This is a genomic window from Ottowia sp. (assembly GCF_035444425.1).
In the GTDB taxonomy this organism is placed as follows: domain Bacteria; phylum Pseudomonadota; class Gammaproteobacteria; order Burkholderiales; family Burkholderiaceae_C; genus Ottowia.
This window is the reverse complement of the sequence record NZ_DAOMOQ010000022.1, coordinates 1-54,806: the sequence shown is the minus strand read 5'-3', so window position 1 is coordinate 54,806 and position 54,806 is coordinate 1. Positions and strand designations below refer to the sequence as shown.

The 54,806-nt window shown below is 68.2% G+C and carries 43 protein-coding genes; 22 read left to right on the top strand and 21 right to left on the bottom strand.

Annotated elements, in window-relative coordinates:
- Window positions 1-154: 154 nt before the first annotated feature.
- Complete coding sequence (trpE, locus tag PK606_RS10220; protein WP_324563495.1) at window positions 155-1,654, bottom strand: anthranilate synthase component I; 1,500 nt, start codon at window positions 1,652-1,654, stop codon at window positions 155-157.
- A 353-nt stretch (window positions 1,655-2,007) separates the two neighbouring features.
- On the opposite strand from trpE, the gene PK606_RS10215 reads away from it, so the two are divergent.
- Entirely contained in the window at window positions 2,008-2,832 is an 825-nt protein-coding gene (locus tag PK606_RS10215; protein ID WP_324563493.1) for a transglutaminase-like domain-containing protein, read from the top strand.
- A gap of 37 nt (window positions 2,833-2,869) precedes the next feature.
- Here the strand turns inward: PK606_RS10215 and PK606_RS10210 are convergent, their stop codons facing one another.
- Complete coding sequence (locus tag PK606_RS10210; protein WP_502920826.1) at window positions 2,870-3,829, bottom strand: succinylglutamate desuccinylase/aspartoacylase family protein; 960 nt, start codon at window positions 3,827-3,829, stop codon at window positions 2,870-2,872.
- A 31-nt stretch (window positions 3,830-3,860) separates the two neighbouring features.
- Entirely contained in the window at window positions 3,861-4,598 is a 738-nt protein-coding gene (gph, locus tag PK606_RS10205) for a phosphoglycolate phosphatase (RefSeq protein ID WP_324563491.1), read from the bottom strand.
- A gap of 24 nt (window positions 4,599-4,622) precedes the next feature.
- Between gph and PK606_RS10200 the strand changes: the two genes are divergently transcribed.
- Window positions 4,623-5,054, top strand: coding sequence for a DsrE family protein (locus tag PK606_RS10200; protein WP_324563488.1), 432 nt, complete (start codon window positions 4,623-4,625; stop codon window positions 5,052-5,054).
- Window positions 5,055-5,069: 15 nt separating this feature from the next.
- On the opposite strand, the gene rpe is transcribed toward PK606_RS10200, so the two are convergent.
- Window positions 5,070-5,753 (bottom strand): ribulose-phosphate 3-epimerase, encoded by a 684-nt coding sequence (rpe, locus tag PK606_RS10195; RefSeq protein ID WP_324563485.1) that lies wholly within the window; start codon window positions 5,751-5,753, stop codon window positions 5,070-5,072.
- A gap of 54 nt (window positions 5,754-5,807) precedes the next feature.
- Between rpe and apaG the strand changes: the two genes are divergently transcribed.
- The 9 genes from apaG to PK606_RS10150 all read left to right on the top strand — a co-directional run bounded on the left by apaG (window position 5,808) and on the right by PK606_RS10150 (window position 14,567).
- Window positions 5,808-6,203: a Co2+/Mg2+ efflux facilitator ApaG/CorD gene (gene apaG, locus PK606_RS10190; RefSeq protein ID WP_324563483.1), complete on the top strand. Its 396-nt coding sequence runs from the start codon at window positions 5,808-5,810 to the stop codon at window positions 6,201-6,203.
- A gap of 42 nt (window positions 6,204-6,245) precedes the next feature.
- Window positions 6,246-8,297: a transporter-like protein TlpB gene (gene tlpB / locus PK606_RS10185; protein WP_324563480.1), complete on the top strand. Its 2,052-nt coding sequence runs from the start codon at window positions 6,246-6,248 to the stop codon at window positions 8,295-8,297.
- Window positions 8,298-8,407: 110 nt separating this feature from the next.
- Window positions 8,408-9,652: a cation:proton antiporter domain-containing protein gene (locus PK606_RS10180; protein ID WP_324563513.1), complete on the top strand. Its 1,245-nt coding sequence runs from the start codon at window positions 8,408-8,410 to the stop codon at window positions 9,650-9,652.
- Window positions 9,649-10,788 (top strand): YbdK family carboxylate-amine ligase, encoded by a 1,140-nt coding sequence (locus tag PK606_RS10175; protein WP_324563478.1) that lies wholly within the window; start codon window positions 9,649-9,651, stop codon window positions 10,786-10,788. The genes PK606_RS10180 and PK606_RS10175 overlap by 4 nt, the downstream gene beginning before the upstream one ends.
- Window positions 10,789-10,860: 72 nt before the next feature.
- Window positions 10,861-11,709, top strand: coding sequence for a gamma-glutamyl-gamma-aminobutyrate hydrolase family protein (locus tag PK606_RS10170; protein WP_324563477.1), 849 nt, complete (start codon window positions 10,861-10,863; stop codon window positions 11,707-11,709).
- Window positions 11,710-11,727: 18 nt separating this feature from the next.
- The gene (gene thiL / locus PK606_RS10165) at window positions 11,728-12,726 is read left to right on the top strand and encodes a thiamine-phosphate kinase (RefSeq protein WP_324563475.1); all 999 of its coding nucleotides are present in this window, start codon (window positions 11,728-11,730) and stop codon (window positions 12,724-12,726) included.
- 16 nt (window positions 12,727-12,742) lie between these two features.
- A complete protein-coding gene (locus PK606_RS10160) occupies window positions 12,743-13,387 on the top strand; it encodes a glutathione S-transferase family protein (RefSeq protein WP_324563473.1) in 645 nt (214 codons plus the stop codon).
- An 11-nt stretch (window positions 13,388-13,398) separates the two neighbouring features.
- Window positions 13,399-14,043 (top strand): phosphatidylglycerophosphatase A family protein, encoded by a 645-nt coding sequence (locus PK606_RS10155; RefSeq protein WP_502920825.1) that lies wholly within the window; start codon window positions 13,399-13,401, stop codon window positions 14,041-14,043.
- An 8-nt stretch (window positions 14,044-14,051) separates the two neighbouring features.
- Complete coding sequence (locus PK606_RS10150; protein ID WP_324563470.1) at window positions 14,052-14,567, top strand: CinA family protein; 516 nt, start codon at window positions 14,052-14,054, stop codon at window positions 14,565-14,567.
- Between the two features lie 72 nt (window positions 14,568-14,639).
- On the opposite strand, the gene PK606_RS10145 is transcribed toward PK606_RS10150, so the two are convergent.
- Window positions 14,640-15,023 carry a hypothetical protein gene (locus tag PK606_RS10145; protein ID WP_324563467.1) on the bottom strand — a complete coding sequence of 128 codons (384 nt, stop codon included), beginning with the start codon at window positions 15,021-15,023 and terminating at the stop codon, window positions 14,640-14,642.
- 82 nt (window positions 15,024-15,105) lie between these two features.
- A complete protein-coding gene (locus PK606_RS10140) occupies window positions 15,106-16,797 on the bottom strand; it encodes a hypothetical protein (RefSeq protein ID WP_324563465.1) in 1,692 nt (563 codons plus the stop codon).
- Between the two features lie 250 nt (window positions 16,798-17,047).
- Here PK606_RS10140 and PK606_RS10135 point away from each other — a divergent pair, with 250 nt between their 5' ends.
- The 3 genes from PK606_RS10135 (at window position 17,048) to PK606_RS10125 (ending at window position 25,723) form a co-directional block, all read left to right on the top strand.
- The gene (locus tag PK606_RS10135; protein WP_324563463.1) at window positions 17,048-17,656 is read left to right on the top strand and encodes a response regulator; all 609 of its coding nucleotides are present in this window, start codon (window positions 17,048-17,050) and stop codon (window positions 17,654-17,656) included.
- Window positions 17,657-17,742: 86 nt separating this feature from the next.
- Window positions 17,743-19,443, top strand: a complete 1,701-nt coding sequence (locus PK606_RS10130) for a hybrid sensor histidine kinase/response regulator (RefSeq protein ID WP_324563461.1) — start codon at window positions 17,743-17,745, stop codon at window positions 19,441-19,443.
- A gap of 46 nt (window positions 19,444-19,489) precedes the next feature.
- A complete protein-coding gene (locus PK606_RS10125) occupies window positions 19,490-25,723 on the top strand; it encodes an alkaline phosphatase D family protein (RefSeq protein ID WP_324563459.1) in 6,234 nt (2,077 codons plus the stop codon).
- A 31-nt stretch (window positions 25,724-25,754) separates the two neighbouring features.
- On the opposite strand, the gene PK606_RS10120 is transcribed toward PK606_RS10125, so the two are convergent.
- Window positions 25,755-27,335: an ABC transporter substrate-binding protein gene (locus tag PK606_RS10120; RefSeq protein WP_324563456.1), complete on the bottom strand. Its 1,581-nt coding sequence runs from the start codon at window positions 27,333-27,335 to the stop codon at window positions 25,755-25,757.
- 221 nt (window positions 27,336-27,556) lie between these two features.
- Here PK606_RS10120 and PK606_RS10115 point away from each other — a divergent pair, with 221 nt between their 5' ends.
- The 6 genes from PK606_RS10115 (at window position 27,557) to PK606_RS10090 (ending at window position 33,592) form a co-directional block, all read left to right on the top strand.
- A complete protein-coding gene (locus PK606_RS10115) occupies window positions 27,557-28,333 on the top strand; it encodes an ABC transporter ATP-binding protein (RefSeq protein WP_324563454.1) in 777 nt (258 codons plus the stop codon).
- 13 nt (window positions 28,334-28,346) lie between these two features.
- Window positions 28,347-29,060 (top strand): ABC transporter ATP-binding protein, encoded by a 714-nt coding sequence (locus PK606_RS10110; RefSeq protein WP_324563451.1) that lies wholly within the window; start codon window positions 28,347-28,349, stop codon window positions 29,058-29,060.
- Between the two features lie 53 nt (window positions 29,061-29,113).
- The gene (locus PK606_RS10105) at window positions 29,114-30,334 is read left to right on the top strand and encodes an ABC transporter substrate-binding protein (protein ID WP_324563449.1); all 1,221 of its coding nucleotides are present in this window, start codon (window positions 29,114-29,116) and stop codon (window positions 30,332-30,334) included.
- Between the two features lie 111 nt (window positions 30,335-30,445).
- Entirely contained in the window at window positions 30,446-31,669 is a 1,224-nt protein-coding gene (locus PK606_RS10100) for an ABC transporter substrate-binding protein (RefSeq protein WP_324563446.1), read from the top strand.
- Window positions 31,670-31,711: 42 nt separating this feature from the next.
- Entirely contained in the window at window positions 31,712-32,596 is an 885-nt protein-coding gene (locus PK606_RS10095) for a branched-chain amino acid ABC transporter permease (protein ID WP_324563443.1), read from the top strand.
- 3 nt (window positions 32,597-32,599) lie between these two features.
- On the top strand, window positions 32,600-33,592 hold the full coding sequence (locus tag PK606_RS10090; protein WP_502920824.1) for a branched-chain amino acid ABC transporter permease: 993 nt from the start codon (window positions 32,600-32,602) through the stop codon (window positions 33,590-33,592).
- 61 nt (window positions 33,593-33,653) lie between these two features.
- Here the strand turns inward: PK606_RS10090 and PK606_RS10085 are convergent, their stop codons facing one another.
- From PK606_RS10085 to PK606_RS10020, 14 genes are all read right to left on the bottom strand, one after another.
- The gene (locus PK606_RS10085; RefSeq protein ID WP_324563441.1) at window positions 33,654-35,231 is read right to left on the bottom strand and encodes an aldehyde dehydrogenase family protein; all 1,578 of its coding nucleotides are present in this window, start codon (window positions 35,229-35,231) and stop codon (window positions 33,654-33,656) included.
- A 58-nt stretch (window positions 35,232-35,289) separates the two neighbouring features.
- Window positions 35,290-35,709: a putative toxin-antitoxin system toxin component, PIN family gene (locus PK606_RS10080; RefSeq protein ID WP_324563439.1), complete on the bottom strand. Its 420-nt coding sequence runs from the start codon at window positions 35,707-35,709 to the stop codon at window positions 35,290-35,292.
- A 66-nt stretch (window positions 35,710-35,775) separates the two neighbouring features.
- On the bottom strand, window positions 35,776-37,065 hold the full coding sequence (locus tag PK606_RS10075) for a THUMP domain-containing class I SAM-dependent RNA methyltransferase (RefSeq protein ID WP_324563437.1): 1,290 nt from the start codon (window positions 37,063-37,065) through the stop codon (window positions 35,776-35,778).
- A 76-nt stretch (window positions 37,066-37,141) separates the two neighbouring features.
- The gene (locus tag PK606_RS10070; RefSeq protein WP_324563435.1) at window positions 37,142-39,292 is read right to left on the bottom strand and encodes a GAF domain-containing protein; all 2,151 of its coding nucleotides are present in this window, start codon (window positions 39,290-39,292) and stop codon (window positions 37,142-37,144) included.
- On the bottom strand, window positions 39,289-39,939 hold the full coding sequence (locus tag PK606_RS10065; protein ID WP_324563432.1) for a biliverdin-producing heme oxygenase: 651 nt from the start codon (window positions 39,937-39,939) through the stop codon (window positions 39,289-39,291). Before PK606_RS10065 ends, PK606_RS10070 begins: the two co-directional genes overlap by 4 nt.
- A 132-nt stretch (window positions 39,940-40,071) precedes the next feature.
- Complete coding sequence (gene rpoN, locus PK606_RS10060) at window positions 40,072-41,634, bottom strand: RNA polymerase factor sigma-54 (RefSeq protein ID WP_324563429.1); 1,563 nt, start codon at window positions 41,632-41,634, stop codon at window positions 40,072-40,074.
- 9 nt (window positions 41,635-41,643) lie between these two features.
- The gene (lptB, locus tag PK606_RS10055) at window positions 41,644-42,435 is read right to left on the bottom strand and encodes an LPS export ABC transporter ATP-binding protein (protein ID WP_502920828.1); all 792 of its coding nucleotides are present in this window, start codon (window positions 42,433-42,435) and stop codon (window positions 41,644-41,646) included.
- 14 nt (window positions 42,436-42,449) lie between these two features.
- Window positions 42,450-43,094, bottom strand: coding sequence for a lipopolysaccharide transport periplasmic protein LptA (gene lptA / locus PK606_RS10050; RefSeq protein WP_324563427.1), 645 nt, complete (start codon window positions 43,092-43,094; stop codon window positions 42,450-42,452).
- A 115-nt stretch (window positions 43,095-43,209) separates the two neighbouring features.
- Entirely contained in the window at window positions 43,210-43,842 is a 633-nt protein-coding gene (locus PK606_RS10045) for a thiol:disulfide interchange protein DsbA/DsbL (protein WP_324563425.1), read from the bottom strand.
- Window positions 43,843-43,916: 74 nt separating this feature from the next.
- Window positions 43,917-44,819, bottom strand: a complete 903-nt coding sequence (locus PK606_RS10040; RefSeq protein ID WP_502920823.1) for an SPOR domain-containing protein — start codon at window positions 44,817-44,819, stop codon at window positions 43,917-43,919.
- Window positions 44,820-44,833: 14 nt separating this feature from the next.
- The gene (gene argS / locus PK606_RS10035; RefSeq protein WP_324563423.1) at window positions 44,834-46,507 is read right to left on the bottom strand and encodes an arginine--tRNA ligase; all 1,674 of its coding nucleotides are present in this window, start codon (window positions 46,505-46,507) and stop codon (window positions 44,834-44,836) included.
- Between the two features lie 56 nt (window positions 46,508-46,563).
- Window positions 46,564-47,010: a DUF2214 family protein gene (locus tag PK606_RS10030; protein WP_324563421.1), complete on the bottom strand. Its 447-nt coding sequence runs from the start codon at window positions 47,008-47,010 to the stop codon at window positions 46,564-46,566.
- A gap of 30 nt (window positions 47,011-47,040) precedes the next feature.
- Window positions 47,041-48,021 (bottom strand): LysR family transcriptional regulator, encoded by a 981-nt coding sequence (locus PK606_RS10025; RefSeq protein ID WP_324563418.1) that lies wholly within the window; start codon window positions 48,019-48,021, stop codon window positions 47,041-47,043.
- 77 nt (window positions 48,022-48,098) lie between these two features.
- Window positions 48,099-50,018, bottom strand: coding sequence for an acyl CoA:acetate/3-ketoacid CoA transferase (locus tag PK606_RS10020; protein WP_324563416.1), 1,920 nt, complete (start codon window positions 50,016-50,018; stop codon window positions 48,099-48,101).
- Window positions 50,019-50,228: 210 nt separating this feature from the next.
- Here PK606_RS10020 and PK606_RS10015 point away from each other — a divergent pair, with 210 nt between their 5' ends.
- Together PK606_RS10015 and PK606_RS10010 are read left to right on the top strand one after the other, a co-directional pair.
- Window positions 50,229-52,448 (top strand): malate synthase G, encoded by a 2,220-nt coding sequence (locus PK606_RS10015; RefSeq protein ID WP_324563413.1) that lies wholly within the window; start codon window positions 50,229-50,231, stop codon window positions 52,446-52,448.
- Between the two features lie 135 nt (window positions 52,449-52,583).
- Complete coding sequence (locus PK606_RS10010) at window positions 52,584-54,791, top strand: HsdM family class I SAM-dependent methyltransferase (RefSeq protein WP_324563410.1); 2,208 nt, start codon at window positions 52,584-52,586, stop codon at window positions 54,789-54,791.
- The last annotated feature ends 15 nt before the right edge of the window (window positions 54,792-54,806 follow it).

Genomic DNA, 54,806 nt, shown 5'->3' with positions numbered 1-54,806 from the left:
CCGAAGTACTGCACGATGTTGTAGGTGAAGCTGTCGTAGTTGTCGATCATGAGCACGCGCACGCCGGGCCTCAGCTTGTCGCGCAGCTGCTCAAGCGCCTCGGCAACGGTCGCGGAATCGTCCGGCGCGGCGCCGTGAGAAGTCGTCAAGGTGTTCATTCCAGACCCTCCTCCACCAGCTCACTGGCCCGCAGCAGCGCGCGCGCCTTGTGCTCGGTTTCCTTCCATTCCATCTCGGGCACCGAGTCGGCCACCACGCCAGCCGCCGCCTGCACGTGCAGCTGCTGATCCTTGACGATGGCGGTGCGGATGGCGATGGCCAGATCCATGTCACCGGCGTAGCTGAGGTAGCCGCAGGCGCCGCCGTAGATGCCGCGCTTGACCGGCTCGAGCTGGTCGATCAACTCCATCGCGTGCACCTTGGGCGCGCCGGTCAGGGTGCCGGCGGGGAAGGTGGCCTTGAGCACATCCATGTTGCTCATGCCGTCGTTGAGGATGCCCTCGACGTTGCTGACGATGTGCATCACGTGGCTGTAGCGCTCGACCGCGAAGGCCTCGGTCACCTTGACGCTGCCGGTCCTGGCGATGCGGCCGATGTCGTTGCGCGCCAGGTCGATCAGCATGACGTGTTCGGCGCGCTCCTTGGGGTCATTCACCAGTTCCTGCTCGATCGCCTTGTCGGCCTCGGGCGTGGCGCCGCGCGGGCGCGTGCCGGCCAGCGGACGGATGGTGATCTTCTTGCCCTCGGCGGTGTGCTCCTGCCGCACCAGGATCTCGGGGCTGGCGCTGACCACGTGGAAGTCGCCAAAGTCATAGTAGATCATGTACGGCGACGGATTCAGCGAACGCACCGCGCGGTACAGGCTCAGGGGGGATTCGGTGAAGCGCTTGCTGATGCGCTGGCCGACCTGCACCTGCATGAAGTCGCCGCCGGCGATCAGCTCCTTGGCGCGCTCGACCGCGGCCAGGTAATCGGCCTTGGCGTAGCCGCGCTCGGGCGGGTAGCTGGTGGTCGGCCTGACCTGCGGCGCGCTGACCGAATAGCGCAGCTGCTCGCGCAGGTGCTTCACGCGCCGCTTGGCGGCGGTGTAGGCCTCGGGCTGGCCGGGGTCCGCGTAGACGATCAGATACAGCTTGCCCGACAGGTTGTCGATGACGGCGAGTTCCTCGCAGTGCATCAGCAGGATGTCGGGCGTGCCCAGTGTGTCGGGCGGGCAGGTGTTTTCGAGCTTCTTCTCGATGTGGCGCACCACGTCGTAGCCGAAGTAGCCCGCCAGACCGCCGCAGAAGCGCGGCAGTCCGGGGCGCAGCGCGACCTTGAAGCGCTTGTGGTAGGCGTCGACGAAGTCGAGCGGGTTGCCGGCATGCGCCTCGACCACCTGGCCGTCGGTCACGACCTCGGTGCGGGCGTCGGCGCCGAAGCCGCTGGCGCGCAGGATGGTGCGCGCCGGCAGGCCGATGAAGCTGTAGCGGCCGAAACGCTCGCCGCCGATGACGGATTCGAGCAGGAAGCTGTACTTGCCGCCGCCCTGCGCCGCGGCCAGCTTGAGGTAGAGCGAAAGCGGTGTCTCCAGGTCGGCAAAGGCTTCCGCCATCAGCGGGATGCGGTTGTAGCCCTGGGCGGCCAGGCTCTTGAATTCGAGTTCGGTGATCATGAGCGTCAAGCCTCCTGGGCGCTCGGGCAGGGTTGATGGTGTGGTCTCACCCCGCCGGGTTCATCTTCCAAGGTGCGGCGACCTGCGTGAGGCCGCTGCGCTTCTTGCGCCCTTTGCAGGCGCGGTTCACACGTCAGCGCGCTGGCTTGCGCCAGGGCCATGCCCCCTGGGCGGCGATGCCCAGCGGCGAAATGACATTGCGGGAAGACGACATCGCGGCTAGTGTAGCAAAAAGGCCTGCCCGCCTACACGTCTTGTGGCACCCGGCCGCCGCGGCCAACGCAGGCCCGCACGCACAGTGGCAACCTCCCCTTGTTTCCACTAGGAAGGCCGCGCAAACGCAGAGAAACCCCATGTTGATCCGCATCGGCTACGACATCGAACTGGCGCTGACCAGCCCCACCACCCTGCTCGGCGCGCTGCACGTGCATCCGTCGCGCGCGCCCGACCTGCAGGCACCGGAGGCGTTCTCGGTCGAGCCGGCGCTGCCGGTGCGGCACTACCAGGACGTGTTCGACAACACCATCACCCGCATCAACGTGCCCGCCGGCGTCGCCAGCCTGCGCCTGCGCAACCGCGCGGTGGTAGCCGACAGCGGCCGGCCCGACCCGATGCACGCGGACGCGCGCCAGCATGCGCTGCACGAGTTGCCGAACGAGGTGTTCCGCTTCCTGCTGCCGAGCCGCTACTGCGAGGTCGACAGCGCACTGCTGCAGTTCGCCTGGGATCGCTTCGGCCAGTCGCCCCAGGGTTGGCCGCGCGTGCAGGCGATCTGCGACTACGTGCACCGGCACATTCGCTTCGACTACCAGCAGGCGCGCGCCAATCGCAGCGCGCTCGAGGCCTGGCGCGAGGGCGTCGGTGTGTGCCGCGACTACGCCCACCTGGCGCTGACGCTGTGCCGCTGCATGAACATCCCGGCGCGCTACACCACCGGCTACCTGGGCGACATCGGCGTCGCGTCGACATCGGCGCCGATGGACTTCACCGGCTGGTTCCAGGCCTGGCTCGGCGGCCGATGGCACGACTTCGACGCCCGCAACAACACGCCGCGCATCGGCCGCATCGTGATGGCGCACGGCCACGACGCCGCCGACGTGCCGATCACCATGGTGTTCGGCGACAGCCGGCTGAAGCGCTTCGAGGTGGTGACGGACGAGTTGCCGGCCGCAGCCTGAGCCGGACCGGGTCATCCACTGACAGGCGGCGCAGCGCTCACGCAGCGGCGTCGGCCTCGGCCAGGTAGAACCACTCACGCCCGACGTCGGCCTCGGGGTGCGGGAACAGCACGCAGCCTTCGCGCTGCGCAATGACCGGCGTGCCGTCGGCGCGCCAGGCGATCACGTCGCCCGCGTCCACGGCATCGAAGCTGTGCCAGTCGCGCGCCAGCCGGTCCCGCGGCGAGCGACGCAGCACCACTTCGGTCAGGCGCGCGGCCGGGCCGCTGAAGCGCGCCGGCGCCGGCACATGCGCCAGGCCCAGGTGCGCCAGCGCGCCATGGATCGCCTGCTGCGCCACCTCGATCGCCTCCGGATCCTCGTGCTGCCCGCACTCGATGGTGACGGCGTAGCCGCCCTGGCTGCGCATATATTCGTTGGTGCCGATGCCCTCATCGCCCGGCAGCTCGCCGCGCGCCAGGGCGGCGCGGTCGTAGACCTCGAGCCAGCCCTCGACCACCTGCTGCGCCCCCAGCGCGCGCGCCAGCGCCATTTCCTCGGCGGCCCGCGCGAACGGCTCGCGCGGGCCTGGGTTGTCGCGCGGGCCGACCATGGCGAACGGGTCGCCCGGCGTGTGGAAGGAATGCAGGTCGAGCAGCGCATCGTGCTGCGCCAGCAGCGGCGCCAGCCGGCGCGTGATGCGGTCCTCGTAGTCCTGCGGGTCGCCGCGCGGCAGGAAACGGCGGTTCAGGTTGCGCTCGCCCTCGCGCGTGTTGTTCCGGAACGCCAGCGGGTTGGCCACCGGCACCAAGGTCAGGCGGCCGCGGGTCAGCACCAGCCGGCCGTGGGTCAGGTCGTCGATGGCGCGCACGACGGCGTGCGCGCCGCAGACCTCGTTGCCGTGCACGGCGCCCAGCACCAGCAGCGATGGCCCTGGCGCCAGCGCCGCCCAGCTGTGCCAGTGCAGCGACTCGGGGTTGGCGATGGCGCGCTGCAGCAGCGCGTGGCTTGCGCTCACCTTGGTTCCGGTCCTCGTGACGACATGTCGGTCAGGCATTGTGCCGGGCCGCAGCCAGCGCCGCCGCCAGTTCGGCGAGGCTGTCGAAATGGCCGTCGGCCTCGACCTGCTCGATCGGCTGGCCATGGTTGTAGCCGTAGCGCATCAGCGCCACCGGGCAGCCGGCGGCGCGCGCGGCGGCGGCGTCGTTGCTGGAGTCGCCGACCATCAGCGTGCGCGCCGGCGCCGTACCGAGCGCGCGGCAGGCTTCCAGCAGCGGCAGCGGATCGGGTTTCTTGCGCGCGAAGCTGTCGCCGCCGAACACGTGGCCGAAGAACCCCTCCAGCTTCTTCTCAACCAGCAGCGCACGGGCAAACGCCAGTGGCTTGTTGGTCACGCAGACCAGCGGCAGGTCGAGATCGCGCAGGGCCTGCAGGCCTTCGAGCACGCCCGGATACAGCTCGGCAAACCGGCCGTTGATGGCCTGGTAGTGCGACTGGTAGGCGCGCCAGGCCTGCTCGTAGCGTGCTTCGGGCCGGGTCGCCGGGCAGGTGCCGGCATCGTCCGCAAGCGCCAGCTGGCGCAGTTGTTCCGCCAGCACGCTGTGGATCAGGTGTTCGGAGCCCTTGCCGATGGCCATCTCGATGAAGTCGCGCCGCACCGGCGGCAGCTGCAGTTCGGCCAGCATGCGGTTGAGGGCGACCTTGAAGTCGCCCAGCGTGTCGACCTGGGTGCCGTCCAGGTCGACGATGCAGGCGTCGATGGCTTGTGTTAGTTTTCGGGCCGTCATGATGTTGTGACCAAGGAGACAAGCATGAAGTTGAATGCAATCGCGCGCGGCCTGACGGCTTCGGTACTGCTGCTGGCGTCCAGTGCCTTGCTGGCGCAGGACAAGGTGGTGTACCACATCAACAACGCCGCCGCCCAGGCCACCGCCGGACTGCGCAACATCCGCAACCACCTCGACGTGGCGCCGGAAACCAAGATCGTGGTGGTCACGCATGCCGAGGGCATCGACTTCCTGCGCGAGGGCGCCAAGGATCCGAAGAACAAGGACATCGACTACGGCGCACTGGTGAGCGCACTGAAGGCGCGCGGCGTGCGCTTCGAGATCTGCGAGATCACGCTGCGCGGCGCCAACCTGAAGAAGGACCAGTTCACCATGGACGCCGAGTTCGTGCCTTCCGGCGTGGCGCGCATCACGCAGCTGCAGGCGCGCGAGGGCTACGCGTACCTCAAGCCCTGAGCGCCGCCCGAGGCGTCAACGCAGCGCCCGGCGCATGTCGCTGATCACCGCCGTGTAGTCCGGCTGGCCGAAGATCGCGCTGCCGGCGACGAAGGTGTCGGCGCCGGCGTCGGCCACCTGGCGGATGTTGGCGGCCTTGATGCCGCCGTCGACCTCCAGCCGGATGTCGCGCCCGGAGGCCTCGATGCGCTTGCGCGCCGCCTCGACCTTGCGCAGCGCGCTGTCGATGAAGCCCTGGCCGCCGAAGCCGGGGTTGACGCTCATGATCAGGATCAGGTCGATGTCGTCGATCAGCCAGTCCAGCACGTCGAGCGGCGCCGACGGGTTGAACACCAACCCGGCCTGGCAGCCGGCCGCCTTAATCGCCTGCACGCTGCGGTGCGCGTGCGGCGTGGCGTCGGGGTGGAAGCTGATCAGATCGGCCCCCGCCTGCGCGAACGCCTGCGCCAGCGCGTCCACCGGCTGCACCATCATGTGCACGTCCATCGGCACCGGGCTGCCGTCGGCGCGCACCGCGTGCGGCTTGATGGCCTGGCAGATCATCGGCCCGAAGGTCAGGTTGGGCACGTAGTGGTTGTCCATCACGTCGAAGTGGATCCAGTCGGCGCCGGCGGCGATGACGTCCTTGACTTCCTGGCCCAGCCGCGCGAAGTCGGCCGAGAGGATGGACGGGGCGATGCGGTATGTGGGCTTGCTCATGGCAGTCAATTTTCACCGATGCGCCCTGCCTGCCGCAGTCGTTACCATTAGTACATGCCCAAGTACCAGTTCAGCGTCGAGGTCCAGCCGCAGTTCCTGCCCGAGCAGTCGGAGCCGGAAAGCGAGTTGTATGGCTTCGCCTACACCATCACCGTGCACAACACGGGCGAGGTCGCGGCGCAGCTGGTTTCACGCCACTGGATCATCAGCGACGCGCGCGGCCACACCGAGCAGGTCAAGGGCCTGGGCGTGGTCGGCCAGCAGCCGCTGCTGCAGCCCGGCGAGGCCTTCCAGTACACCAGCGGCTGCCGGCTGCGCACGCCCAGCGGCACCATGCACGGCAGCTATTTCTGCGTCGCCGAGGATGGCGAGCGTTTCGAGACCAAGATCCCGCTGTTCGTGCTCGACGCCGGCGGCACCGGCGGCGCCGGCACCCGCGTGCTGCATTGAGCCCGCACGCGGGTCACTCGTCGCCTCCCGCGGCCGCTTGACATGGCAAGCTCGCAACTCGACCTGGTCGAACAGCTGCAGGCGATCGACCCCGAGGCGCCGCCGGCCGAGCGCCACCTGTGGCTGATCAGGCTGCTGGACTGGATCCGCGGCGACAGCGACAACCCCGAGATGGCGGTGGCGCGGGTGCGCATGCTACTCGACGCCGCCGAACTGCGGCCGGATTTCCTCAAGCTGTGGCAGCAATGGTGGGAGGAATTCCTGACCAGCACCGACGCCACCTCGCTGCTGGCCGACCTCGGCTTCGCACCGCGCAGCTCGTTTGCCAGCGAACTGCTGCACCGGCTGGGCCGCAAGCTGCTGCCGGTGGCGCCCGACACCACCGACATCCACGATCTGTTCGGCCTGCTGTTCCCGAGCGAGCGCGACGCCAGATGGCTGCGCGCGCTCGACGAGCGCACGCTGCAGCGCCTGCGCACCGTGCTGTTTCAGGCCGATCCCGAGCAGGGACCGACGCCGGTGCCGAGGTACGCCTTGCGCACGCTGCTCGACGCGCTGGCTCACGCCATCAGCCAGATCAGCGCGGTCGGGCAGTCCAGCGACGTGCGGCTGCGCATGTCGGCGGCGGTCAGCGCCAAGCGGCCCTTCCTCGATCTGCCGATGGTGTTCGAAACCCTGCGCCGGGCGGTGCTGGCGCATGGCCGCCAGAGCGCGCCGGCGCTGGTCGCCAGCGGCCAGCTGCGCGAGCAGCTCGACGCCTGCCGGGCCGCCGCCGCCACCGTCTACACGCACCTGGAGGAGCACGGCATCTCGGTGCACCTCGAGTTCCAGCTGCGCCAGCTGCGCCAGCGCATCATCCGCGTCAAGGCACTGCTGCTGTGCCTGGAGACCGACGCGCCGGCGCAGGCCACGGCGCAGCTGCTGTCGCACCTGGTGCGCGTCAACCACGACAGCCGCAGCCTGGGCGCGCTGCTGGCGAGCAGCACCGAGCTGCTAGCGGCCAAGGTGACCGAGCGCAATGCCGAGACCGGTCAGCACTACATCACGCGCACCACCGCCGACTACCTGCACATGCTGGGCGCGGCCGCCGGCGGCGGCGCGGTGCTGGCCGGCACCACCTGGATCAAGCTGGCCGTCGGCGCACTCGGGCTGGCGGCGTTCTGGACCGGCGTGTGGGCAGGCATCAACTACGCCGTCGCCTTCGTCATCATCATGCTGCTGGGCTGGACCGTGGCCACCAAGCAGCCGGCGATGACGGCGCCGGCCATGGCGGCCAAGCTGAAGAACATGCGCGACGCCGACGGCGCGGAGGATTTCGTCGACGAGGTGGTGTACCTGCTGCGCTCGCAACTGGTCGCCATCCTCGGCAACGTCGGGCTGGTGATGCCGGTGGTGTTCCTGCTCTCGATGCTGCTGGGTTGGCTCGGCTGGGGCCATCGCGCCATGGACCCGATCCACGCTCAGATCATCCTGGACCAGCACGACCCGCTGGGGCCGACGGTGCTGTACGCGGCGGCCACCGGCGTGATGCTGTTTGCGTCCAGCGTGATCGCCGGCTGGGTCGAGAACTGGTTCGTGTTCCACCGGCTTGACTCGGTGATCGCCTACCACCCGCGCGTGACGCGGCGCCTGGGCGCCACGCGCGCGCAGCGCTGGGCGGATTACTGGCGCCAGAACATCTCGGGCTGGGCCGCCAACATCTCGCTCGGCTTGATGCTGGGCATGCTGCCGCCGATTGTCAGCTTCTTCGGCCTGCCGCTGGAGGTGCGCCACGTCACCCTGGTCGCGGGCCAGATCGCCGCCGCCGCGCACGAACTGGGCGCCGAGGTGCTGCGCGAGCCGGACTGGTGGTGGGCGCTGGGCGGCATCGCCATCACCGGCCTGACCAACCTGGCGTCGAGCTTCTGGCTCGCGTTCCGGCTGGCGCTGACGGCGCAGAACGTGCCGGCCGTGGACCGCCGGCGCCTGTACGCGGCGCTGGGCCGGCGCGTGCTGCGCCAGCCGCACACCTTCCTGCTGCCGGTGCGCCTGCGGCCTGCGGCGCCGCAGGCGCCCGCAGCGGCCACCACGGACGCTGCCGGCGATGCCGGTTAGCATCAGGGGCTGTCCCGCAGGCCGCGCGCGAAGCGGCCATGCCCGCACGGGCCCTGCCGGATCCCTTCACGCCCTCGGAGCGGAGACCACACTTTTTGACCGACACCTGGATGCCTTCCTGGGCCGCCCGACTTGAAGTCACCCCCGGGCCGCAGGCGCTCGAATGGGTGCTGCTGTTGACGCTGGCCGCGCTGGCCGGCCACCTGGTGCAGCGCCACACCGGCATGCCCAAGATCATCGGCTATGCCGTGGTCGGCGTGCTGGCCGGCTGGCTCGGCTTCACCGACGCCGGCTGGCCGCTGGCGGGGGTCGGGCTGTTCCTGCTCGAGCTCGGCATCGCGGTGGTGCTGTTCGAGGTCGGCGCGCGCCTGTCCCTGCGCTGGTTCCGCCACAACCCGATGCTGCTGGTGCAGAGCCTGGCGGAATCGGTGCTGACCTATGCGGCGGCCTACCTGGCGCTGCGGGCGCTCGGCCTGGAGGTGCCGGTGGTGCGGGCGCTGGCAGTGATCGCCATGGCGGCCTCGCCGGCGGTGCTGCTGCGCGTGGTGTTCGACCTGCGCGCCAACGGCCCGGTGACCGACCGCGCCATCGCGCTGGCCACGCTGAACACGCTGTACGCGCTCACCATCGGCACCGGCATGCTGCACACCATCGACCGCGGCGAGGGCGCCATGCTGGCCTCGATGCTGTCCTGGGCCGCGGTGCTGGGCATCTCGCTGCTGTTCGGCGCCCTGCTGGCGGCGCTGCTGGCGGCGGCGCTGCGGCTGCTGCACCCGACCAGCCAGGACAGCGCCATCATCATCATGTCGCTGATCGCCGCCTGCGCCACCATCGCCACGCCGCTGGGCGGCTCGGGCCCGCTGGCCGCGCTGCTGGGCGGCATCCTGCTCAAGCAGCTGCACCCGCGCCCCTGGGTCTGGCCGCGCCAGCTCGGCACCGCGGCGTCGATGCTGACCATCCTGATGTTCGTGCTGGTGTCGCTGGTGGCGGCGCAGGCCGACTGGAGCGCCGGCATCACCTGGGCCGCGCTGGTGCTGATCGTGACGCGGCTGCTGGCCAAGGTGGCCAGCCTGCTGCTGACCAGCGCCGGCAGCGGCATGACGCTGCGCAAGTCGTTCTGGGTCGGCATCGCCATGGTGCCGATGTCCTCGGTGGCGCTGCTGCTGACCTCGCAGTTCGTGGTCGCCTCGCACTCGATCGGCGCCCAGGTGGCGGCGATCGCCCTGCCCACCATCCTGGTCACCGAGCTGCTGGGCGCGGTGCTGGTCAGCATCGCGCTGGGCCGCAGCGGCGAGGCCTCGCGCCTGTGGCGCCAGCGCGGCCTGCCGCCAGGCGCCGGGGAGCCGGGCAAATGAGCACCGACGCCCGCCCCACCAGCCTGGAGCCGTTCGGCCAGTCGGCGCCGCTGACGCTCGGCGTCGAGCTGGAGCTGCAGCTGGTCAACACCAGCGACTACGACCTGACGCACTACGCCGACGACATGCTGCGCCTGATGGCGCGGCGTCAGCTGCCCGGCAGCGTGGTGCCCGAGATGACCGCCGGCATGATCGAGATCTCGACCGACGTCTGCCAGACCTCGGGCGAGGCGCTGGCGCAGCTGGGCCAGATCCGCGACGCGCTGGTGCAGTGCGCCGACAAGCTCAACATCGCCGTGGTGGGCGGCGGTACGCACCCGTTCCAGCAGTGGCACCAGCAGCGCATCTACGACAAGCCGCGCTTCCACCAGCTGTCGGCGCTGTACGGCTACCTGACCAAGCAGTTCACCATCTTCGGCCAGCATGTGCACGTCGGCTGCCCCGACGCCGACACCGCGCTCTACACGCTGCACTGCATGTCGCGCTACATCCCGCACTTCATCGCGCTGGCGGCCTCCAGCCCCTACGTGCAGGGGCAGGACACGGCCTTCGACTCGGCGCGCCTGAACTCGGTGTTCGCCTTTCCGCTGTCGGGCCGCGCGCCCTGCGTGCTGAGCTGGGACGAGTTCGGCCGCTACTTCGACAAGATGACCGCCACCGGCGTGGTCAAGTCGATGAAGGACTTCTACTGGGACATCCGCCCCAAGCCCGAGTACGGCACCATCGAGGTGCGCGTGTTCGACACCCCGCTGACGGTGGAGCGCGCCGCCGCGCTGGCCGGTTTCGTGCAGAGCCTGGCGGCCTGGTTCCAGCAGGAGCGCCCGTTCACGCCCTGCGAGGACGACTACCTGGTCTACAGCTACAACCGCTTCCAGGCCTGCCGCTTCGGGCTCGACGCGGTGTACGTCGATCCGCCCAGCGGCCAGCACCTGCCCTTGCGCGAGCACCTGCTGCTGACCATGGAGCGCCTGCGCCCGTTCGCCGATGCGTGCCAGGCCGACGCCGCGCTGGAGCTGCTGCGCACCGAGGTGCGCGAGAACCGCAACGACGCCCGCTGGCTGCGCGAAACCCATGCGCGCGAGCAGCTGCTGGGCGAGGTCATCCGCCAGGCCAGCCTGCGTTTCCGCGGCCGTTGACCCCGGCCGGCCAGGCGCGCCATCCGGGGGCCGCGGCAGCAAACGCCGCGCGCCCATGGAACAATGCCTGCCATGACGCTCCGTATCGGTATCTCCGCCCGCCTGCTGCACAATCCCCCGCCCGGCCTGGGCCTGCCGACCAAGCGCCTGCAGTTCCTGGAAAGCGGCATGGCCAACTGGATCATGTCGCACGGCGTGCTGGCCCTGATGATTCCCTTCATCGACCAGCGCGGCATCAAGCTGCGCAAGCGCCCGCCGCTGCACGATCTGGTCGACAACCTCGACGGCCTGGTGCTGCAGGGCGGCATCGACATCAGCCCGACCACCTACGGTGCCACGCCCTGGCAGGAAAAGGCCGAGTACGACCCGATCCGCGACGAGTACGAGCTGGATCTGCTGCGCGGCTTCATCCAGGCCGACAAGCCGGTGCTCGGCATCTGCCGCGGCTGCCAACTGCTGAACGTGTACTTCGGCGGCACCCTGATCCAGGACATCCCGACCCAATGGCCGGGTGCGATCCTGCACAACGACGTCGAGCGCTACGACAGCCTGGTGCACGAAGTGCATTTCATGCCCGGCTCGCGCCTGTCCGACATCTACGGTTACGAGCCGCGCCGCGTCACCAGCATCCACCACCAGTGCGTCGACCAGCTCGGCAGGGGCCTGGTGCTGGAGGCACGCAGCCCGATCGACCTGGTGCCCGAGGGCATCCGCCACACCGACCACGCCTTCGTCATGGGCGTGCAATGGCACCCCGAGTTCCACCCCAACGCCAGCAACGAGAACGAGCCGGTGCTCGACAGCGGCCCGCTGCTGATGGCCTTCCTCAAGGCAGCGCTGCGCCGCGCCGGCCGCGTGCGCCAGCTGGCGGACCGGGTGGCGCGCGTGCGCGAGCGCGCCAGCGAGCTGGTCGGCCGCTGACAGCCGGGTTGGCGGCGCATGGGCGAATTCGAGCTGATCGAGCGCTTCTTCCGGCGCGGCGCGACCACCACGCCCGCCGGCCCGGTGGCGCTCGGCATCGGCGACGACTGCGCGCTGCTGCAGCCAGCGCCTGGCCAGCAACTCGCCATCAGCACCGACATGCTGGTCGAGGGCCGGCATTTCTTAGAAGACACCGATCCAGCCGCACTCGGCCACAAGGCGCTGGCGGTGAACCTGAGCGACCTGGCCGCCTGTGGAGCAGAGCCGCTGGCCTTCACCCTGGCGCTGGCGCTGCCGCCCGAGCGCGCACGCGACGAAGCCTGGCTGGGCAGTCTGGCGCAAGGCCTGTTCGCGCTGGCCGACGCGCACCACTGCGCGCTGGTCGGCGGCGACACCACAGCCGGGCCGCTCAACCTCTGCATCACCGTGTTCGGCCAGGTGCCGGCCGGCCGGGCACTGCGGCGCGACGGCGCATGTGCGGGTGACGACATCTGGGTCAGCGGCACGCCGGGCCGGGCGCGGCTGGGCCTGCAGGCACTGCGCGGCGAGATCACGCTGACGCCCGCCGCGCTGGCGCTGGCCCGCGCACAACTCGAACGGCCAACGCCGCGCCTGGCACTCGGCCGGACGTTGCGCGGCATCGCCAGCAGCGCCATCGATGTCAGCGACGGCCTGGTCGGCGACCTCGGCCATGTACTCGCTGCCAGCAGCGTCGGCGCCGCCATCGACACCGCCACCCTGGTACAGGTCCTGGCGGACAGCCTGCCAAGCCCAGGCAGCGACCCACACCTGAGCGAAGACGATCTGCGCACAGCAGCGCTGAGCGGCGGCGACGACTACGAACTGGCCTTCACCGCCGCACCCGGCTTGCGCGCGGCCGTGCTGGCGACCGCGCAGGCCAGCGGCACACCCGTCACCCGGGTCGGCCACATCGAGGCGGCGCCCGGCTTGCGCCTGCTGGGCGCCGATGGTCAGCCCATCAGCCCCCACTACCGCTCGTTCGACCATTTCGCCTGAAGACAAGGTCCATCGCATGTCCGCCACGATCACGCTCTACACCCACCCCTGGTCACGCGGCCGCATGGCACGCTGGATGCTGGAGGAATGCGGCGCCGCCTACGAGGTCCAGGCGCTCGACTACGGCGGCAGCATGAAGGCGCCCGACTACACGGCGCTGAACCCGATGGGCAAGGTGCCGGCCATCCGCCACGGCGCCGTGGTCGTCACCGAGGTCGCCGCCATCTGCGCCTACCTGGCCGAGCAGTTCCCCGAGCGACGGCTGGCCCCACCCGCCGACAGCCCCGAGCGGGCCCACTACTACCGCTGGCTGTTCTTCGCCGCCGGTCCGGTCGAGGCGGCGGTCACCGCCAAGTCGCTCGGCCTGCTGGCGCCGGCCGAGAAGCGCGCGCAGGCCGGCTATGGCAGCTACGAGGACGTGATGGATACGCTGGAATTCGCAACCCGGCAGGCACTGGCGCGCGGCGGGCACCTGTGCGCCCAGTTCACGGCGGCCGACCTGTACCTGGCAGCGCAGCTCAACTGGGGCATGCAGTTCAAGACCGTCGAGGCGCGGCCGGCTTTCCAGCAATACGTCGCACCCATCCTGCAACGCCCCGCGTACCTGCAGGCCAATGCGCTCGATGACGCGCTGGCCGCGCAGTTGAAGCCGGGCGCCTGAACCCCGCGACCATGTCACCGATCAACTCGCCACCGGATGACGTCACCGACGTGCAGGCGCGCCCGCTCGGCCCCGATCCAGCGCCTCCTGCCCGCGCACCAGCACAGCCGACACCGCTGGAGCCCCTGTCGCCCGAAGCCGGCCCGCCACCAGCCGGCGCGGTACGCGCCAGCGCCGCCTTCATGGGCGCGCACCCGGCGCACCTGCTGGCCCTGGGCTTCGGCTCGGGTTTGTCGCCACGCGCCCCCGGCACCGTCGGCACGCTGTGGGCCTGGCTGGTCTGGGTGGTGCTGATCGCCGACCTCGCGCCGGCCTGGCAGGGCGTGGTCATCGCCCTGGCGCTGCCGCTGGCGTGGTGGGCCAGCACCGTCAGCGCACGGCACCTGCGCAGCGCCGATCCGAGCGCCATCGTGGCCGACGAGATCGTCGCCTTCTGGATCGTGCTGTGGCTGCTGCTGCCGGCCGGCTTCTGGGCCCAGCTGGCGGCATTCGCGCTGTTCCGCTACTTCGACGCCGCCAAGCCCGGCCCGGTCGGCTGGGCCGACCGCCTGCTGCACGGCGCGCGCGGCTGGCGCGGCGGCTTCGGCATCGTGCTGGACGACCTGGTCGCCGCCTTCTGCACCCTGCTGGTCATCGCCTGGTGGCACAGTTGGTGAACGCCGCCATGCCCGCCGAATCAGTACCTGCCGCCACCAGCACGACCACCGCCCTGGTCGAAGCGCTGGCCGCCGTGCTGCGCCAACGCGGCTGGATGCTGGCCACCGCCGAAAGCTGTACCGGCGGCCTGATCGCAGCGGCCTGCACCGACCTGGCCGGTTCGAGCGATTGGTTCGAGCGCGGCTTCGTCAGCTACAGCAACACCGCCAAGACCGAACTGCTGGGCGTGTCGGCCGCGCTGATCGAAGCGCACGGTGCCGTCAGCGAACCGGTGGCGCGCGCCATGGCCGAGGGCGCGCTGGCGCATTCGAAGGCCCAGGTCAGCGTCGCCGTGACCGGCATTGCCGGGCCCACTGGCGGCAGCAAAGACAAGCCGGTGGGCACGGTGTGGTTCGGCTGGTGCGTGGACGGCCACACGGGCACCGAGATGCACCGTTTCGACGGTGACCGCGCCGCGGTGCGAGCGCAGACGGTGCAATGGGCGCTGCGTGGATTGATGACCCGCTTGCCCAGCACCGGCTGAGCTGCGAGCTTCTGTTGCCTGGCTCGATCCACGCAGCGCCCCTGCTCTCCCCGAGCATTCGACAGGCTTCGCTTAGTTGAGAGTCAGCTTGACCACTTGTCCGTTCGTGCGCTTGAGATAGGTCTCGCTGCCGACCATCCGCACGTCGTTGCAGGCAGATGGCATCGCCCGAAAGTTCTCGAAGCACACCTTCCCGTCTTCGGTACGCCATGTACCCACATCCGAGCGACCGGAGAAATACACGGTGACGGCGTTGCCCTGCTTGGCGTAGTCGGTCCGGATACCGCCTGGGCCACTGAAATTGAACGACCTGCCCTGGAACGCACTCGTGATCTCTGTGGCGGTCGGCGCACGTGCTCCAGCAGGAAACTCCGTGGCCGGCGGCGGGCCAGAGGCACAGCCAGCCAGCAAGGCCACGCACAAGGCGGTCGGCAGCAGATATTTCGATGGTTTCATGATGATCTCCCGGTCATCTGAGGGTCGACGTTTCTGAAGCACGAGGGGCGCGAGTTTGGTGACTACCCCGCGCCCCAGCGTGTCACAGGCCCAGTTGCGACTTCATGGCTGCCCAGGCTGGCCCGTTCAGTCGGTTGGTGACGGTGCGGCGCGCGCTAAGCGACGGCTTGGTCTCGTGGGCACGATAGACCCAGCGGTTGTTCGTGCCGCCCCAGTCGATTTCCGTGTAGAGCACGTTGATCGTCATGACCGTGTCGGGTGCACCCACAAACCGCATCACCGGCGCGCCATGAATGATCTCGATCGTGTAGCTGCCCTCGGCAGTGGCCACGCAGTTGGGTGGATTGGCAAACGTTTGGGTCGCCACATCGAGATCGCACTGGTAATACTGCGCCACACCCGCGGTCTGGCTGCTGGCGGCGCCGAACGCCACGCGCATCGTCTTGTCGACCCCCGTGCCGTTACCGAGACTGAGCGTGTTGGCGCCGGTGGCGAGGTTGACGGCAGAGATCGGGTAGGCCGCCGGCAAGCCTTGCACCGTGGTGGTTCGAGTCTGGGGCAGACTCCTTGACCAAGTGTCGCTAATCATCAAGCCAGGCTCCACGACCACACTGTCGAACTTCATTTCAGCCGAGCCGCTCGGGAACGTGGTGTTGCCCAAGGCTGCCAGCAGGTTCTCCACAGAAGCACCACCTACGTTGATCGAGTTGGAAGGCTGCCCTTGCCAACGGGTGACCAGATCGCCCATGGCCTGCCCCTCGACGCTGCTGACCGTGTTGTAACCGAAGCTGATGCGCGCATCGCACACCGTCGAGCGACTGGGGCTGCCGATAGTGGTAAGAATCTTTGTATCGCGCCCGCATGGCTTCCAGCCCTGGGCGGTCAGGTAGGCCGTGCGGTACAAAGCGTTGGGCGCCCCCCAATCCGGGTGTGCCACGCCATCGGCCTTCCCGGCCCGCGCGTCGGTGATCCAGCGGCCTTCGGTGCCGGCTGTCTTGGCATCAATGTCCAGCGTCTGGAGATAGTAGTTGCCAGCGTCGCCGAACCTGAGATTGTTCAACATCGGCTCACCGGCGGCCACGGCCGCCGACTGATCACCCACTGCCAGCTCAACCTGGTCGCGCAGGGCATTCGCCACCACGCTGGCGGCCGAGCGTGCCGAATCCGGGATGCTCAGAGCCGTGGTCGGCGGGTCGTCCTGGTAGTCGTCGATCTTGGCCGCCGCGATGCCGAGCTGCTTGGCGATGTTGTCGCGCGCCACCGCATCGGTCATGCCAGCGGCCACGCCCGCGTGCAGCAAGGTGGTCAGCGGGTTGATGTTGCCCGTGGTGCCCGCGGGCCGCTTCAGCACGTAGCTGGACGACGTCGCGCGCGCCGCCGGCGCCACCATGTCGACCGCGGTCGTCGATGCGCCTTCGTCGCCCGTCAGCACGGGCGCGATCAACGAACTGGCGGCTAGCTGGGCCAGCGTGACGGCGCTCTTCTCGAAGGTGAGTGAATAGCGGCCGTCCTCGCCGGTGGGGGACGAGGCTGGTTCGCCGGCATCGCACGTGTCGTTGGCGTTGAGATCCAGGCACACCACGACGTTCTTGAGCGTGCTGTTGCGCGCCACCTGACCCGACAGCGTGACGGGTTCAGGCACGGGACTCGGCTCCGGTCCAGGTCCAGGGCCCGGACCTGGCGACTCATCGCTGCCACCGCCGCAGGCCGCCAGGGTCAAGACCATCGCGGCACTGATGGACTGCGCGAGCAGCCGCTTCTTGTAGATGTTCATGGATGCTTCTCCCAAATCGTGGTCGTTGTTCCCTGGAATCGTGGCGATGCCAACGATCCCCGGTCTGCCTGCCGACGGCAGGTTGAGCCAGTGTGGCGAGCCGCGCACGATCTGCCCATACACCGATGGGTGCAGCCGTGGTAGCAGCCGAGCCTCAACTTTGGTTCAGCATCCATGCGCCAAAAGGCCGGTTTCACCCGACGCCGATTGGGCTTATCCTGCGGTTCAGGGATATTGGGAGGCCCAGCGCATGCGCGTCCTGCTCATCGACGACCACTCGCTGTTTCGCCGCGGCATGCGCCTGATGCTGCGCGAACTGATGCCCGAGCTGGACGTCAGCGACGCCGACGGCGTCGAGCAGGCGCTCACGCTGGCGGGGGAATCCTTCGAGCTGCTGCTGCTGGACCTGAACATGCCCGGCGTGAATGGCCTGGATGCACTGGCATCGGTCAAGCATGCCTTCCCGGACAGCATCGTGGTCGTGATCTCGGGCGAAGACAGCGCCAGCCTGATCCGTGACGCGATCGCCGCCGGAGCGGCCGGATTCATCCCCAAGTCGGCCGAACCCGAGGTGATGCACGGCGCCCTGCGCCTGGTGCTCGCGCGCGGCGTCTACCTGCCGCCCGAGGCGCTCGGCACGGCAGCCGATCCCGAACCGGTGTTGCAGGGCCTGAGTCCACGGCAGCTTGATGTCCTGCGGCGCGCGCTCAAGGGTGTTCCCAACAAGCTGATCGCGCGCGAACTCGGGATCTCCGAGGGTACGGTCAAGTCGCACCTGTCGGCCGTGTTTCGCGTCATGAACGTGCGCAACCGGACCGAGGCGCTGTATTCGGCGGCGCGCTACGGCTTGAAGCTGTAGTCCTCGGCACTGCCATGGGCGCCAAAGCGGCCTCTCCGACGCCAGGCACGCCGCCCCGCGTGGGCGAGCCCGGCATCGATGTCCGCATGCTGCATTTCGCCATCAACCAAGCGGTGCGGAATGCCTGGACCGTGGGGGTGATCTGCGCTTTCATCGCGGCCACGGCATTCCGCCACACACCGCACTGGATCACCCTCGCCTGGCTGCTGGCCGTGGGCATGGTCTACGGCCTGCGTGCGTATTGGCTGCGCCCGGCCTGCCGCCTCGAGACCCTGGCCCGGTCGCCCAACCTGTGGCGGCGGCGCTTTCACGTCGTCACGCTGGCGGTCGCGCTGGTGGTCGCGGTCGGGCCCACGCTGGTGTTTCCGACCATGCCCGAGGGTGCGCGGATGTACCTGACCATGGTGCTGTGCTGCTGGCTGGCAGGCGCCATGGCGGTGTTCGGCCCGGTGCCGAAGCTCTACACCGGCTATGCACTGCTGTTCATGGGCGGCACCGCGCTGGGCTGGGTCTGGGTCGGCAGCCCCTACGTCGTCGACATCGTGTCCATGCTGCTGATCTATGCCCTGGTCGTCGCCGGCTTCTGCCAGTCGTTCGGGCGCCTGATCGCCAACGGCATGAGCATCCGGCACGCCAACGAGCGCCTGGTGGTGGAGTTGCGTCAGGCCAAGGAAGCCGCTGAGGAGTCCAGCCGGGCCAAGACACGATTTCTTGCCGTGGCCAGCCATGACCTGCGGCAGCCGCTGCATGCGCTGATGATGCTCAACGGCTTGCTGGGGCGCGTCAACACGGTGGATCAGGCGGCCGAGGTGTCGGGGCAGATGGGACGTTCGCTGCGCAACCTGGACCGGCTGTTCACCTCGCTGCTCGATTTCTCGCGCTTCGACAGCACCGCGGTCGAGCCGGACTGGCGCTGGCGCCCCGCCGACGACCTGATCGAGCTCGCCATCCAGCCGATGCAGGCCGCCGCACAGGCCAAAGGATTGCGCCTGCACCACCCCGCCTCGGACGTCGACCTGCATACCGACCCCGAACTGTTCACGCGCATGCTGCGCAACCTGGTCGACAACGCCATCAAGTTCACCAACGTCGGCGGCATCGACGTGGCGGTCCACCCGGGCACCGGCCAGAGCTGCCTGGTCACGGTGACCGACACCGGTCGGGGCATTCCGGAGAACCTGCGCGAGGAGGTGTTCAAGGAGTACGTCCAGGCATCAGATGACCGCGGTAACAACGGGCTGGGGCTCGGGCTCGCCATCGTGCGCCGCCTGGCGCAAGTCCTGGACATCCAGATCCGCGTGACCGACAACCCCGGCGGCGGCACGCGATTCGAGTTGCATCTGCCTGCCGGCAGCACCCGGCCGCACCAGCCGGCCAGCGAGGATGAAGGCGCCGACCAGGGCGGCCGCGCACCGCTGCGGCCGGTCACCGTGCTGTGCATCGACGACGACCCGGATTCGCTGGACGCCATCGACCAGCTGCTGCGCTCGTGGGGCTTGCGTGTGCGCTGCGCGAGGTCGGCCGACGAGGCACTGGTCGTGGCCAGACAGCAGGCGTCGATCGACGTGGTGCTGAGCGACTACTCGCTCGGCGATGGGCCGTCGGGCAACGAGCTGATCTACCGGTTGCGCGAACTGATCGGCGAAGTGCCCGCCGCGCTGATCAGCGGCGACAGCCGCGCGATGCAGGCACACCAGGCGGGCCAGATCGAGTTTCCGGTGCTGGCCAAGCCGCTGGCACCGGCCGAACTACGTCAGTTGCTGGAGGTGTTCCAGGAGTTCGAGTGACGGCATGCACGGCACGTCGTGCAGCCGCAACGTGGAGGAAGGATCGATGGACGAGCGACTGTCGCGCAGCATGGATGCATTGCGCGAGGCCATCCGCAAGGACCCGGACAAGGTGTTCGAGGTGCTGGTCATCGGCTCCGGCTACGGCGGTGCGGTGGCGGCGCAACGCCTGGCAGAGCGCGGGGTACGGGTCACGGTGCTGGAGCGCGGCCTGGAATACCTGAGCGGCGAGTTCCCGGACGGCCTGGGCAAGGCGTTCGGCCAGATCCGGATCGACAATCACGCGACATCGCAGGTGGTCGGCAACGAAACCGCGCTGTTCGACGTCCGGCTGGGCGACGGCCTCGACGTTCTGGTAGCCAACGCCCTGGGAGGCGGCAGCCAGATCAACGCCAACATGGTGATCGCGCCCGACGACGAGGTGTTCGAGAAAACCCGGCATGGCCGCAGGCTCTGGCCCGGCACCATTGATGGGAAGACGATGTCCGTCTATTTCGAGCAGGCCCGCCATGGCCTCGGCGCCAGCGCCTTTCCAGGCACTTTCGCAGGCGCCGCTGGTCCGCGCTCGACGGACGCGGTGCTGGAAAAACCCCTGAAGGCGCAACGCCTCGAAGAGCTTGCGGCCAGCCTGCAGGATCTCGTCCGGAAGGAAGGCCGGTGCAGCTTCGACGCCAGACCATCCCTGACGGTACGCCATGTCGACACCGCAACCGACAAGCTGCTCGGGCTCGGCAGCTTGCCGTCGGGTGTGTGCGTGGGCTGCGGTGAATGCGTGGCCGGCTGCAACTTCAACGCCAAGCAGACGCTGACGCACACCTACCTGCGTCGCGCCCGCGCCGCCGGCGCAGACTTGTACACCGGCGTGACGGCGCTGCGCCTGTCGCGCGCCGCCGATGGCTGGCAAGTGCACTGCGTCGCCACGCAGGACCGCAAGCACCTGCGCCGTGGCGGCCACGCGCCGGAGCTCGTGCTGCGCGCCCGCAGGGTCATCCTGGCGGCAGGATCGCTGGGCAGCACGGAACTGCTGCTGCGCAGTCGATCACCCACGCTGGTGTTTTCGGCCTGCCTGGGCGAGCGGCTGGCCACCAACGGCGACAACCTGGCCGCTGCCTACCTGACGCAGGAACCGGTGAATGGCATCGGCCAGGGCGCCGCCGGATTCGCGCGCGACGCACCGGGGGTCGGTCCCACGATCAGCGGCAGCATCCGTGTGCGCGACCGCGACGACCTCGAGCGTGAAGTATTGATTCAGGACGCCGCCATTCCACGGGCATTGGCTGGTGTGTTCCACGAATTGATCAGCTCCTACGGCATGCTGGTCCAGTTGACAACGCGGGACATGCGGCCCTCGCGCGGGAACGGCAGGCGTGAACCGTTCGACTGGGCCGCCCTGCAGGCGCGCAGCCTGTCCCACACGCAAGTCCTGCTGCTCATGGGGCACGATGCCGCGTGCGGGCGCATCACCTGGGATCCGCGTACGGACCGCCTGGCATTGCACTACCCGACGCAGGAGAACCAGCGCATCGCAGAAGTGCAGCACGTCTACCTGAATGCCATCCGGGGACGTCACGGCATGCTGCTGAGCAATCCCAGGCTGGAGCCCATTCCCCGAAACCTGGCGCCTCTGCTGGACAACCCGCCACGCGGCCCCAGCTTCTCGGTGCATCCGCTGGGCGGCTGTGCCATGGGTACCGACGTGACGACCGGCGTGGTCGACCATGTCGGCCGCGTGTTCGATCCATGCGCCGGCAGCGCGGCTGCCCATGAAGGGCTCTACGTGCTGGACGGGGCGATCGTGCCAACCTCGTTGGGTGTCAACCCCCTGCTCACCATCACCGCGCTGGCCGAACGCGCCATCGACGTCCTGACCAAGGAGGACATGCTGATCGAGGAGCACGCCAGGATCACGCAACCGGCCACTCCCGGACCCGTGTCGCAACCGCCGATGCGCGACAAGAAAACGTTCGCAGCGGCGCCGCGCCACGTGCCGGTGCGCTTCACGGAAGTGATGCGGTCGACGGTGGCCGGCGGGGCCGTGCGGCGCAAGCGCGGCGAACCCGAGTCCGGCTTCGCATGGCTGCGCGACAACGGCACGTTCTGTCCGGCCGATGCCAAGCTGGTGCTGCACCTGCCGCTACCCAGCATGGAAGCGTTTGCCGCCGACTCGACGCACACGGTGCAGATTCCTCCTCCCAGCGCCGACGTGCACGGGATCATGGCCGACCACGACCGCGCCGAGTTCATCGTGGACGAGGCGGTGCCGGCAAAGATCGAACCGCACCCCAGACAGGTTCCATGGGCACGCATGCAGGTCGTCGGTGGCCGCGTGGAGCTGCTGTCGACAGCGCCCCGAGGCAATCGGTGGCAGCGTTGCGGCACCGTCGCGCGCACGGCAATCACCTGGTTCGTCGTGCGTGGCGCGCGGGACATCGGGAATTGGCTGCGTCGCATACCGACGCGGAGATCAACCACCGGTGCCAGGTCCATCAGGGCCTTGCTTCACGAGATCATGGAATGGGTGGAGCTCGTGGCTCGGATGATCGTGCACGCCAGCGAAGTGCGCACCATGCGGTACACCCTGCACCTGCGCGAACAGGGCCGCCGACTCCCGGAAGGCGTCAGCCACGTGCTGATCGGACGCAAGACCGTCAGCTATGCAGCGAGCTGGGGTGAACTGTTCCAAGCGGTCCTCGACACTTTGTGGCGGGGTCGCCGTCCCGACCCGGAGCCGCGCGCGACCACACCCCAGACATCGGGCACACCGAAGTCGCCAGTGAAGCGCAGGCCACGGCTCGAACGAACCAACGTCTGGCTGTCGCTGTCCGAGCTGCAGGTCGAGGTCTTCGACGGTGACGCACGTCGCGTCGGCTTCGGCACCCTGGGGCTCGATTTGATCGACATGACACGCCTGCACGCCCCGCAGCTCGGATTGCGCGGCAACACGCCAGACGCCCTGATTACGCTGGCCGGATATCCGTTGTGGATGCTGCGCTTCCTGCTCAAGACCCGGTTGCTGGATTTCCGCTACGACTCCCGGCGTCAGGAACGCTTGTCAACCACCGGCCTGGCCGAACGTGACAGCGATCCTGTGACCCCATGGCCCGAGCGTTTCCCCGCCTTGACCGTCGATGATCCGCATCGTCCCGGCACATGGCGCCAGGTCGAGGCGCAGGTTCAGGAGCCGTTCGAGGTGCAACTCTCTGCCAAGGATCCGGACACCAAGGTGCGTCTGCGCATGATTCGGTATCCGGCGACGACTCCGAAGCGTGCCTTGTGCAGGACATCGGGCGTGCACCGGTTCCAGGCGATCCTGCTGATCAATGGCTTCGCGCAATCCACGCTGCCTTTCGTCGCCGAGGAGCTGAAACGCGAACAGGGACACTGCAACATGGCCTCGTGGCTGTACGAGCAGGGTTTCGAGGTGTGGATGCTCGAGTACCGGATCAGCACCATCCTCGACGCCTCGAAACAGGCCTCCACCATGGACGAGATCGCGGCCTACGACATCCCGATTGCCGTGGATCGCGTGCTGGCCCAGCTGCGCAGGGATGCAGGCCTTGCGGCCGATGCGCCCGCACAGATCTACGCGCTGGCGCACTGCGTAGGCGCCGCCTCGCTGGCGATGTCGCTGCTTGGCGGACATCTGCACGACCCGCAGCGTGCTTACGGCAAGCTCGCGGGGGTGGTGTTCTCGCAGATGCAGATGTACCTGGTCGGCAGCGTGAGCGCACAGACCCGGATGCCACTGAGCGCACTCGCCCGCGACGCCCTGGGGATCGATTACTTCCGCTTGTCGGCGACCGAAGGCCACGCGACCGATCTCGAAAGAGCGCTTGACAGCCTTTTCGCCAGCCTGCCGGTTGATGCCGACCAGGAATGTCCGCATGAACGGTCAGGCCTTGACCCCCACCTGGACACCTGCACCTGCAAGCGCATGACAGGCGTCATATCAAGAGTGGTTCACCACGCCAGGATCCTGCCCGAGACACACGAGAAGTTTCCGATCTATTTCGGGCGCGCCAATACCAGCCTGCTGGTGCATGGGTCACGCTGTGTGGAGAACGAACGTCTGGTCAACGCGGATGGCCAGAACGTGTATGTGACCGAGGCGAACATCGCGCGCCACCTCGGTATCCCGATCGCGTTGCTGCATGGCGACGAGAACGCGCTGTTCACGGTGGAATCCGCGAAGCGCACCTACGATCAACTGAGACGCATCCATCCGCAACTGCACGATCGCAAGCTCATTCGGCAGATCATCGCCAAGGAGTTCGCCCATTTCGACTGCACGATCGGAAAAGGGCGCGACATGCAGGTGCAGGTGCTCGACCCGCTGGCCGAGTTCCTGACCGCCGCCTGGGAATACGACGCGTCGGACACTGCGCCAGTGCAGACACGACCGGAGAAGCAGCGACGGCTGGTGGCGCCGCTGACCGGGCCGCTCATCGGCTGGACACGGCCGGCACAGGACCATGACCGGGCCGGGTACCTGGTTCGTGTCTGGATCGAAGTTGACGACGGCGCATCGGATCCGGCGGAGCGAGTCATCACCTGGCTTGGCAACATGTCTGACATGGTGTCGTGGCCGGTGCTGCGGATCCCGTTGACGCAGTGGGAAAGACCACCCGCCGATCCCAGTGGCTGGCAGATGGCACCCAAGGACGGTGCGGCCTATGTCGCCGTCGCTGTCGCCGACGTGTTCGTTGACCAGTCGATGCTGCAGGACGGCCAGCCGATCCGCATCACGATGCTGAGCCGGCACGCCCATGCACCGCTTCCACCGGGCGGGAACTGGCCTCGCGACATCCACGAAAACCTCGCGAGCCAGCAGTGGGTCGGTCAAGCCGAGCCCATGCGAGTGATGAGCGGCACCGCTGCGCCAAGCGGCCTGGGCATCAAGCAAGTCATCGATGCGCCACCCGTCGACCCACCTCAAACTGGAGCTGCCAGCTCGCCCAGGCTCCGTGGCCAAGCCTTGAGCGACAACGATGCCAGGGAAGTTTCCAAGCTGTATGAGACCTTCCGCGAGCAGGAACAGCTCGATCTTGAAACCGCGACGCGTGCCAATCCTGGCACGACCTCGCGCAAGCTGCGCAGCCCGCGCCAGCGGCGCGACGGTCCGACCGCCCAGGTTCGTCTCGAGCCATACGCACTGAAGGCAGGAGCACCCGCATCGCTGCAGTTCGTGGCGGCATCCTGCCGCCATCCCGGCCTGCCCGTCGAACGGTCTCGCGCCAGTTTCACGCTGCTGGACCTCGATCAACGCATGAGCAACGGCGAACTCGCACCCCAGTTCGCGATGATGCTGGGCGATCAGGTCTATGCCGACGCCACTGCCGGCCTCGCCGACAGCCCATCACCGGTGGAAAAAATGACGCTCGCGTACCGGACCGCCTTCGCTGCCGAGGGCATACGTCGCATCACGCAGCGGATTCCGGTCTACATGGCGATCGACGACCATGAAATCATGGATGAATGGTCGGCCGATCTTGCGCTTGCAGGCACCTCAACCTACAAGGAGTCCGTACGGCAGCTGTCCGATGCCGGCATGGCCAGTTTCGCCGCCTACCAGTGGCTGCATTCACCGCGCAATCTCCGCCTGGACAGCCTCGATTACAGCTTCACGGCACCGGACAGCGCCATCTTCGTGCTCGATGCTCGGACGCAACGCATCCGGTTCCCTGCCGATGAGAAGCAACCCGTGCTCTGCAGCCCGCAACAGCTTGAGGCGCTGAAGCAATGGCTCGATCAGGCAGATGACAAGCTCAAGATCATCGCGTGTGGCTCCGTCGTCGTGCCTGGGCTGCACACCCATGACAACGGCGAGTCCGGCCGAACACCTGCGCGCGATGCGGACAACTGGCAACTTGCGCCGCACCAGCGCGCGCAAGTGCTGCACATGATCGCCAGCTCTCAATCCAAGCGCGTGGTGCTGCTGTCCGGTGACTACCACTGCGCCGCGGTTTCAAGCATCGAGTTCAAGCACGCGGATGGAACCCGGCGACGCGCTTGCGCCATCGTGGCGCCGCCGCTTTACGCGCCCTATCCGGCCATCAACGTGCACCCCAAGGAGGTGCGCGCCCACGAATCCATCACACTGGTCGACGGCTGGACGGCGGAAGTCGCGACCGAGGCCTGGGACGGCAACGGCTACGCCGAGATCGCCGCGCTGCCCGCCCCGGATGCCTGCTGGGTCCAGATCAAGCTGCGCCTGGTGCAGTTCGACCGCCGACGTGCGCCCGCATGGTCCACCCGGCAGCGCAGCGTGCTGGTGGGTTGAAGCGGGCGCACGCGCCCGGCCGCGATCAAGCCTACTTGACCGTCACCAGCCGCCAGTCGAGCCGGTTGTCGGCACGGTGCACCACGTCGATGCCCTGCTTCATCGCCCAGGGGATGACCTGGTTGTGCAGCGGCAGGTGCGACACGTCCTGATGCTCCAGGATCAGCGCCTGCTCGATCAGTTCGTTGCGGCGCTTGTGGTCGGTCTCGACCTTGACGCGCTCGACCAGCGCGTCCATCTGCGGGTTGGAATAGCGGCCGACGTTGTAGTTGCCGTCGCCGCCGGCGCCGACGCTGCGCACCAGCGACTGCAGGCTGTACAGCGCGTCGAAGGTCGGCACGCCCCAGCCCAGCATGTAGATGCTGGCCTCGTGGCGCTGGATCATCGGGAAGTAGGTCACCAGCGGCAGCGTGCGCAGCTTGGCCTTGACACCGACCTTGGCCCACATCGCCGCCACCGCCTGGCAGATGCGCTCGTCCGCGATGTAGCGGTTGTTGGGGCAGGCGAAGTCGACCTCGAAGCCGTCCTTGTAGCCGGCATCGGCGAGCAGCTTCTGCGCCGCCGCCACGTTGAAGGGGTAGCGCTGGTCGGCGCGCTTGGTCCAGCCGTTGACCTGCGGCGCGATCAGCGTGCCGGTGTTCTGGCTCAGGCCACGCATCACCACCTTGTGGATCGAGTCCATGTCGATGGCCTGGTAGAGCGCCTGGCGCACGCGCTGGTCCTTCAGCGGGTTCTTGCCCTTGACGCTGGAGCCCACCAGCTCGTCGCGGTGCTGATCCATGCCGAAGAAGATGGTTCGGTTCTCGGGACCGGTCACCACCTTCAGCGCCTTGTTGTTCTGCACCCGCTGCAGGTCCTGCGGCGTCGGGTCGAGCACCAGGTCGACCTCGCCCGACAGCAGCGCCGCCATGCGCGTGGCCTCGGACTTGATCGGCGTGTAGATGATCTCGGTCACGTTGCCGGCCTTGGCCTTGGCCGCGTGGCCCCACCAGTTCGGGTTGTCGACCAGCACCAGGCGCTGGTCGGGCTGCCACTCCTTGACCATGAAGGGCCCGGTGCCCATGGCGTTGCGGTGGGCGTGGCTTTCCTCCTTGGTCTTGATGTCCTTGGGCTCGAGCGAGTTGTTCTTCTCGGCCCAGGCGCGGCTCATGATGCGCAGCTCGGTCAGCTGGTTCAGCAGCACCGGGTTGGGCGACTTGGTGAAGACGTCGATGCTGTCACCGCTGGCCACCACCTTGTCGATGCCCTGGGTGTAGACGTTGTAGTTCGAGGTCTTGGCCATGGCGCGCTCGAGCGAGTACTTGACGTCCTCGGCCGTCAGCGTGCTGCCGTCGCTGAACTTGACGCCCTGGCGCAGCGTGAACTGCACCTGCGTCGGGCTGACCTGCTTCCAGGCGGTGGCCAGCATCGGCTCGAGCTTGAAGGTCTTGCTGTTGTAGTACACCAGCGACTCGTAGATCGCCGCATGCACGCCGTTGCCGAGCGCGTTGTTCTGCGAATGGATGTCCAGCGTCGGGATGTCGCTGGCGCTGGCCCACTTGAAGGTCTTGGCCTGCAGCGGCAGCACGCAGCAGATGGCCATGGCGGCCAGTGCCAGGGTACGGATGTTCATGGTCTATGCTCTTGTGAGGTTGCAAAGCCGTGCAGTATCGGCAAGTTGCACGGCACTCCACAGAGGGAAGTCCCTGAGCCGGAACGGCGGCCGCAGCCATGGTTTGCCGTGAACAAGTTAACAAACATAATTACTTCGGCAAGTGAAAACCCCTAGCAGGCCGGCACGGATCGGAACCCATAATTGCCCGGTTTCAGCGCTGGCAGGACATGACGGATCGCATGAGTTCGGACATCATTTTGGAGACGCGTGGGCTCGTCAAGGAGTTCAAGGGCTTCGTAGCAGTCAATGACGTCAACCTCAAGGTGCGTCGCGGCACCATCCATGCGCTGATCGGGCCCAACGGCGCCGGCAAGACCACCTGCTTCAACCTGCTGACCAAGTTCCTGGAGCCGACCAGGGGCCACATCCTCTTTGACGGCCACGACATCACGCGCGAGCGGCCGGCCGACATCGCCCGCCGCGGCATCGTGCGCTCGTTCCAGATCTCGTCGACCTTCCCCAACATGAGCGTGCTGGAGAACGTGCGCGTGGCGCTGCAGCAGCAGCTCGGCACCGCCTTCAGCTTCTGGAAGTCCGAGCGCACGCTGGACCAGCTCAACGGCCGCTGCATGGAGCTGCTGGACCACGTCGGCCTGGCGCAGTTCGCCAACGTCCCGGCGATGGGCCTGCCCTACGGCCGCAAGCGCGCGCTGGAGATCGCCACCACCCTGGCCATGGACCCCAAGCTGATGCTGCTGGACGAGCCGACGCAGGGCATGGGTGCCGAGGACGTCGAGATGGTCACCGACCTGATCAAGAAGGTGGCCGCCAACCGCACCATCCTGATGGTCGAGCACAACATGGGCGTGGTCGGCAAGATCGCCGACACCATCACCGTGCTGCAGTTCGGCGAGGTCATCGCCGAGGGCCCCTACGAGGAAGTCTCGCACAACCCGCAGGTGCTGGAAGCCTACATGGGCAGCGCCGAAGAAGAGCTGCAGGGCGCCCACGGCTGACGCGAGAATTCCCATGAGCACCGCATCCACCCCCGCCATCTGCCTCAGGGACGTGCATTCCTGGTACGGCGAGTCGCACATCCTGCACGGCGTCAACATCGACGTCATGCCGGGCGAGGTCGTCACCCTGCTGGGCCGCAACGGCGCCGGCCGCACCACCACGCTGCGCGCCATCATGGGCCTGGTCGGCAAGCGCACCGGCTCGATGCAGATCAACGGCGTCGAGACCGTCAAGCTGGCGCCGCACCACATCGCCCGCCTGGGCGTCGGCTACTGCCCGGAAGAGCGCGGCATCATGACCTCGCTGACCTGCCAGGAGAACCTGATGCTGCCGCCGGTGGTGGCCGAGGGCGGGATGAGCCTGGACGAGATCTACGGCATGTTCCCCAACCTGCAGACGCGCCGCAACAGCCCGGGCGGCCGCCTGTCGGGCGGCGAGCAGCAGATGCTGGCGGTGGCGCGCATCCTGCGCACCGGCGCCAAGATCCTGCTGCTGGACGAGATCTCGGAAGGCCTGGCGCCAGTGATCGTGCAGGCGCTGGCGCGCATGATCCGCGAGTTGCGCGCGCGCGGCTTCACGGTGCTGATGGTGGAGCAGAACTTCCGCTTCGCCGCGCCGCTGGCCGATCGCTTCTACATCATGGAGCGCGGCCTGATCGTGCGCGAACTCACCGCCGCCGAGCTGCACGACAGCACCGAGATGCTGCATCAGTACCTCGGCGTGTAGATCGGGTGGACAGATTTTCTTGTGGCTGTAACCTCACTGAAGGAGAGTTCCTTATGAAACGCAAACTGCTGAGCAGCCTGATCGCAGGCATCGGCCTGGTCGTGGCCGGCGCCGCGCAGGCGCAGATCTCGGGCAACGTGGTCAAGATCGGCGTGATGAACGACATGTCGGGCCTGTACGCCGACATCGGCGGGCCGGGCTCGGTGCTGGCCGCCAAGATGGCGGTCGAGGATTTCCAGAAGACCTCCAAGGCCGGCCTGAAGATCGAGGTGGTCTCGGCCGACCACCAGAACAAGCCGGACGTCGGCTCCAGCATCGCACGCAAGTGGTACGACACCGACGGCGTCGACATGATCTCCGACGTGCCGACCTCCTCGGTGGCGCTGGCCATCAACGAGGTGACCAAGGAAAAGGGCAAGGCCTTCGTCAACACCGGCGCCGCCAGTTCCGACCTGACCGGCAAGTCCTGCTCGCCCAACACCGTGCACTGGCTGTACGACACCTGGATGCTGGCGCACGGCACCGGCAGCGCCGTGGTCAAGAGCGGCGGCGACAGCTGGTTCTTCCTGACCGCCGACTATGCCTTCGGCCACGCGCTCGAGCGCGATACCGCCGAAGTCGTGAAGGCCGCCGGCGGCAAGGTGCTGGGCGACGTCAAGGTGCCGCTGAACACGCAGGACTTCTCGTCCTTCCTGCTGCAGGCGCAGTCGTCCAAGGCCAAGATCATCGGCCTGGCCAACGCCGGCGGCGACACCATCAACTCGATCAAGCAGGCGGCCGAGTTCGGCATCGTCAAGGGCGGCCAGAAGCTGGCCGGCCTGCTGGTGTTCCTGCCCGATGTGCACGGCCTGGGCCTGCAGACGGCGCAGGGCCTGCAGATCACCGAGTCCTGGTACTGGGACCTGAACGACGCCAGCCGCGCCTGGGCCAAGCGCTTCGCTGCGCAGCACGGCGGCAAGTACCCCTCGTCCGACCATGCCGGCGTGTATGCCAGCGTGCTGCACTACCTGAAGGCCGTCGAAGCCGCCAAGACCGACGACGGCACCAAGGTGGTGGCCAAGATGAAGGAACTGCCGACTGACGACCCGCTGTTCGGCAAGGGTCAGGTGCGTGCCGACGGCCGCAAGACCCATCCGGTCTATCTGTTCGAGGTCAAGAAGCCGAGCGAGTCCAAGGGCGCGTACGACTACTACAAGGTGGTGCAGACCATCCCGGCCGACCAGGCGTTCCGCCCCATGGACCAAGGCAACTGCCCGCTGGTGGCGAAGAAATAACAGACCAGCCGTTGCTGCTCCATCGAGCAGCGCTACTGCCCGCTGGTGGCCAGGAATTGACAGCGTGTTCCTGGCCACCTTTCGGAGACCATACTTAAAGGAGAGGTCACTATGAAACGCACACTGCTCTACACCATGTTGGCCTGCCTGGGCCTGGCCAGTGCCGGCCTGGCGCAGGCGGAAATCACAGGTAACGTCGTCAAGGTGGGCGTTCTCAGTGACATGTCCGGTCCCTATGCTGATCTGTCCGGCCCCGGCTCGGTGGTGGCCGCCAAGATGGCGGTCGAGGACTACATCAAGGCAGCCGGCTCCAAGCTGAAGGTCGAGATCGTCTCGGCCGACCACCAGAACAAGCCCGACGTTGGTGCCAGCGTCGTGCGCAAGTGGATCGACTCCGAGAACGTCGACATGATTCTTGACGTGCCCACCTCCTCGGTGGCACTGGCGGTCAACGAGATCGTCAAGGACAAGAACAAGATCATGCTCAACTCCACCGGCGGCACGTCCGACCTGACCGGCAAGGCCTGCACGCCCAATACCGTGCACTGGACCTACGACACCTGGATGCTGGCCCACGGCACCGGCAGCGCCGTGGTCAAGAGCGGTGGCGACAGCTGGTTCTTCCTGACCGCCGACTACGCCTTCGGCCACGCGCTCGAGCGCGACACCGCCGCGGTGGTCAAGGCTTCCGGCGGCAAGGTGCTGGGCGACGTCAAGGTGCCGCTGAACACGCAGGACTTCTCGTCCTTCCTGCTGCAGGCGCAGTCGTCCAAGGCCAAGATCATCGGCCTGGCCAACGCCGGCGGCGACACCATCAACTCGATCAAGCAGGCGGCCGAGTTCGGCATCGTCAAGGGCGGCCAGAAGATGGCCGGCCTGCTGGTGTTCATCAGCGACATCCACGGCCTGGGCCTGCAGACCGCGCAGGGCCTGCAGCTGACGGAAACCTTCTACTGGGATCTCAATGATTCCACGCGCGCCTGGTCGAAGCGCTTTGCCGCGCTGCATGGCGGCAAGATGCCGACCATGGTGCAGGCGGGCGTCTATTCCGGCTTGCTGCACTACCTGAAGGCCGTGGATGCGCTCAAGGAAGATGGCGATGGCGCCAAGGTGGTGGCCAAGATGAAGGAACTGCCGACCGACGATCCGCTGTTCGGCAAGGGCGTGATCCGCGCCGACGGCCGCAAGGTCCATCCGGCCTACCTGTTCGAGGTCAAGAAGCCGGCCGAGTCGAAGGGCCCCTGGGACTACTACAAGCTGGTGCAGACCATTCCGGCCGACCAGGCTTTCCGTCCGCTCGACCAGGGCAACTGCTCGCTGGTGGCGAAGAAGTAAGCCCGCAGACGGCAGCAAGCGACCGCAAGGCATAGACGCAGCATGGAAATCTTCGGTATCCCGATCCAGGCCATGATGGGGCAACTGCTCATCGGCCTCATCAACGGTTCGTTCTACGCCTTGCTGTCGCTCGGGCTGGCCGTGATCTTCGGCCTGCTCAACATCATCAACTTCGCCCACGGCGCGCAGTACATGATGGGTGCCTTCGGCGCCTATCTGCTGCTCAACAAGCTGGGGCTCGGTTACTGGTGGGCGCTGCTGATCGTGCCGATCATCGTCGGCGCCACCGGCCTGTTCATCGAGCGCACCATGCTGGTGCGCCTGTACAAGCTTGATCACCTGTACGGCCTGCTGCTCACCTTCGGCCTGGCGCTCATCATCGAGGGCCTGTTCCGCAACGAGTACGGCTCCACCGGTCTGCCCTATTCGATCCCCTCGCAACTGCAGGGCGGCACCAACCTGGGCTTCATGTTCCTGCCGATCTACCGCGGCTGGGTCATCATCGCCTCGCTGGTGATCTGCCTGGCGACCTGGTTCGTGATCGAGCGCACCAAGCTGGGCGGCTACCTGCGTGCCGCCACCGAGAACCCGCAACTGGTGCAGGCCTTCGGCATCAACGTGCCGCGCATGATCACCCTGACCTACGGCTTCGGCGTCGCGCTGGCGGCACTGGCCGGCGTGATGGCCGCGCCGATCTACCAGGTCAGCCCCGGCATGGGTGCCAACCTGATCATCGTGGTGTTCGCCGTGGTGGTGATCGGCGGCATGGGTTCGATCATGGGCGCCATCGTCACCGGTTTCGGACTCGGCCTGACCGAGGGCCTGACCAAGGTGTTCTACCCCGAAGCCTCCACCACCGTGATCTTCGTCATCATGACCATCGTGCTGATGATCCGTCCGGCCGGCCTGTTCGGAACCCAGAAGTAAGCCATGGCCACCGCATCGACCCCCGTTCCCGCCACCGCCGTACCGGCGGCCAGCGCCGCAGCCGACAACCCGGTCGGCCGGCACCGCATCGTCTTCGTGCTCATGGCCGGCTTCTTCGCGCTGGCCCCGTTCATCGGCATCTACCCGGTGTTCATGATGAAGGTGATGTGCTTCGCGCTGTTTGCGTGCGCCTTCAACCTGCTGCTCGGCTTCGGCGGCCTGCTGTCGTTCGGCCACGCCATGTTCATCGGCGGCGCCGGCTACGCTTCGGCCCACGCCGCCAAGGTCTGGGGCCTGACGCCGGAGCTGGCGATCCTGTTCGCCACGCTGTGCGCCGCGATCCTGGGCTGGGTCACCGGCAAGCTGGCGATCCGCCGCCAGGGCATCTACTTCGCCATGATCACGCTGGCGCTGGCGCAGATGGTGTTCTTCTTCAGCCTGCAGGCGCCGTTCACCGGCGGCGAGGACGGCATCCAGGCGGTGCCGCGCGGCAAGCTGTTCGGCCTGATCGACCTGTCGAACGTGACCGCCATGTACAGCTTCGTGCTGGCGATCTTCCTGGGCGGCTTCCTGCTGATCTATCGCATCATCCATTCGCCCTTCGGCCAGGTGCTGAAGGCGATCCGCGAGAACGAGCCGCGCGCCATCTCGCTCGGCTACGACGCCGACAAGTTCAAGCTCTACGCCTACATCCTGTCGGGCACCCTGTCGGGTCTGGCCGGCGCCACCAAGGCCATCGTGTTCCAGCTCGCCTCGCTGACCGACGTGCACTGGGGCATGTCGGGCGAGGTGGTGCTGATGACCCTGGTCGGCGGCATGGGCACCATCTTCGGCCCGGTGGTCGGCGCCGCCATCATCGTCACCATGCAGAACTACCTGGCCCAGCTCGGCGCCTGGGTCACCGTGGTGCAGGGCGTGGTCTTCGTGGTGTGCGTGCTGCTGTTCCGGCGCGGCATCATCGGCGAGATCGGCGCCGCGCTGAAGAAGTCGCTCTGACGGAAGCCAGCGCACACCAGGAAAAAGCGGGCCATCGGCCCGCTTTTTCATTGATCCGCGCCTACTCCACCACCGTGCGCGACTGCTCGCGCAGGTACTGCTGCAGGTAGTGGAACGAGCCGATCGCCTTGCCGGTGCTGCCGCTGCCCTTCCAGCCGCCGAACGGCTGGTAGCCGGGCCAGGCGCCGGTGGTCGCGCCCTGCGGCCGGTTGGCGTAGGTGACGCCGGCTTCGATGCGCTCGTGGAAGTGCGCCACCTCGTCGGCCGCGCCGTAGAAGCCCGCCGTCAAGCCGTAGTCGCTCGCATTGGCGCGCGCGATGCCCTCGTCGACCGAATCAACCTCGCCCACCAGCACCAGCGGCAGGAAGTGCTCATCAATCCAGGCCGCGTCATCCAGCGGCGCACGCGCCACCGTCGGCGCGACGAAGAAGCCGTGCGCCAGCTCGCCATCGGTCAGCCACTGGCCGCCGGCATCGACCTGCCCGACCCGACGCAGGTGCTCGGCCAGGCGCTCATACCGTTCATACGCCGCGCGGCTGATCACCGGCCCCATCCAGTTGGCCTGCTGGGTCGGATCGCCCACCGCGATCTCGTGCGTCAGTTGCACCAGGCGCTCGCGCAACGCGTCGGCCACCGGCCGCTCGACGTAGACGCGCGAGCAGGCCGAGCATTTCTGCCCCGACAGCCCGAAGGCCGAGCGCAGGATGCCCAGCGCGGCGCGCTCGAGGTCGGCGTGGCGGCTGACGATGGTGGCGTTCTTGCCGCCCATCTCGGTGATGCATGGCCGGGGATAGCGCCCTTGCATGGTCTGGCGCAGGATCTGCATGCCGACCGCATGCGAGCCGGTGAAGGTGATGCCCGCCACCTGCGGGTGCTGCACCAGCGCACGGCCGGTGTCGTCGCCACCGGTGACGAAGTTGATCACGCCCGGCGGCAGCCCGGCATCGCGCAGGCACTCCAGCAGCAGCCAGCCCGACAGCGAGGTCTCGGGCGAGCCCTTGAACACCGCCGTGTTGCCGGCCACCAGGGCCGGCCCCAGCGGCCCGCCGGCGAGCGCGAACGGGAAGTTGAACGGCGCGATCACCGCCCACGCGCCATACGGCCGCAGCACCGTGCGGTTGTGGCTGCGGAAGTTCGGCAGCGGGTCGTCCGGCAGCACGCGGTCGAAACCGTCATGGGCCTCCATCTGCTCGCAGTACCAGTCGATCAGGTCGGCCGTCTCCTGCACCTCCCCGATCGACTCCATGCGGTTCTTGCCGACCTCCAGCGCCACCGCGGCGCTGATGGCGTAGACGCGCTGCTCGATCAGGCGCGCGGCGCGCCGCAGCAGCGCCACGCGCTCGCGCCACGGCGTCGCGGCCCAGGCCGGCCAGGCGGCGTGCGCGGCCCGCACGGCGCGATCGACCTCGTCGGCGCCGGCGTCGGCGAAGCGACCGATCAGCCAGTCCTGGTTGATCGGTGAGCGGCATTCCACGAAGCTGCTGCCGGCCACCGGCTGGCCACCGATCCACATCGGCCAGTCCCGGCCCATGGCGTCGCGCCTGAAGCCCTGCAGGGCCGCATCGAACTGCGCATGCAGTTCGGGCGGCGGATTGAACATGGTGGAATAGGTGAGCTTGAACTGCGCGCTGTCGGCCATGAACGTCTCCTGCATTGACTGATGCGGCGAGTCTAGGGCCTGCCGCGGTGCCGCACGATCAGGCGGCCTCGACGTCCAGCGGCCAGGCGCGCGCCAGCATCACGCCCAGCGGTCGCAGTGACCGTGCCAGTCCGAGCACGCGCGCGTCCTTGCTGAACAGGGTGGCGCGCCGCTGCACCGCCAGGTCGATGAACATCTGGTCATCCAGGTCGCGGCAGCGCACCGGAGCCGGCGGCGCCGGATCACAGGGCAGCACCCGGTCATCGAACGCCGCCAGCACCTCATCCTCGTGCAGCGCGGCCAGCGCCAGGCGCGGCGCGACGCGGGGATAGCGCAGCACGCGTGCCAGTTCGGCGCGCATCGGCGGCGTCGCGCACCAGCGCACCCGCCCCGCTTGAAGCGCCGCCTGCAGGCCGGCCACGCGCTCATCGCCAAACACCAGCAGGTCGAGCACGCAGTTGGTGTCGATGACCACCATGGCGGGCGCCGGCGGCACGGTCCCGGCCGCGCGGCTGGCCACAGACGCCCCGGTCCGCACCATGGCTCAGCGCGCCGGCGCGTCCGAACCGGGTCGGCGCGCCGTGAGATCGAAGCGGAACAGGCGGCATTCGATCGGCCCGTTCCACAGCGGCACGCGGCGCGACTCCTTCAGCCGCAGCCGCGCCGGCAGCTTCAGGTCGGGCGTCAGCAGCCAGGCGGTCCAGCCGGCGTAGTGGCTCTTCCAGTGGGCGGCCAGGCGGGCAAAGAACTCGTCGCCGGCATTGATCTCGTCGGCGTCGGTGGCGCCGCTGCGCTGGCGCGCCAGTGTGCCGCCCTGGAACGCCTCGCGCCCGCGCGCTTTCTGCCCCGCCACGCCGGCAGCGGCGATGCGTTCGCCGTAGGGTGGATTCATCAGCAGCACGCCGGGCGTGTCGCTGGGCGGCAGACGCTGGAGCGCATCACCGCCGCGCAACTGCAGCGCGCGCGCCACACCGGCGCGCTCGGCATTGCGCTGGGCGAAGTCGACCATGCGGTGCGCGACGTCGCTGCCGAACACGCGCGGCTCGGCACGCGCGGCCGGCAGCGCTGCCGCCTCATCCCTGATCGCCTGCCAGGCGGCGCGCTCGAACGGCCGCAGGCGCTCGAAGCCGAAGCGCCGCTGGCCGCCTGGCGGCAGACCGAGCACCAACTGGGCGGCTTCGATCACGATGGTGCCGCTGCCGCAGCAGGGGTCGTACAGCGGCGCGTCGGCGACTTGCCGCGCCGCCGGGCGCCACCAGCCGCTGGCGGCTAGCATGGCGGCGGCCAGGGTTTCCTTCAGCGGCGCATCGCCCTTGTCCTGGCGCCAGCCGCGCTTGAACAGGGGCTCGCCGCTGGTGTCGATGTACAGGCTGGCGTCGGTCGCCGTCAGGTGCGCCTGCACCCGCGCATCGGGTCGGCGCGTGTCGATGCTGGGTCGCACGCCACCGGCTTGCGCGCGGAAGCGGTCGGCCACGGCGTCCTTGATGCGCAGGGTGGCGAAGTTCAGGCTCCTGAGCGGGCTGCCCTGCGCGGTCAGGTCGACACGGAAGGTCTGGTGCGCGCTGAACCAGTCCTCCCACCGCACACCGGCAGCCAGCGCGTACAGGTCCTGTTCATCCCGGTAGGGTGCATGCGCCAGTTCGATCAGCACGCGCTGCGCCAGTCGGCTCCACAGGTTCAGCCGCATGGCCGTGCCCGGATCGCCACGTACCCGGACGCCGCCACGCACGGTGAGCAAATCCTGGCCGACCAGACCCGTCAGACCATGCACCTCGTCGGCAAGAAAGTCCTCCACGCCGCCGGCACAGGGAAGAAACAGGGTCAGCGCGGACATGGAACGGCGGCGGCAGGCATCGGCGCCCATTGTCGCAGGCGGCAGCGGACCTGCCTGCATGACGGCGCCGCGCCGCTCAGGCCGGGCCCCTCGGCAGCGTCACGCACATGGTGACGAACGGCTCGTCGTACGCGTAGGAGATGTTGCCGCCGTGGGCATGCGCGATCGACTGCGCCCGGTACAGCCCGAAGCCGAGACCGGCACGCAGGTCATCCTGCGACGCCGACGAGGCTGTGCCGCTGAACAGTTCCGCGACGATGGCGGAATCGATCATCGCGCTGATGTTGCTGATCTCGATCGACACCGCATCCGGCGACCGGTACAGCCGCACCACCACCGACTCGCCAGCCGTGCCGTAACGCACCGCGTTGTCGAGCAGGGCGTCCAGCATGCGCACCAGGCGTGCGCGCTCGCCCAGGACCAGCGGCCGGTCATCCTCGGCATCGCCTGCCGGGACATCGACGAACACCGAGGCACCAGGGTGCTGCGCGCGCACATGTTCGACGCGTTCGACCACCAGCGCCTGCAGGTCGACCGGTCGCCGGTCCGACACCATGCCGGGCTGGCGCAACTCGGCCAGTTCCAGCACCTGGCGGATCAGCAGTTCCGTGTGTCCTTCATGCCCCGGCGCCACCGCGGCACCCGCACCCGCCGGATGCTGCTGCCGCGTCAACGCGGCTTCAACCATGGTTCGGTAGTGCGCCATTTCCGCGCGCCGCAGCGCGACGGAGCGGCTCAGATCGGTCTGCAGCCGGCGCATCGACTCGATCTCGATCTCGCTCCAGGGCTCCGACGTCTCACGCACCGTCTCGCGCCACAACGCAAACGAGCCGGGTGGCGTCAGGCGCGGCCCCGATGGTCCGACGCCGACCTGCTTGTTCGGATCGTGGCCCCAATCCACCGTGGCCACCTGCTCGCGGCGCAGCAGCACCAGCATCGCCTGGCTGGGTTCGTCGTAGCCCAGCGCCAACGCACCGGCCCAGCCGCCCAGCCACGGCCGCAATGACGGAGCCCGTGCCGCCAGCGCATCCGTGGCCAGCACGCGCTCCGGCGGCAGGTGCTCGGCCAGCCAGCGCAGCAGCGGCGCCTGCAGTTCGGCCGGCACTTCCCCGTGCACCTGGACGGCACCGAACTGCGCCACCAGCAGGGCATCGGCACCGAAAGCACGCATGATCTCGGGTGCCTGGCCCGCCAGCACGCTGACAGCACGCGACGCACCCTTGACATCATCCATCAACTGCCCGCGCAGGCGCTCGTGCACCAGGATTTCGGCACCGCGTTGCGCGCCGAGTCGCGCTAACACGTGCGCCGCCAGCAATTCGGTCAGCAGCGCGCAGGTCGAACGCACGCGGTACGGCACCTGGCGCGGCGTGCCGTGATGGCAGGCCAGCATGCCCCACAGGCGACCCTCGACCATGATGGACAGGCTCATCGACGCCGCGACGCCGATGTTGCGCAGGTATTCCAGGTGGATCGGCGACACCGCGCGCAACACCGCGTGGCTCATGTCCAGCGGCTGATCCGCATCCGGCCGACCCTGCACCGCCACCGGCGGCGCGTCCACATCGGCGATCAGCCGCATGGGGCTGATGCTGTACAGGCGCCGAGCCTGCGCCGGGATGTCGCTGGCCGGGTAGCGCCAGCCCAGGTAGGGCGGCAGTTCGGGCCGGCGCTCCTCGGCGATCACGTCGCCCGAATCATCGGCACGGAATCGATAACCCATGACGCGGTCGAATCCAGTGAGCTGACGCACCACGCGCGCCGCCACGCCCATCAGCCCCTCGATCGAGGCCTGCTGGCGGAACAGCTGCACCACGCCATGCAGCATGGTGGCGACGTCGGCCTCCTGCTCGGGTGCGGCTGCCCGGCGCTCGAACTCGACGATCACCGCCGATCGATGGCGGTGCGCGAACACATCGAACACCTGCCCGGCCATGTCGATGACCGCGTGCTGCACCACCACCTGCCCGCCATCCAGCTCGGCATCGCGCGCCATCGCGATCAACTGATGTACCTGCTGCCGGCCTTCGAAATGCGCCGGCAGCAGCGTTTCGCCCAACGCTGGCGCGGCAGCACCGAACCAGAACGGCAGATTGGCACTGGCATGCACCACGCAATCAGCCAGGTCCAGCGCCAGCAGCACGCCGTGCGGCTGGATCAGGCCGGGAATGTGGATCGGCTCCTGGTCACAGTTGGCCAGCGTGACCGGGGGATTGGCCGGCGTCACGGCAGCGCCACCTCGGCCTCGGCGTCGATGCGCTTCAGCAGGCAATCGAACGCCGCCTGCGCGCCGTGGCACGCCGCCGCGGCCAGCGCCGGCGACCATGGCCCGGCTTCCAGTTCGGCCAGGAAGGCGCGCCAGCGCGCGGCGACCTCGGGCGCGCCACCGCCGCGCAAGTGTTCGAGCGGATGCGGGGCCAGCGCCTGGTGCAGGCGCCGATACATCACCTGGCCACCCAATGCGGCACCTTCGATGACGTAGCGTGTTCCGGTATCGAAGGCGGCACGCTCATTCGATTCGACATCGGGCACCGCGCGGCGCGCTGGCGCCGGATGGTCCAGCATCCTCACTTCCGGCAACGGCTGGCCGACCAGCCGCGCCGCCAGCACGGCATCGCGCTCGATGCTGTGGCGCTGCGCGATCACGGTGTCCAGTCTGGCCAGCTGCGGCGCCGCGGACACCCTGCAGTGCAGCCAGTCGCGCAGGATGCACAGGTGGCGCAGGTAGTCGCGCAGATCCGGCGCCGCACGCGCGAGCGGCATGCGGCGATCCACTTGCGCATGCCGCTCGGCGGTCGCGCCGCGCAGCCGCTCGCGCATACCGCAGCGGCCGGACGCCGCCGCGGCAGCCGCCGAGGAAGTTGATTGGCTCATGGGCCGGCTAGTGTAAGCGGGCCAGGCACGGCGGAATCCGCACCGAGCGCGCATGGAACCCGACGCTCGGAGCGCCCCCCGCGCGCTCCGTCGTGCGCGTGCCGCTTCCGTCGTGCCCGCTCGCCTGGTGCCCTATGCCTCGTGCTGGCTCTTGCGCAGGCTGGCCACGGGAATGCGCAGGGCTTCGCGGTACTTGGCCACGGTGCGGCGCGCGCAATCGATGCCCTGCTCCTTCAGCAGCTCGGCCAGCTGGCTGTCCGACAGCGGCCTGGCGGGATCCTCGGCCGCGATGAACTGCCTGATCAGCGCGCGCACCGCGGTGCTGCTGGCGCTGCCGCCGGCCTCGGTGCCCAGCGCCGAGCCGAAGAAATACTTGAGCTCGAAGGTGCCGCGTGGCGTCGCCATGTACTTGGCGGTGGTCACGCGGCTGATGGTCGATTCATGCACAGCCAGTTCATCGGCCAGTTCACGCTGCACCAGCGGCCGCATCGCCAGTTCACCGTGGACGAAGAAGTTGCGCTGGTGCTCGACGATGGCGCCGGCCACCCGCAGGATGGTGTCGAAGCGCTGCTGGATGTTCCGGATGAACCAGCGCGCCTCCTGCAGCCGGGCACTGAGCGCCGGGTGGCCGTCACCGCCCTTGCCGCCGCGCAACTGGGCCGCGTAGAGCTCGTGCACGCGCAGGCGCGGCATCACGTCCGGGTTGAGCTGCACGCGAAACTGCTGCCGCGCGCCGCTGCCCGCCACGCTGACGATGACGTCGGGCACGATCACCTGGCTCTCGGCATCGGCAAACGGCCGGCCCGGCTTGGGCTCGAGCCGCGCAATGGTCTGCATGGCGGCGCGCACCGCGTCCTCGCCCTCGCCGACCAGCGCCGCCAGCCGTTTCGCATCACGCCGGGCGAGCAGTTCGAGGGCACCCGGCAGGGCGCAGATCTTCAGCGCGGTCTGCAGGCACCCCCGCTCCTCGGCGCCGACGTCGCGCTCCGCCAGCCGGCTTTTCAGCTGCAGGCTCAGGCATTCGGCCAGGTTGCGCGCGCCGACGCCGACCGGCTCCAGCGACTGCAGCAGCGCCAGCGCCAATGTGAAGCGGTGCACCAGCTGCTCCAGCTGCTCGAGGTCGTCGTCACCGCCGACCAGCGTGGCGGCCAGCTGCGCGATCGAGTCCTCCAGGTAACCATCGTCGTTCAGCGACTCGATCAGAAAGCCCAGCACCGCAGCGTCTTCCGGCGACAGCCGCAGGGCCAGCGCCTGGCGATGCAGGTGTCCGGTCAGCGACTCCTGCCCATGGGCGCGCTCGCCGGGGTCGAGCCCCTCGTCGTCGAATCCGCCGGCGCGCGCCGGCGCCTCGCCGCCCCACTCGGCTTCATCGACCACGATGTCGACGCTGTCGTCACCGTCCCAGTCATCCGGCAACCCCGTCTCAGGCTCGGGCGCGTCATCGCTGGCGGCAGCGTCCGCAGCCTGCTCCTGGATCCGGTCGCCCTCGCTGACCCGTGCGTCGGCGCGCGACAGGCCGAACTCCTCGTGCGGCGCACTGTCGTCGTCGCGTTCCAGGAACGGGTTGTCGTCCAGCATCTGCTCGATCTCGCTGGCCAGCTCCAGCGTCGACAGTTGCAGCAACCGGATCGATTGCTGCAGCTGCGGCGTCAGGGCGAGATGCTGCGAAACGCGCAGTGACAGGCCGGGCTTCACATCACCCCATCACAGGCGGAAATGCTCCCCAAGGTAGACGCGCCGCACTTCCGGGTTGTCGATGATCTGCTGCGGCGTGCCGGCCGCCAGCACGCGCCCTTCGTTGATGATGACGGCGTGGTCGCAGATGCCCAGGGTCTCGCGCACGTTGTGGTCGGTGATCAGCACGCCGATGCCGCGGCTCTTGAGGAAGGCGATGATGCGCTGGATCTCGATCACCGCGATCGGGTCGATGCCGGCGAACGGCTCGTCGAGCAGAATGAAGCGCGGCTGCGTCGCCAATGCGCGCGCGATCTCGACCCGGCGTCGCTCGCCACCCGACAGCGCCGGCGCCGGTGCGTCGCGCAGTTGGTTCACGTGCAGCTGCTCCAGCAGCTCGGTCAGGCGGCGCTCGATCTCGGCGCGCGGCAAGGCCCTGCCATCGGCGTCCTGCTGCAGCTCGAGCACCGCGCGCACGTTCTCGGCCACGGTGAGCTTGCGAAAGATCGAGGCCTCCTGCGGCAGGTATGACAGTCCGAGCCGCGCGCGGCGGTGGATCGGCATCTGCTCGATCGGCTGGTCGTCGATGCTGATGCTGCCGGCATCGGCGCGCACCAGGCCGACGATCATGTAGAAGGACGTGGTCTTGCCGGCGCCGTTGGGGCCGAGCAGGCCGACCACCTCGCCGCTGTTCACATCCAGCGAGACATCGTGCACCACGCGGCGCGCGCCGTAGTTCTTGCGCAGGCCGCGAATCGTCAGCCGGCTGGTGCCGCGCGCCGGCGGCGCACTGCCCGCTGCGGACGCGGAAGCAGCCGGCACCGCCGTGGCATCGCTCACTGCCCGGATCCCGACGGCAGCGCCGGCGTCGGCTGCAAGGGCAGCGCCGCCGGGGCGGCCGGCGACGCGCTGCCCGCGCCACCACCGCCGCGCGGCGCCAGCACCGCGCGTACCCGGCCGCCAGGCGCGGCCGACGGCGCGCCGGATGAGCGCGGCGTGCCGTCGACGGTGTAGACCTCGGAGGTGTTGTTGTAGACGATCACCGCGCCCATCACCTCGTCCAGCACCTGGGTACCGGCCAGCCGGCGCATCTCGGCGCGGCGCAGAAAGCGCACCGTGTCGGCCTTGCCGTCGTACTCGATCGTCTCGCCCTCGCCTTCGATGAATTCGTTCACGCCTTCGCGCTTCTGGCGGAAGAAGGCGCGCTGGCCCGGCTCGGCCACCATGGTGCCGAACTGGTTGCCGGCCGCGTCCTGCCGCACGTCCAGCCGCGCGCCACGCATCACGATGCTGCCTTTGGTCACGACCACGCGACCGGTGAAGGTGGACAACTGCTTCTGGTCCTCGTAGCGCAGCGCGTCGGACTCGATGTTCATCGGCTTGTCGCGGTCGGCGCGCTCGGCCCAGGCCGGCAAGGCCAGAAACAGGCACAGCGCCAGCAGGCTGCAACGGCCGTTGCGCGAGGAATGGATGGGCTTCATGGGCGGCACAATTCTTGCTGTCTCATTGTAAGCGTGGGCCTTGCGCAGCCAGCAAAAAGCCCGCCGAAGCGGGCCATCCGCGCGCAGGCCCAGGAAGCCTGCGACCGCCGGGATCTCACCCGCGCTTGCGCTCCTGCTCGATCAGGCCGTTGGTGAGCTGGATCATGCGCTGGAAGCCGCCGGCCATGGAGCCGTCGGTGTAGTAGCGGCCGGCCACGCCGAGCGCCGGCGTGCCCTCGACCTGGTAGGCCTCCTGCAACTGCACCGCACGGCGCAGCTTGGTGGCGACACCGAAGGACTTGTAGGCCTCCTCGAACTTGGCGCGGTCGACGCCCTGCTCGGCGATCCAGGGGAACAGCACGTCGGGCTGGTTCAGGCGCTTGCGCTGGGCCTGCAGCGCGTCGAACACCTTGGCATGCAGGGCATCGACCTGGCCGAGCGCCTCGAGCGCGTAGTAGATGCGCTGCAGCGGCTCGAAGCTGCTCTGGAAGCCCACGTGCACCATCCGCACCGCCACGTCCTTGGGCGCGGACTTCTTCCAGGCGCTGAACATGGGCTCGAAATTCTTGCAGTGCGAGCAGCCGTAGGAGAAGAACTCCACCACCTCGACCTGACCGGCCGGCGCCTCGACCGGCGCGCGCTCCTTCAGTTCCGTATAGCCCTTGCCGGACTGCGCCCACGCGGGCGAGGCCAGCATGCCCGGCAGCGCCACCAAGGCGCTGCCGAGCGCGAATTCACGACGTTTCATCTTGATCTTCTCCGCAACAAACTTACCCATCATGGAGCCGGCCCTGCCCCTGGAAGTTCCACCGGCCACGCCGATCAGCGCTGCACGCGCACCAGCGCCGAGTCGAAGCCATTGCCGTCCAGGCGGTCCTTCACGCGATCCGCCGCATCCTTGTTCTGGAACGGCCCGACGCGCACCCGGTAGACCGTGCGGCCCGATTGCTCGCGCTCGGTCACGCGCGCTTCCACGCCCATCAGCGACAGGCGCGCCCGCTGGGCCTCGGCGTCGTCGGGCGAGCGGAACGCGCCGGCCTGCACGAAATAGGTGAAGGGGTCCGGCGCCGGCGCCGCAGGCCGGGCACCGGCGCGCGCCGCGGCGAAGTCGCCCAGCGGATCGGACGAGGATGGCGGCGCGGCGGCCGGCGCGCTCGGCTGCGCGCCCGGACGCGGCAAGGGCTTGGCATCGGCGCTGCGCGCTTCCACCGGCGCGGTCGTCGCCACGCGCGGTTCGGCCGGCTTCACCTCGGCCGGTGCCGGCATCGGCGCGCGCGGGCTCGGTTGCGCGGTTTCCACCGGCGCCGGAATCGGCGCGGGATCCGGAGCGGGCGCCACCGTGACCGGCGCCGGCGGGCTTGGCCGGGCGCCGGCCTTGCTGCCGAGCGCCGCGTTCGGATCCCAGTCGCGGTTGCGCTCGGCTTCGGCCGCGTCCTGGCCGCCGCTGCGCGAGGCATTCTTGTTGACGAAGGGCACCGGCACCTTGGCGACGTAGATCGCCACGCCCAGCGCCAGCGCCAGGCCCGCCATCACCCCCAGGATGATGCCGAGGACAGTGCCGCCGCGCTGGCGCCGCCCTGCCCGGGTCGCTGCGCGACTGGCTCCGGAGCAGGTCGTGCCGGCCGGCGCCGCTGGCCTAGCCTCGGCAGCCGCTGGCATCGCCTGTTCTGCGGCCTTCGGGCTGCCGGACTGGGTGCGCTGCGGGTCGTTGGAATACAGAAGCATGACGGGATAACGCTTTACATCTTGTTCGGGGCCGACACGCCGAGCACCGACAGGCCATTGTGCAACACCTGAGCGGTCGCCGCGACCAGGGCCAGGCGGGCGGTCCTGAGCGCTTCGTCATCGACCAGGATGCGCTCGGCGTCGTAGTAGCTGTGGTAGCTGGCAGCCAGTTCGCGCAGATAGAAGGTGACGTCGTGCGGCGCGAAATCGCTGGCGGCGGCGGCCAGCATGCCGGGGTACCTGGCCAGTTGCAGCATCAACGCCTGCGTGGCCGGCGTGTCGAGCGGCGCCAGGTCGGCGTCCTGCAGCGTCGCCACCTCGCCGCCCCAGGCCTCGAGCACCGAGCAGATGCGCGCATGCGCGTACTGCACGTAGTACACCGGGTTGTCGTTGTTCTTCTGTACCGCCAGGTCGACATCGAAGGTGTACTCGGTATCTGGCTTGCGGCTGAGCAGGAAGAAGCGCACGGCGTCGGCGCTGGTCCACTCGATCAGGTCGCGCAGCGTGACGTAGCTGCCGGCGCGCTTGCTGATCTTCACTTCCTCGCCGCCGCGGACCACGCGCACCATGGTGTGCAGCACGTAGTCGGGATAGCCGGCCGGGATGCCGACGTCCGCCGCCTGCAGGCCGGCGCGCACGCGCGCGATGGTGCCGTGGTGGTCGGTGCCCTGGATGTTGATCGCCTTGGCGTAGCCGCGCTCCCACTTGGCGATGTGGTACGCGACGTCGGGCACGAAATAGGTGTAGCCACCGTCGGACTTGCGCATCACGCGGTCCTTGTCGTCGCCGTAGTCGGTGCTCCTGAGCCATAGCGCGCCGTCCTGCTCGTAGGTCTTGCCGGCGTCGATCAGCCTTTGCACCGTGGCCTCGACGCGGCCGGAGCTGTACAGGCTCGACTCCAGGTAGTACTCATCGAACTTCAGGCGGAAGGCCTGCAGGTCCTTGTCCTGCTCGTGGCGCAGGTAGGCGACGGCGAACTGGCGGATGCCGTCCAGGTCTTCCACGTCGCCGCTGGCCGTGAAGCTGCGGTCGTCGGCCTGCACGGTCTGGCCGGCCAGGAAATCCTGCGCGATGTCGGCGATGTAGTCGCCGTTGTAGGCCGCCTCGGGCCAGCCGGCATCGCCCGGCTTCAAGCCCTTGGCGCGCAGCTGCACCGAGGTGGTGAGCGTGTCGATCTGCACGCCGGCGTCGTTGTAGTAGAACTCGCGGTGCACCCGCCAGCCTTGGGTTTCGAACAGCCTGCAGATGGCGTCGCCCAGCGCCGCCTGGCGCCCATGGCCGACGTGCAGCGGCCCGGTCGGGTTGGCGCTGACGAACTCGACCATCATCTTCTCGCCGCGATCCGGCCGCCGCCCGTAGCCGGCCTGCTGCGCCAGCACCTCGCGCACCACCTGCTGCTTGGCGGCGGCTTTCAGGCGGATGTTGAGAAAGCCCGGCCCGGCCAGCTCGATCGCGTCGACCCAGCGCCGGAACGCCGGCGCGGCCTCCAGCGCCGCCTTGAGCTGCTCGCCCAGCGCACGCGGATTCGACTTCAGCGGCCTGGCCAGCTGCATCGCCGCCGTGCAGGCGAAGTCACCGTGCGCGGCCTGCTTGGGCGACTCGAACGCGGCCTTCTCGCCGGCACCGGGCAATACCTTATCCAGCTCGGCCGCCAGCGCGGCGAGCAGTTCATTCTTCACGACTTGCATCGGCGGATTTTAGGCGGCGCGCCGGCGGCGCCCGCGGGTTGACCGGGGGGCAGGCGCTACCCGAAGCCGCGCGCCAGGAACACCGCCGGCAGCGGGATCACCGCCACCAGGTGGGTGGCGATCATCACCAGCCGGCGCGCGCCGGTCAGTTCGGCCTCCGACGGCAGGCTGCCGTTGGCATCGAAGCGCGCCTTCCAGCGGCGGTATTGGCGCGTCGGGCCGATCTGCAGCAGCGCGGCGACCAGGAACAGCGTCAGCTTCACGTGCAGCAGCGGATTGCTCCAGTACCAGGCGCTGCCCTTGGCGCCCCAGTAGATGCGCGCCAGCGCGCTCGCCAGCACGGCGGCGGTGGCGATCCACAGGATCAGGTCGAGCCGCACCATGCGCGGCACCGCGGCGGCGTTGAACCAGTCGCTGCGGCACATCACGGCCTGCGCGGTGGCGAACACGATCCAGCCGATGAAGGCACTGATATGGAAGAAGGCCAGCAGAGGTTCCAGCATGGCGCGATCGTACCGCCGCGCGGCGCGGTTTCAGACCAGGCGGCGCCAGAAACCCGGATCGGCGTAGCGCTCTTTCAGGTAGTCGACCCACAGCCGCACGCGCAGCGGTGCGTGGCGGGTGGCGTGCGGCAGCACCACGTAGACGCCATTGGGCGGCGCGGCGAAGTCCTCCAGCACCGGCACCAGCAGGCCGGCGGCAATCTCGTGCTCCACCTCCCAGATGCTGCGCCAGGCGATGCCGTGGCCGGCCAGGCACCAGTCATGCAGCACCTGGCCGTCGGAGCAGTCGAGTGGGCCGCTGGGGCGCAGGTGGATCAGTTCGTGCTCGGCGTCGGTCGGCACACCCGCGCCTGCCAGGGCGCGTTCGTCGTTCCGCCCATGGGCGGTTCGCGGAACGCGAAACGCCCAGCCCCGGGTCTGTGAGGCATCGCTGGACAGCACCAGGCAATCGTGCTGCGCCAGATCACGCGGATGCCGCGGCCGACCGCGCCGGCGCAGGTAGGCGGGGGTGGCCACCGCCAGCCGGCGGTTGTCGGCCAGGCGGATGCTGACCAGCGTCGAATCCGGCAGGTCGCCCACGCGCACCGCACAATCGTAGCCCTCGCCGGCGACGTCGATCACGCGGTCGGACAGGTTGAGCGAGATACGCAGGCGCGGGTGCGCGGCATGGAACGGCGGCACCAGCGGCGCCACGTGGCGGCGCCCGAAGCCGGCCGGCGCGGTCACGCGCAGGTGTCCGCTGGCCTGTACGCCGCCGGCCGACACGCTGGCCTCGGCGCCCGCCACCTCGGCCAGGATGCGCTGGCAGTCGTCGAGGAAGGCCGTGCCCTCGTGCGTCAGCGCCAGGCGGCGCGTGGTGCGCACCAGCAGCTTCACACCCAGATGCTCCTCCAACGCGTCGAGGCGGCGGCTGACCACCGCCGGCGCCACGCCCTCGGCGCGCGCGGCGGCGCTTAGGGAGCCGCGCGTGGCGACCGAAACGAAGGTCTCGAAGACCTTGAGCTTGTCCATGCGCCAGGATTATCCGCAGCCCAGGTCGCCGCACGCGTCAGTGCCAGGCGCGCGGCGACGACGGCGACTGCGGTCGCTCACGTCGTCGTCAGGCGCGACTTGATGAAGCCGGTGGTGCCGTAGCGCGTGACGCGCCGGTACAGATCCGCCGTCAGCTGGCGCACCATGCGGGCGTAGGGCTCGACCAACTCGGGCACGATGCCGAAGTGGTCGTAGTTGACCACGGTGTCGACGCGCTCGCCGAACGGCTCCAGCAGCGCCCGCACCGCGGTGTCGATGGCCAGGATGGTGGCCGAGGAATTGACCTGCAGGCCCGAGAAGTCGACGTGCAGCACGCGCGCGTCGCGGTCCAGGTGCAGGCGTTCGCCCAGCGGGCGCTCGAGCAGCTGGGTGCGCAGGCCGAGCGCCTCGGGCCGGAACAGGCGCTCGTCCATGGTCTTCAGCTCGGCGGCGATGCGCGGCCTGAACGACATGTGCGCCAGCACGTCGCGCTGCAGCTCGATGCCAGGCGCGATCTCGACCAGCTCCAGCTCGCCGCCCACGCCATTTTCCGCCGGCACCAGGCGGAACACCGCGCGCTCGGTCACGTACAGCACGCGCTGCCCGCGCCGCACCGCTTCGGCGCCGCTGAAGCTGCGGTGCTCGACCTCGCGCACGAACTTGCGCGCACCGCCCTCGCGCACGATCGCCAGCCGCCCGTCATCCAGGCGCAGTTCCAGCTGGCCGGCGGTGAAGGTGCCGACGAACACCACCGTGCGCGCGTTCTGGCTGATGTTGATGAAGCCGCCGGCGCCGGCCAGGCGGGCGCCGAACTTGCTGACGTTGAGGTTGCCGTGGCTGTCGGCTTGCGCCAGGCCCAGCACGGCGATGTCCAGGCCGCCGCCGTCGTAGAAGTCGAACTGGTAGGGCTGGTCGATGATGGCCTGCGGGTTGACGGCGGCGCCGAAGTTCAGGCCGCCGGCCGGCAGGCCACCGACGACGCCAGGTTCGGCCGTGAGCGTCAGCAGGTCGATGATCTGTTCTTCCGCCGCCACGTTGGCCACGCCCTCGGGCATGCCGATGCCCAGGTTCACCACCTGGTGCGGGCGCAGTTCCAGCGCCGCGCGGCGGGCGATGACCTTGCGCTCCGACAGGCCCATCGGCGACAGGCGGTCGATCGGCACCCGGATCTCGGCGGCGAAGGCCGGGTTGTAAGGCTCGGCGAAGGTCTGCTGGTGGTGCGCCGGGTCCTGCGCCAGCACCACCGCATCAACCAGCACGCCCGGCACCTTGACCTGGCGCGGGTGCAGGCTGCCGCGCTCGGCCAGGCGCTCGACCTGGGCGATCACCACGCCGCCCGAGTTGCGCGCCGCCATGGCGATCGCCAGCGCCTCCAGCGTCAGCGCCTCGCGCTCCATGGTCAGGTTGCCGTCCGGGTCGGCGGTGGTGGCGCGGATGATGCCGACGTGGATGGGGAACGCCTTGTAGAGCAGGAATTCCTGGTCGCCAAGCTTGAGCAGCTGCACCAAGTCCTCGGTGGTGCGCGCGTTCAGCTTGCCGCCGCCGTGGCGCGGATCGACGAAGGTGTCGAGGCCGACCCGCGTCAGCGTGCCCGGCTTGCCGGCGGCGATGTCGCGGAACAGGTGCGTGATCACGCCCTGCGGCAAGTTCCAGGCCTCGATCTGGTTGTCGACCGCCAGCTTCTGCACCTTCGGCACCAGGCCCCAGTGGCCACCGATGACGCGCCTGAGCAGGCCGGCGTGGCCGAAGTGGTTCAGTCCACGCGTCTTGCCGTCGCCCTGCCCGGCGGCATAGACCAGGGTCAGGTCGCGCGGCTGGCCCGAGGCCAGGAAGCGCTCTTCCAGCGCCACCGCCACACCCTCGGCGAAGCCGATGCCGACGAAGCCGCCGGTCGCCACCGTGTCGCCGTCATGGATCAGACGCACCGCCTCGGCGGCGGTGACGATCTTGTTCTTGTACGGGCTGTGGTGCAGCTGGTAGGGGTCGAAACCGGGCATGGCGGGCCTCCTCGTCGGGCGGGGTTCGAGCCGCAGCATAGCCGTGGCGCACGGCCGGGCCGGCACCACGCAAGCGATCATCTTTGCTGCTTACGCAAAAGTAATTCATTTATTTAGGTATTTTTCACCCAAAACAAATCGAATACCATGTTTCCAAGTGGGGCGCGCTGCGCCCTGCCCGACCAATTCCACGAACCCGAGAGGACCGCCATGAGCACACGCACCAACGTCCACGACCTGCAGGTCGCCACCGAGCTGTACGACTTCATCAACCAGGAGGTGCTGCCCGACGTCGGCGTGGCGCAGGAGGCCTTCTGGCGCGGTTTCTCCGGCATCGTGACCGAGCTGGCGCCGCGCAACCTGGCGCTGCTGGCCGAGCGCGAGCGCCTGCAGGCCGAGCTCGACACCTGGCATCGCGCCAACCCCGGCCCGATCCGCGACATGCGCGCCTACCGCGCCTTCCTGGAGGGCATCGGCTACCTGGTGACGCCGCCGAAGAAGGTCAGGATCACCACCACCAAGGTCGATGCCGAACTGGCCGTGCAGGCCGGCCCGCAGCTGGTGGTGCCGATTCTGAACGCGCGCTACGCGCTGAACGCCGCCAACGCGCGCTGGGGCTCGCTGTACGACGCGCTGTACGGCACCGACGTGATCGCCGAAACCAAGGGCCTGGAGAAAGGCGCCAAGTACAACCCGAAGCGCGGCGCCAAGGTGATCGAGTGGGCGCGCCACGTGCTGGACCGCACCGCGCCGCTGAAGAAGGGCTCGCACCTGGATTCGACCGGCTACGTGGTACGCGATGGCGAGCTGGTGGTCAAGCTCAAGGGCGGCAAGAGCAGCAAGCTGCAGGAGGCCAGCCAGTTCGTCGGCTACCAGGGCGAGCCGAAGGCGCCGTCGTCGATCCTGCTGCTGCACAACGGCCTGCACATCGACATCCAGATCAACCCTGCCTCGCCGATCGGCAAGAACGATCCCGCCGGCGTCGCCGACGTGGTGGTCGAGGCCGCCGTGTCGACCATCCTCGACTTGGAGGACTCGGTCGCCTGCGTCGACGCCGAGGACAAGGTGCTCGGCTACCGCAACTGGCTCGGCATCCTGCGCGGCACGCTGACCGAGAGCTTCGAGAAGGGCGGCCAGATGATGACGCGCGGGCTCAACCCCGACCGCGTCTACACCGCCGCCAACGGCAAGCGCAGCGTCAAGCTGCACGGCCGCTCGCTGATGTTCGTGCGCAACGTCGGCCACCTGATGACCAACCCGGCGATCCTGTACAAGGCCGCCGACGGCGCTACCCGGGAGATCCCCGAGGGCATCCTGGATGCGGTGGTGACGACGGCGATCGCCATGCACGACCTGCAGGGCAAGGGCGCGAACGGCCTGCGCAACTCGCGCACCGGCAGTGTCTACATCGTCAAGCCGAAGATGCACGGCCCGGCCGAGGTGGCGTTTGCCAGCGAGCTGTTCGGCCGTGTCGAGCAGCTGCTGGGCCTGAAGGACAGCACGGTCAAGCTCGGCATCATGGACGAGGAGCGCCGCACCAGCGTCAACCTCAAGGCCTGCATCGACGCCGCGAAGTCGCGCGTGGCCTTCATCAACACCGGCTTCCTGGATCGCACCGGCGACGAGATGCACAGCTGCATGCAGGCCGGTCCGGTCTACCGCAAGGGCGACATGAAGAGCAGCGCCTGGATCCAGGCCTACGAGCGCAACAACGTCGTCGTCGGCCTGGCCTGCGGGCTGCGTGGCAAGGCCCAGATCGGCAAGGGCATGTGGGCCATGCCGGACCTGATGAAGGGCATGCTGGAGCAGAAGATCGGCCACCCCAAGGCCGGCGCCAACACCGCCTGGGTGCCCAGCCCGACCGGCGCCACCCTGCACGCGCTGCACTACCACCAGGTGCTGGTGAGCGAGGTGCAGAAGGCGATGGAGGCCGAGCTGGCCAAGACCGACCCCGAGGCGCTGCGCGACGAGCTGCTGAGCGGCCTGCTCAGCATCCCGGTGGTGCCCGAGGCCAAGTGGACCGCGGCCGAGAAGCAGCAGGAACTTGACAACAACGCCCAGGGCATCCTCGGCTACGTGGTGCGCTGGGTCGACCAGGGCGTGGGCTGCTCCAAGGTGCCCGACATCCACCACGTCGGCCTGATGGAAGACCGCGCCACGCTGCGCATCTCCAGCCAGCACATGGCCAACTGGCTGCTGCACGGGGTGGTCAGCGAGGGTCAGGTGCGCGCCACGCTGCAGCGCATGGCAGCGCTGGTCGACCAGCAGAACGCGGGCGATCCGCTGTACCGCAAGATGCACGGCAACTTCGACAAGTCGGCTGCCTTCCAGGCCGCCTGCGACCTGGTGTTCAAGGGCATCGAGCAGCCGAGCGGCTACACCGAACCGCTGCTGCACGCCTGGCGCCAGAAGGTCAAGGCGGGCGCCTGATCGCTATCGCCGAACAGCACCAAACCACGGCGCCCACGGGCGCCGTTTTCTTTTGGTCTATGACCGTGCAAGCGGTAGCAACTCGACAGGTACCATCACACCTCACATCACGCATCAAGCTGTCAAGCCACGCATATGAACGAATGGGGATTCACTGGTGAAGTCAAGAGCTGGATCGATCAGATCGCCAAGCTCAATTCCCATCTTCCTTTCGCTGGCGCCAGGATCGAATCCGTTGGCCAAGGCTCGCAAAAACGGCGAGACCTGACACTGATCGACCGGAACGGCGAAGCGATCATGACCGGCGAGGTCAAGCTTCCCGACGCTCCTGACGGCGGAAGCCCATACCGCGCAGAAGTGGTCAAAGATGCACAACAGAAAGCGTTGCGCGCTGGCGTCAAGTTCTTCTTTACCTGGAACGTAAACGAGTGCGTGCTGTGGGAGACGGCGACTGCTGGCGCAGGACTGAAAGACCGCGCCTACGAACGTTGGGCCGTGGCAGCCTTGACCAACCGGGTTCAACTGGAGGCTGCCGCCGTTCAGGCCAAGATTCATGAATGGCTGGTCGTTTTCTTGCATGAAGCGGCCCGGATACTGAAGTCCGGCAGGGTAGGTGGGGGGCGTACTCCCGACGTCAAGTTTGTTGAGGCTCTGGAATCCGCACTCACTGTGCCGATTCGACACACTTACGAAGCCTTGGCCAAGCGCTATGTAAGCAACCACAGCTTCAAGCGCGACCTCGATCAGTGGATGGTGTCGCTCGGCTGGACCGTGGTAAGCGATCTAGAAGGGGTGCACGACCTGCTGGAGCGTGCGGCCAAATTCGGTTGCTACCTGTTTGTCAACAAACTGGTTTTCCACGAAGCGCTGCTGAAGAAATACGGCAGGACCCTGGCGCCACTGAATGCACAACCAGAAATCACTACCGGCGACGACCTGCAGATGCGCTTGCAGCACTTCTTCGCAGAGGCCAAGCAGGTCACAGGAGACTACGAAACCATCTTTGGAGATGACCCCAAAGACATGGGACGCCGCATCCCGTTCTACGCCGATGCCGCTGTGCAAGGTTGGCGCAGCCTGATCGACCAAATCCATGAATTCGATTTCTCCAAGCTCGACTACGAAGTAGTGGGCAGTATCTTTGAGCGTCTGATCGGGCCGGAGGAGCGCCACAAGTACGGCCAGTTCTACACGCGCGTTGAAGTGGTGGACCTGATCAACAGTTTCTGCATCCGCTCCGGCGACGCCAAAGTACTCGACCCGGCCTGTGGCGGAGGAACTTTTCTGGTGCGCGCCTACGCTCGCAAGAAGGTCTTGGCCGAGAACCGTCACCACCGGGATTTGCTGACCGACGTCTACGGCATCGACGTTTCCCAGTTCGCGGCGCATCTGACGACGATGAACCTGGCCACCCGTGATCTGGTGGAGGATGAGAATTACCCACGCATCGGGCGCTCGGACTTCTTCAACGTGCTGCCCGACTCACCTTTCGTGAAACTGCCGCAGAAACTGAAGTCTGAAGGGCTTGGAGTCAAGTACCAGAACATCTCAATCCCGCCGTTGGATGCCGTGATCGCCAACCCGCCCTACGTGCGACAGGAAGACATCCCTCGGGCCCAAAAGAAACCAAAAGATGGGGGACCTGAGTCGGGCACCAAAGAGTTCTACCGCCGCCGAGTCGAACAGATGGCCAAGGCACAGTTGCCTGGCCGCTCAGACCTGCACTGCTATTTCTGGCCACACGCATCCATGTTCCTCAAACAGGACGGCATGCTCGGTTTCATCACATCCAGTCAGTGGTTAGATGTGGAATATGGCTTCCATCTGCAACGCTGGTTGCTCAAGAATTTTGAGATTCTGGCTGTTCTGGAGAGTCCGGTCGAACCGTGGTTCGTGGGCGCGCGGGTAGCAACCACGGTAACGATTGCAAGGCGCTGTGACAACGCGGCGAAGAGGGCGGCGAATACGGTTCGTTTCGTCCAGCTGAGAAAGCCGCTGAGCGAACTGCTGGAACACGATGGCACCACCTTGGGCGCTGTGCTGGCAGCCGACGCGCTGCGCGACGAAATCCTGCAAGTCGACGAAGACGTGACTCACAGCCGGTACCGCGCCCGCTTGGTAAACCAGGGCTCGCTCTGGCAAGAAGGGGTGGAACTGGGCCGCATCATTCGTGGCGCGAACACCGTTGGAGATGAACCGGACGCTGAAGACACCTCCGACGAAGATTCGGATACAGCCGGATCACTGAATGATTACTACGGCGGCAAGTGGGGCGTCTACGTAAGAGCTCCGGATCTTTGGTTTGTGGTCTTGACCCCATCCCACGGACAGGTATTGGCTTGATGCTCAAGCGTTCAC

What these genes read in the sequence shown, in the direction of transcription:
- trpE (WP_324563495.1), bottom strand. Translation starts at nt 1,654, where the DNA reads ATGATCACCGAACTCGAATTCAAGAGCCTGGCCGCCCAGGGCTACAAC.
- PK606_RS10215 (WP_324563493.1), top strand. Translation starts at nt 2,008, where the DNA reads ATGTTGATCCGCATCGGCTACGACATCGAACTGGCGCTGACCAGCCCC.
- gph (WP_324563491.1), bottom strand. Translation starts at nt 4,598, where the DNA reads ATGACGGCCCGAAAACTAACACAAGCCATCGACGCCTGCATCGTCGAC.
- PK606_RS10200 (WP_324563488.1), top strand. Translation starts at nt 4,623, where the DNA reads ATGAAGTTGAATGCAATCGCGCGCGGCCTGACGGCTTCGGTACTGCTG.
- rpe (WP_324563485.1), bottom strand. Translation starts at nt 5,753, where the DNA reads ATGAGCAAGCCCACATACCGCATCGCCCCGTCCATCCTCTCGGCCGAC.
- apaG (WP_324563483.1), top strand. Translation starts at nt 5,808, where the DNA reads ATGCCCAAGTACCAGTTCAGCGTCGAGGTCCAGCCGCAGTTCCTGCCC.
- tlpB (WP_324563480.1), top strand. Translation starts at nt 6,246, where the DNA reads ATGGCAAGCTCGCAACTCGACCTGGTCGAACAGCTGCAGGCGATCGAC.
- PK606_RS10180 (WP_324563513.1), top strand. Translation starts at nt 8,408, where the DNA reads ATGCCTTCCTGGGCCGCCCGACTTGAAGTCACCCCCGGGCCGCAGGCG.
- PK606_RS10175 (WP_324563478.1), top strand. Translation starts at nt 9,649, where the DNA reads ATGAGCACCGACGCCCGCCCCACCAGCCTGGAGCCGTTCGGCCAGTCG.
- PK606_RS10170 (WP_324563477.1), top strand. Translation starts at nt 10,861, where the DNA reads ATGACGCTCCGTATCGGTATCTCCGCCCGCCTGCTGCACAATCCCCCG.
- thiL (WP_324563475.1), top strand. Translation starts at nt 11,728, where the DNA reads ATGGGCGAATTCGAGCTGATCGAGCGCTTCTTCCGGCGCGGCGCGACC.
- PK606_RS10160 (WP_324563473.1), top strand. Translation starts at nt 12,743, where the DNA reads ATGTCCGCCACGATCACGCTCTACACCCACCCCTGGTCACGCGGCCGC.
- PK606_RS10155 (WP_502920825.1), top strand. Translation starts at nt 13,399, where the DNA reads ATGTCACCGATCAACTCGCCACCGGATGACGTCACCGACGTGCAGGCG.
- PK606_RS10150 (WP_324563470.1), top strand. Translation starts at nt 14,052, where the DNA reads ATGCCCGCCGAATCAGTACCTGCCGCCACCAGCACGACCACCGCCCTG.
- PK606_RS10145 (WP_324563467.1), bottom strand. Translation starts at nt 15,023, where the DNA reads ATGAAACCATCGAAATATCTGCTGCCGACCGCCTTGTGCGTGGCCTTG.
- PK606_RS10140 (WP_324563465.1), bottom strand. Translation starts at nt 16,797, where the DNA reads ATGAACATCTACAAGAAGCGGCTGCTCGCGCAGTCCATCAGTGCCGCG.
- PK606_RS10135 (WP_324563463.1), top strand. Translation starts at nt 17,048, where the DNA reads ATGCGCGTCCTGCTCATCGACGACCACTCGCTGTTTCGCCGCGGCATG.
- PK606_RS10130 (WP_324563461.1), top strand. Translation starts at nt 17,743, where the DNA reads ATGCTGCATTTCGCCATCAACCAAGCGGTGCGGAATGCCTGGACCGTG.
- PK606_RS10125 (WP_324563459.1), top strand. Translation starts at nt 19,490, where the DNA reads ATGGACGAGCGACTGTCGCGCAGCATGGATGCATTGCGCGAGGCCATC.
- PK606_RS10120 (WP_324563456.1), bottom strand. Translation starts at nt 27,335, where the DNA reads ATGAACATCCGTACCCTGGCACTGGCCGCCATGGCCATCTGCTGCGTG.
- PK606_RS10115 (WP_324563454.1), top strand. Translation starts at nt 27,557, where the DNA reads ATGAGTTCGGACATCATTTTGGAGACGCGTGGGCTCGTCAAGGAGTTC.
- PK606_RS10110 (WP_324563451.1), top strand. Translation starts at nt 28,347, where the DNA reads ATGAGCACCGCATCCACCCCCGCCATCTGCCTCAGGGACGTGCATTCC.
- PK606_RS10105 (WP_324563449.1), top strand. Translation starts at nt 29,114, where the DNA reads ATGAAACGCAAACTGCTGAGCAGCCTGATCGCAGGCATCGGCCTGGTC.
- PK606_RS10100 (WP_324563446.1), top strand. Translation starts at nt 30,446, where the DNA reads ATGAAACGCACACTGCTCTACACCATGTTGGCCTGCCTGGGCCTGGCC.
- PK606_RS10095 (WP_324563443.1), top strand. Translation starts at nt 31,712, where the DNA reads ATGGAAATCTTCGGTATCCCGATCCAGGCCATGATGGGGCAACTGCTC.
- PK606_RS10090 (WP_502920824.1), top strand. Translation starts at nt 32,600, where the DNA reads ATGGCCACCGCATCGACCCCCGTTCCCGCCACCGCCGTACCGGCGGCC.
- PK606_RS10085 (WP_324563441.1), bottom strand. Translation starts at nt 35,231, where the DNA reads ATGGCCGACAGCGCGCAGTTCAAGCTCACCTATTCCACCATGTTCAAT.
- PK606_RS10080 (WP_324563439.1), bottom strand. Translation starts at nt 35,709, where the DNA reads ATGGTGGTCATCGACACCAACTGCGTGCTCGACCTGCTGGTGTTTGGC.
- PK606_RS10075 (WP_324563437.1), bottom strand. Translation starts at nt 37,065, where the DNA reads ATGTCCGCGCTGACCCTGTTTCTTCCCTGTGCCGGCGGCGTGGAGGAC.
- PK606_RS10065 (WP_324563432.1), bottom strand. Translation starts at nt 39,939, where the DNA reads ATGAGCCAATCAACTTCCTCGGCGGCTGCCGCGGCGGCGTCCGGCCGC.
- lptA (WP_324563427.1), bottom strand. Translation starts at nt 43,094, where the DNA reads ATGAAGCCCATCCATTCCTCGCGCAACGGCCGTTGCAGCCTGCTGGCG.
- PK606_RS10045 (WP_324563425.1), bottom strand. Translation starts at nt 43,842, where the DNA reads ATGAAACGTCGTGAATTCGCGCTCGGCAGCGCCTTGGTGGCGCTGCCG.
- PK606_RS10040 (WP_502920823.1), bottom strand. Translation starts at nt 44,819, where the DNA reads ATGCTTCTGTATTCCAACGACCCGCAGCGCACCCAGTCCGGCAGCCCG.
- argS (WP_324563423.1), bottom strand. Translation starts at nt 46,507, where the DNA reads ATGCAAGTCGTGAAGAATGAACTGCTCGCCGCGCTGGCGGCCGAGCTG.
- PK606_RS10030 (WP_324563421.1), bottom strand. Translation starts at nt 47,010, where the DNA reads ATGCTGGAACCTCTGCTGGCCTTCTTCCATATCAGTGCCTTCATCGGC.
- PK606_RS10025 (WP_324563418.1), bottom strand. Translation starts at nt 48,021, where the DNA reads ATGGACAAGCTCAAGGTCTTCGAGACCTTCGTTTCGGTCGCCACGCGC.
- PK606_RS10020 (WP_324563416.1), bottom strand. Translation starts at nt 50,018, where the DNA reads ATGCCCGGTTTCGACCCCTACCAGCTGCACCACAGCCCGTACAAGAAC.
- PK606_RS10015 (WP_324563413.1), top strand. Translation starts at nt 50,229, where the DNA reads ATGAGCACACGCACCAACGTCCACGACCTGCAGGTCGCCACCGAGCTG.
- PK606_RS10010 (WP_324563410.1), top strand. Translation starts at nt 52,584, where the DNA reads ATGAACGAATGGGGATTCACTGGTGAAGTCAAGAGCTGGATCGATCAG.